Genomic DNA, 57,671 nt, shown 5'->3' with positions numbered 1-57,671 from the left:
CCCGGCTCGCCGCACTGCTTCGGCGAGGACGCTCGCGCCCAGGTCCGCGGGCGCGTGATCCTTCAGGCTGCCCCCGAAATCACCGATCGCGGTCCGTACGCCCGACACGATATACACTGGCTTCACGCTCGACTCTCCGACGTTGTTCAATATTTGAAGCTTGCCTGCAGCAGGACTTCCCGGCCGCGCGCCACGACTCCGCGCTGCTCGCCCTGCGTGAGTGGAATGCTAGTGCCGCCGGTGCGATCACCCGCAAACAGCAGATAGTACTTGTTCGTCAGATTGCGACCAATCAGTGACATCTGCCACCGGCCGTCGGTCGGCCCGACGCGGGCGCTCGCGTTGAACCGCCAGAAGTCGTTCTGCTTGGAGGCGGGCGCAAAGGAGTCGCTCGCGAAGTATGCGGAGTTATAGAAGGTATCGCCGGTCACCCCGACTTCGAAATCATTGCTGGCCGGGATGGTCAGCTCGAAGCCTGCATTGCCGGTCAGGTTGGGCGAACGCGCTGGGGCTCGGCCGTCGAGCACCTGTTGCAGGATTGGCGTCCCTGCCGCGGTCAAAGTCCGCGTACCCGTCGCGTTGGTCACAAACGAACATCCGGACGGTGCAGCGGCGGTAAGCGCAACGGCCGCTGGAATCGTGTAGCCGTAGCACTGGCCGGTGTAATCGCGGAACCGGTTGTGCACGTATGCAACCGCGGCATGCAGTCGCAGCATCCGTGTGGCGTCGAAATTGGCCTCAAGCTCGCCACCACGCTGGCGTACCTGTCCGGCGTTGCTGATCTGGAATCGTATCGTGCTGGCGTCGTATTGCGTGACCTGCAGATTGCTAAAGTTGTATGCGAAGGCTGATGCAGTCAGTCGCAGCCGCCGGTCAAACAGCTCACCCTTGGCGCCCGCCTCAAAGCCTTTCACTGTTTCCGAATCGAAGTCGATGTCGGCGAGCGTCGTGTTGGTCTGGATCGGGCTGGTGATCCCGAACCCGCCCGATTTGAAACCGGTCTTGTAGGCGATGTACAGCGTCGAATTGGCCACCGGATGGTAGGACAACGTCGCCTCGGGCGAAATGTTGTCATCCTTGAAGGTCCCGGCGAGGATACCGGGAGTCTGGTCGGTCGAACTTGCGAACACGGTTGCGGCAGTATTAAACCGGCCTAGCGCCGAGTTTATGCCATAAAGGTTCTGGTTCCGCGTCTTCTTCTTCTCCGACGTGTAACGTGCGCCTGCGGCAAGTTCGAGCTTAGGCACAATCAGCCAAGTTGCCTGGCCGAACACCGAATAGGTGCGGCCGGTCAGGTACGCGTCCTTCTCGTACGTCTCGATCCTATCGTTGAGCGGATTGTAGCTGATGTCGGCGCGAAAATTGGTGTCGTTGTACAGTTCGTCGCGGGTGTCGCCGTAATACGCGCCGACGAGGAAGTTGACCGGCCCGTCAAGCTTGGTCAGCAAGCGGAATTCCTGGCTAAAGCTAGCGTAGCTGGTGTCTTCGTACGTGGTCAGCGCGTTGTCGACGGTGTGCGTCAGGCCCGATACGCTGCGATACCGGTTGTAGATTCGGCCGGTCAGTGACGACAGGTTGAAGTCGTCGGTATCGTATTTAAGCACCAGCGACGCCGTGTACGCCTTATTCAGCCCGCGCGAGCGGTTGTCACCATCTAGCGCGGGAATGCGGTTGGCGATCGCGGGGACGATGTTGCTGAAGCTGGTCTGGTTGTCGGCGCGGCAATCGCCGAACGGATCGGCGACCCCGAACGACCTTGGCCGGTCGCCCGTGCACGGACCGATATTCTGTGAGAACGAGCCGCCGCCCTGATCATGCGCGATCAGCCCGAACAGTTTTGCGCTTGCCGAAAATGCACTGGTCGGATTGTACTCGAGCGTCACGCGACCCATCGTCTCGTCGTCCCCGACCCTGCGACCCGGTGCGCCGGGTAGCGTTCCGGTCGACGCGGGCAGTGCGGCCGGAAAGAACGGGTTCGGCGCGACTTGCGCGTTGTTGTAGAGCCAGCCCTTCGCATCACGGTGCTTGATCGCCACGCGGCCGCCAAGTGTCTCGGTGATCGGGCCGGAGACATGCGCTTCGCCCGACACTTCGTCGGCGACGAATTCATAACCGACGCGTCCGCCGACCTCGAAGCGATCGGTCGGTCCTGCGGTGGTGATCGAGATGACGCCGGCCGGGCTGTTCTTACCAAAGAACAGCGCCTGCGGGCCCTTCAGCACTTCGACCTGCTGGATGTCAAAGAATCCGAGTGTCGCAACGCGCCCGGAGGACGACTGGATGCCGTCGATCGCAACCGAGACGGGCTGTTCATACCCAACCTGCGTCGGCGGCGAGCTGATCCCGCGGATCGCGATCGAACCGCCACCGATCGTGCGATAATTGCTGACGATCACGGTTGGGGTTAGTTCGCCGATCTTGGTAAGGTCGGTGGCGTTGTATTTGTTGATTTCTGCGGCCGACAGCACGGACACGGCGACGGGCACGTCGAGCAACCCTTCCTTCCGGAGACGCGCGGTGACAACGATGTCTGCGTCGCTGGCGACCGGGGCGGCATCCGTGGCCTGCTCAAGCGGCGTGGGGTTGCCTGGCGGGACGGCGACTGAAGCGGCGGGGGGGACCGGCGTGCCCTGGGCGGGTGCGAGCTGCGCGAGCGCGGTCCCCGCTATCAATGCTGAAGAACAGACGGCGGCAAGCGCGCCGATCCGGACCGAACGATATGAACGCACCTTCATGCCATCCTCCTCCTGTGTCGCGGTATGATTATCCGGCCGACCTCCAGTTTTGGATGGTCTGCCGAAGCCGCTGTGGTGGTCGGTGAGGGAAACTCCCCCCCCGACATGTCGAAAGCTAGGCGCGCCTTCCGTCGACTGTCAACAGAAACGTTGACAATAACTTGGGTGATCGGTTGGAGGCGTAATTACGCAACATCAAACAGGTCGTGCTGACAAACAGAAGCGCGCGTTACACTTTTTCAGCGGCTCGTTCTGCCTTCCGAGGAGTCGGGGACAGAGCAGTTAATCCACGCAGGCGTTGACGATATCTGCAACCCAAGCGGCTCAGGAATCGAGTATCGCCACCGCGCGTGTCCATCCGCCCGATGCCGCACGAATCTTTACGGGGAAGCAGGCGATCGTGAACCCGGTTGCCGGCAGGCTCTCCAAGTTGTGCAATTTCTCGATATGGCAGTAGCCGATGTCGCGCCCGGCCTTGTGACCCTCCCAGATCAGTCCTGCGTCACCGCTCTTCGCATATTCAGCCGCGGTATGGACGAACGGCGCGTCCCAACTCCAGCCGTCGGTGCCGGTCACGCGCACGCCGCGCTCCGTCAGGTACAGCGTCGCGTCGCGTCCCATGCCACAGCCCGAAGCGACATAATCGTCGTATCCGAACCGGTCGCCCGCGCTGGTGTTGACGACGACGATCTCCAGCGGGGACAGCGTATGTCCGATCCGCGCCAGTTCCGCCTCGACGTCCTCAGCGGTCGCAACGTAGCCGTCGGAGAAATGCCGAAAGTCGAGTTTGACGCCGGGCTGGAAGCACCAATCGAGCGGTACCTCGTCGATCGTGATCGCGCGCTTGCCGCCATCTCCAATCTTGGCATCCATGGTGGACGCATAGTGATACGGCGCATCGAGGTGCGTTCCATTGTGCGTGGTGAGCGCAACGCGTTCGATTGCCCAGGCCTCGCCGTCGGGAAGGTCGTTTGCTGCCAAACCCGGAAAAAAGCCGAGCAACCCCGGGACCGACGCCTTGTGATCGATGTATTCTATACTCGGGCCGTAGCCGGGCGGATCGGAGATCACGTCGTTTTCGAGGAACACCGATAGGTCGATGATCGTGCGTGCCATGCTCAGAACTCCACCCGGTCGCCACCCTTGAGGCCGAGCATCGCGCGCGCCTCGCTCGGCGTGGCAGGTTCATGCCCCATCTCGTGCAGAATGCGGACGATCTTCGCTACCTGCTGCGCGTTCGAGACCGCCAGTTCGCCGCGTTCAATGAAGAGGCTGTCCTCCAGCCCGACGCGGACATGCCCACCCATCAGCGCGGCCTGGGTCAGGAACGGCATCTGGTGCCTGCCCGCCGCCAGCACCGACCATTGATACGAGTCGCGCCCAAACAGCCGGTCCGCAGTCGCCTTCATGAACATCAGATTTTCGAGATCGGGACCTATCCCGCCCAGAATGCCGAAGATCATCTGGATGAAGAACGGCGGCTCGACGATCCCCGCAGCGACGAAATGCGCGAGGTTGTAGAGGTGGCCGACGTCGTAGCATTCATGCTCGAACTTGGTGCCGCCCTCGCGCATCGTCGTAATGATCCGGTCGATGTCGCGGAAGGTGTTGCGGAAGATATAGTCGTCGGAGTTGAGGACATAGTCCTTTTCCCACGCGTGCTTCCAGTCGGTGATCCGCCGCCCCGCGCCGTGGAACGCGAAGTTGATGCTGCCCATGTTGAGCGAGCACATCTCCGGCTTGAAGCGCGTCGCCGCCGCCAGCCGATCGTCGAGCGGCATCGTCGCCGAGCCACCCGTGGTCAGGTTGACGACCGCATCGGTACGCTGGCGGATCACCGGCAGGAATTGCGCGTAGACGTCCGGATCGCCGGTCGGCTGTCCCGTCTCGGGCACGCGCGCATGGAGATGCAGGATCGCAGCGCCCGCCTCTGCGGCAGCTATCGCCTGGTTGGCGATTTCCTCGGGCGTGATCGGCAGCGCGTCCGACATGCTCGGCGTATGCGCGCCGCCCGTCACCGCGCACGTGATGATGATCTTGGCCATGTTACCCTTTCCGCTCGCGTTGCAGGGCGAGCAGATGACGATGGAGCCCGAGCCGGTCGCCGGATACCTGCGCGCGTGAAACCGTGCCGTCGGCCACGTCGATAATCGCCGCCAGTCTGAGGATGACCGGTTCTCCGACCAATGCCCGGTCGATGTCGACGAACCCGCCCGCATAGCGTCCGTGGCTTTCGACATGCGCGGCCGCGCGGGGGCCGGCGGTGAACATGTGGGAGATCGTCAGCGTATCGATCTCGACCAACGCTGCAAAGTCCGGTCCGTCGACTAGCACGGGCTCGACTGCGGCAGCCCTTAACATTCCAGGCAACCAATCGCGCACAATCGCCTCGGTTGCGGGATCGGGCGGCAGTACCGGCTGATCCCACGGCGCGAGGGCAGGGGCGGCAACCGCGTCGGGCAGGCCGCTCTTCAACTGACGCTTGCGGGCGAAGTAATCCTCCTCCGCCCAGCCATGCGACAACCGCTCGCCAGCTAGACGGAATACCGTGATCCCGCGCCATGCTGCGACGCGACCGTCGTCGCGCACCGATGCGCCGTGCTCGGTAAAGCGCATCGCCACACCGTCGACGCCGAGGATCGTGTCGTGGACCGTTACCGTCAGTCCCGGAAACTGATCGAGTTGTGCCGCGGTCGCGGGAAGATACTGGTCGTCGCGCCCGTCGAACACGTGTCCACCGATCGACAGCTTATAGGCCGGGTCCATCACCCATTCGACAGCTTGCGGATCGTGCGAGGTCAAAAAATCGACTGCGAACCCGCGTAATGCGCGTGCCTGGGGGGACAACGTCATGCCACAATTTCCGACCGCGCGCGGTCGAGCGTGCGCAGATCCTTTTTCAGTATTTTCCCGGACGCGTTCTGCGGCAGTGCACCGACGAAGCGAACCGAGGTCGGGCATTTGTAATGCGCCAGATGCTCGCGCGTGTAGGCGATCATCGCCGCCTCGTCCGGGTCTGCACCGATCCGCGGCACCACGTACGCCCTCGGGGTCTCGCCCCATTTTGCGTGCGGCACGCCGATCACAGCGACCTGGCCGACATCCGGATGCGCGCCAAGGACGTTCTCGATCTCGGTCGGATAAACGTTCTCTCCACCTGACACGATCATGTCCTTGTAGCGATCGTGGATGAAGACGAACCCTTCGCCGTCGCAATAGGCGGCATCGCCGGTCCTGAGCCAGCCATCGGGCGTGACGGCCGCAGCCGTCTCGGCGGGTTTCCGCCAATAGCCGATCATCACCATCCCCGACCGGATCCGGACCTCGCCGACCTCGCCGGGTGCGACGCGCACCTCGGTGTCCGGATCAACCAGTTGCAACTCGACCCACGGCAAGGGCCGGCCGCACGATCGCAACCGCTCGGGCGTCGGGCCATCGGGATCATGCTCGTGCGGCGGCAGGCTTATGACGGTCCCGGCGGTCTCGGTCGCGCCATAGGCATGGCTGAACTCGCAGCCGAACAGCGCGATCGCGCGGCGCAGCAACGGTTCGCCGATCGGGGCCGCACCGTAAAGAATGCGTTGCAGTCTCTGCGGCGCAATGCCGCCTGTGTCGACATGGTCGACCAGCCTTTGCACCACGGTCGGGACGAAGAATGTGTGCGTCACCCCGTGCCGGTCGATCGTCGCCGCCACACTGGCCGGGTCGAGCTTTTCGAGCAGCACGGTATGCCCGCCCTGACTGAGCGCCATCATGCCGTAGCCGATCCCGCCGATATGGAAGAGCGGCATCGCCACCAGATTGACGCTGTCAGCGGTGAACGCCCATACCTCGCGTGCCATCCGCTCGACATAAGACAGGTTGGTCTGGCTGATCAGTACGCCTTTCGGCACGCCCGTGGTCCCCGACGTATAGAGGAGCAGGGTAGCCGCATCGGGATCGACCATGATCTTCGGTGGCACATCGGACGCTGCGTCGCGCAACGCATCGAGCGCCGTCAGATCGATCGTCTCGACCGCTACGCCGGTAAGGCGATCGGCCAGTACATCCTGCACCAGCACCAGCTGTGGTTCGCCATCCGCAATGATCGCCGCGATCTCGCCCGCCGCCAGTCGCCAGTTCAGCGGCATCATGATCGCTCCGATCTTCGCGCATGCGTAGGCAAGCTCGTAGAACACGCACGCCGCATGCGACAGCAGCGCCACCCGGCCCCCCGCACCCACGCCGCGCTCGCGCAGCACGTTGGCCAGCTGCGTACTGCGTCGATCGATATCCGCGAACGTCAGCAGCTCGTCGTCAAACGCGAGGCACTTCGCGTCCGGTGTCTCGGCCGCGAAATGCTGCATCAGCGTCAGCAGGGTCGGTTGCATCGTTCGCTCCTTAGTAGCTTTTCGGCAGGCCAAGGCTGTGTTGCGCAACGTGGTTCAGGATCATCTCGCGACTGACGGGCGCGGTCTTGTGCAACCGGGCGATGAACCACAGGTCGGCAAGCCCGTACTCGTAGCTCAGCCCATTGCCGCCATGCGTCTGGATCGCCTGGTCGAGTGCCTTCAGCGACGCCTCGGCGCCGGCGAACTTTGCCATGTTCGCGGCTTCGGCAGCATCCTCGCCCTGGTCGTACAGCTGCGCTGCACGCGCATTCAGCAGACGCGCCGCCTGGACGTTGATATACGCCTCGGCGAGGGGGTGCGCGACGCCCTGGTGCTGGCCGATCGGTGTCTTCCACACGCTGCGATCGCGCGCGTACTGCGCCGCCTTGTCGAGCGCAAACCGCGAAATGCCGTTGTTGATCGCCGCTGCTGCTACCCGCTCAGGGTTCAGTCCGACGAACACCTGTTTCAGGCCCGCACCGCGCGTGCCGATCAGCATCGATGCGTCGAGCTGGATGTCGTCGTAAAAGGTCGTGAACTGCTTCTCGGGCGTCATCACCGCGGCATCGATCGGCTGGTAGCTGAGCCCCGGTGCGCTGGTCGGCAGCAGGAACAGCGACAGTGCTGAGCGCCCGTCGCCCGTCTCCATCTCCGGATCGCGGGCGACGATCATTACCGCGTCCGACACGTCGATTCCCGACGTCCAGTATTTAGAGCCGTTGAGGACGAACCCGTCGCCGTTGGACACGATACCAGTCTTCACCTTGTGCGTGTTGGAGCCCGCATCCGGCTCGGTGATCGCGAAGCAGATCTTCTTGGTACCGTTGGCGATGCCCGGCAGCCATTCGGCCTTCATCTCGGGCGAACCATGCGCAGCGATGATCGGCGCCGTGATCGAATTGATGACCAGCGAAAGCAACGGGCATCCCTGCGCAGCACACTCCTCGATCACGACGTTATAGTCGCCGATCCCGCCGCCGCTGCCGCCATGCTCTTCTGAGATGTGCACGCCGAGAAACCCGGCCTCGCCCAGCGCACGCCAGAGTTCGACCGGTTCTTCACCGCTCTTGACGCATTGCTGATAATATTTGCGGCCGAACTTGCCGACCAGCTTGGCGACGCTTTCGCGCAGTTCGCGGTGGTGATCGGCGGTGTCGACTAGGGGGGAGAAGAACATTGGTTGAGCGGACATGCGGTGCGTTCCTTGTGGATCTTATGGAATGTCAGGCAGGCCAGTCGAAGAAACCGTGCCCAGATTTTGCGCCGAGCCGGCCCTCGGCGACCATTTTCGCAAGCATAGCTGGCGGTGCGAAGCGTGGCCCGTGCGCTGCCTCCAGCGCGCGTGCGACCTCCAGCCGAACGTCGAGGCCGACGATATCGCTCAGCCGCAACGGGCCGACCGGGTGGCGATAGGCGAGCACTGCGGCGCGATCGATATCGTCCGCGCTGGCGACGCCGTCCTCGAGCATCCGTATCGCTTCCAGAGACGCCGCGAAGTCGAGCCGGCTGGTCGCGAACCCCGGTACGTCGCGCACCGTGATTGTCTCTTTGCCGATCGCCTTGCCGAATGTACGGGCCTGCGCGAGCGCGTCCGAAGAGGTGGCGGCGCCCTGCACGATCTCGAGAAGCTTGATTGACCAGACCGGATTGAAGAAATGCAGCCCGAGGAACGTCGACGGATCCCGTACGCTTTCCGCCAGCACGTCGATCGACATCGCGCTGGTGTTGGTGGCGAGTAACTGGGGGGACCTGGCGGACGCGCTAGAGAGGACGTCACGCTTGAGATCCAGCCGCTCGGGTACGGATTCGACGATCAGCGCCAGGCCTTCGGGAATTGCCTTCATCGTCTCGACGCGAACGACGCGGGCGGCGGTAGCTTCGGCTGCATCGGCGTCCAACTTGCCACGCGACACTGCCCCCGCCAGCGTGGTCTCGACCGTTCGCGCCATAATCGCAGCGCGCGTCGCGTCTGGTTCGACGACGTGGACCCTTCGTCCGGCCAACGCTGCAACATAGGCGATACCCACGCCCATCGTGCCGCCGCCGATCACTGCGATATCGTCCGTCACGTCACATCCTCTCTTCCGTTGCAGCGGATTTGCGATTGTGGGTCATTCGCCGAGCCAGACCGGCGCGCGTTTGTCCGCAAAGGCCCGCGCGCCCTCTTGCGCATCGGCGGAAGCGAGCACGGTCTCGACCATGTCGCGTTGCAGGTCCCACCGTCGATCAAGCGGCCAGTCGGGCGACGCGGCCATGATCTGCTTGCTCGCCATCACCGACAGCGGTGCGTTCGCGGCAATCTCGTTCGCCAGCGCCAGAGCGGCTTCCAGCGCACTACCGGGCAGCGCGAGCCGGTTAACCAAGCCCCAGCGGTGTGCAGTGGCGGCGTCCATTCGCGCGCCGGTCAGCGCATATTCGAGCGCGATCGCTGGCGGGATGCGCTCGCGTAGCCGCACCAGCCCGCCCGATCCCGCGACCAGCCCACGCGAGACCTCCGGCAACCCGAACATCGCGGTATCGCCTGCGACGATCAGGTCGCACGCGAGCGCCAACTCGCACCCTCCCGCCAGCGCGTAGCCTTCGACGGCAGCGATCAATGGTTTTGCGGGCGGTTTTTCGGTGACGCCGGCAAACCCGCGACCTTCGAGTTCCGGTCGTTCGCCGTCTACGAACGCCTTCAGGTCCATTCCCGAACAGAAATTTCCGCCCATGCCGGTGACGATTCCAACGCGTAACGTCGGATCCGCATCCAGCACGTCGAGCGCCTCGGCCAGAGCGAGCGAAACGGCGCGGTTGACCGCGTTGCGCTGCGCCGGCCGATCGATCGTCATCACCATCACCGCGGCGCGGCGTTCGACCACCACGCTCATGCTGACACCCGTTCACGGGTCACGTGGTAGTCGTCTAGGTCTGCGGTATCGGTCATCCGCCACATGTCGAGGATGCGGAACGGGTTGTTGACGACGATCCGCCCCTTTGAATTGCGGACATAGCCATCGACGCCGGGATAGGTCCAGACGAGCCCGGCATGCGTCTCGTCGACCTTTGCGTTGTACGCGTCGTGGACATCCTGCCGCACATCGATCGTCGCGATCCCCTTTGCGAACATCTGGCGGAGCAAGGACATGACGTAGTGCATCTGCCGTTCGAGCACCGAGATCAGGCTTCCGCCATGCCCGTATTGCGTGTTCGGTCCGTACAGGCAGAAGAAGTTCGGGTAGCCCGGCACCGTTGTCCCGAGATACGCGCGCGCATCGTCGCCATCCCAGTCGCCATGCAGGTCGCGTCCGTCCAAGCCGACGACGCGCATCGGTGCCAGCAGGTTGACCACGTCGAACCCGGTCGCCCAGATGATCGCATCCGCCTCATGTGTCGTCCCGTCGCTGGTCACGATGGCGTGCGGCAGGACCTCGGTCACTGCACCGTTGACGTACTCGACATGCGGTTGGGCGAGCATCCGGTACCAGCCATTGTCGAGCAGCATGCGCTTGCCGAACGGAGGGTAAGACGGGATCATGTCGGGCAGCAGGTCCTGCCGCTCGCCCAGTTGCGCCGTCATATAAGCGGTCAGCCCGCGACGGTGGGAGTCGTTGATCGCGTTGATCGATTTGCCTTGGCCGTCCCAGTCAGGATCTTGCCGTAACGCCTCATACTGTTTGTCGTTGAACGCCCAGCTCAGTCGCAATCGGTACCAGAGCCGGTACAGCGGCATCGTCTGCATCAGATGCTGCAACGCTTCTGGGATCGCCTGCTTGAACTTCGGGAACGGCGCGACCCATTGAGGCGTACGGTTTACCACCGTCAACGACACGACACTGTCGACGATTGCCGGCCCGACTTGCATCGCGCTCGCGCCGTTGCCGACCAGCACGACCTTCTTGCCGGCGAGCTCGATCCCGTCCTCAGGGTAGCGTGCGGTATGCACGCTCGGCCCTTCGAACCGGTCCATTCCGGGAATGTCGGGCAATCGCGGCTTGTTGAACGCGCCCACGCCACTGAGGATCATGCTCGCGGTCAGCGTTTCCGAATTGCCATCGGCATCGATCACGTCGGCTTGCCACTCACCCGCGTCTGCATCCCAGCGCGCCTCGGTCACTTCAAGACCAAAGCGGATATGGCGGCGGATGTCGAAGCGGTCGGCGACATCCTGCAGATACGCGTGAATCTCACGACTTCCCGCGAAATAACGCGACCATTCATAGGGCGCATAGGAGAAGGAATAGAGGTGGCTCGGCACGTCGCAAGCTGCGCCCGGATAGCGGTTCTCGAACCAGACGCCTCCGAGGTCGGGTCGCCGCTCGAGGATGGTGTAAGGGATACCAGCCGCAGCGAATTGTACCGCGGCGCACATTCCCGAAATGCCGGCGCCGATGATCAGCGCGCGAAACCCCGGAGGCGGCGCTATATCCTGAGCGCCGTCGATTGCAGGCTGTCCCTCGGTTAGTTGAAGCTCATGCCTGATCATCGCTGCGTAGCTCGCGGGGATAGTCTCACCCAACGACACGCTCATCATCTCGACCAGCAACGCATCATCCGGATTGGCGAGGGCAGGAGGGCGTCCCTCGAACCACGCCGCGAACGCCGTCGTCGCTGCGGCTCGAATCTCGTCCTGTAGCGCGCCAGGCAGCCCGCCATCGTCGTTATCGTCCAGCCCACGCGTACGGGTCGGCACGAACCGGCCCTCGATCCATTCCCGGTCCCCGGTCAACTGCACCAGCACGCAGGCTAGCGTCGGAATGTTCGCCTGCGCGATGGCCTCTGCAAGCCAGAGGGGGGCATCCTGTCCAATTCTGTCGGCCATCGGCTCTATCTTCATTGGTGTCGCGCCGCGACGGAGCGGCATGGCACAGGGCAGGACAGGAATATGCGCACAGCCTCTTCCTCAGTCAACACTGTTGTTGACGAAAAGTTTGCGACTCATCTCGGTTATCGCGCGGTCGGCCATCGGCGTTAGCATCGGCAGACTTGCAAAGCCGTGGATCATCCCTTCGTAGCGCGTCATCGTCACCACCCCGCCGCTGGTACGAATTGCCGCGCCAAGCGCCTCGCCTTCGTCACGCAAGGGGTCGAAGGCCGCTGTGATGATGTGGGTCGGCGGCAAGCTGGCGAGATCTGCGCGCAGCAGGTCGACGTCGGCCGCCAACGAACCGGCATCGCCCAGATAGGACGCCCAGGCCCAACGCATCCAATCACGCGTCAGCATGTGATCGGCCCCCAGCGTTCGCCAGGACTCGGTCTCGCACGCCGGAGCGACCACGGGATAGAACAGGCCAAGCGCGTCTATGCGGATACCTTGGCGGGCCGCGTACAATGCGGTCATGGCAGCAAGATAGCCGCCCGCGCTGTCGCCACATACCGCCAGCTTCCCGATGTCACCTGGCTCGATGCCCGCCACTCGTTGCAGGGCAGAGCGGCAATCATCGCATGCGGCGGGAAAGGGGGCTTCGGGGGCAAGTCGATACTCGACGGCGACTACCGATGCACCGCTTGCTGCAGCCAGTGAGCGACACAGTGCGTCGTGGGTGTCGAGCGATCCAACAACGAAGCCACCGCCGTGGAAGAACAGGATCGTTCCGTGTGTTTGCGCAGTGGGGCGATAGATGCGGCGTCGGATGGCCTCGGTCTCGTCGGATCGAACCGACCAGATTGCGGGCCCTGCGACCGCCGCCATTGGCCGGTCGAGCCTTTGCCGATAATCCTTCATCGAGAGGCTTGGGGGCGGGGGGCGCAACGTTACCCTTGGATCGGCGAGCAGGGATACGAAAGTGGGATCTAGTTCGGTAGAAGCGCTCATATCAGAAGGATCACCTCTCACCGGCGCGATGTCAACGCTTGTGTTGATCCTGAGGCGGCGGTGTTTGATCTACCGCCCAGGCTGGTTCATGGAGCGACGATGGACGAAGATCATCAGGGCAAGCCCGAGGTACAGAGCGGCATCGGTCGCCGGCGCTCTGCGGCGCGTACCGATTCGAGTGCCTCCTACCAAACCAAGCGCAAGGAAATCGCGGAAGCCGCGGTGCGCGTCTTCAATCGCCTGGGGTTCGAACGGGCAAGCATTGCTGCGGTCGCTGAGGAGATGGGCGTCGACCGTGCCTCGCTCTATTATTATGTCTCCTCGAAAGAGGCGCTGTTCGACGAGGTGGTTCGCACCGTAGTCGAGCGAAATTGCGCGATCGCCAAGCAGATCGAAACGAGCGATCTCTCGCCCCGCCGCAAGCTTCGCGACCTGATCACGACGCTGATGACGTCGTATGGCGACCACTACCCGCTCTTCTATATCTACATTCGCGAGAATCTGGGTCATGTCAGCGACTCTCGCTCGGCGTGGTCGAACGACATGCGTGAGATCAATCGCCTGACGACGCAGAGCATGATTGCGATCATCGAGCAGGGTTATGCCGACAAGAGCCTACGCAACGTGGGCCCATCACGGATCGTGGCCAATGGCATATTCGGTGTGATCGGCTGGACTCACCGCTGGTTCCGGCCCGATACGAGCGATGTCAGCGCGGCAGATATCGGCCGTACTTACGCGGACATGATCTTGTCGGGATTGGAAGACCCTTATCGCTGACGGCTATCCGGACTATCCGTTGCGAAGAGCCATCATGGGGTCACGGAAGCGATAATCAATCTCGACGACGATCTTATAACGAGGCTCATTAAACTACATTTTGGCGATACGTGACTGTCCGCAATCCTCCCCATCACGACATTCGCGAGCGGATAGCCGGGCGTCAAAATCGGTCATTCGCAAGGTGAACCAGCGTCCGAAGTTGGGAAGTGAGGGAAGGGGCCTGAACGTCTGTTTGTGGGTCGTATCGACACAGGGCGTCGAGGACCCAAGGAGGAAACTGTTTGGAGGTGGGTTTTACCGGCGAGACAACCGCTTCTCAAATCATCATGTTGCTGGCGTTCTGCCGCGCAATGCTTCGATCAAGCGCGTTGTCGTAACCTCTCCCCGGTCGCCCCCGCAGTTCGTTACCGCGGCATAACCTCGACCGGCGTGACGTTGGATGATTGCAGTCGCGAACCAGAAGCTGTTCGAGCCATTGTGCGCGAGCGTGTCGGCTGGCGATAGGGTGGGGCCCTCTAAACTCCAGCCTCCGGCATAACCGAGGCCGGGTTGTGCTGGCGTAAGAAGATGAGCAAGCGTATCGGGGCGCACCAGCGGCGATCCGGTGCGCAGAAAGATACTCATAAACTGCGCGTAGCTTGCAGGCGCGATATGCACGCCGCCTGATGGCCAAAGGATGGCTGGATTGTCCGCCACTCCCGCCGGGTCAATTGATGTTATAGCGCCGTCGCTTATCATTCTGCCCCACGGGCCGTTTCGGGGCGGGGCGCCAAAGCCGACTTCTTCGATGCGTAGCGGTTCGAACAGCTCGCTGCGCATGATCTTTTCCCAACTCGTGTCAGTCGCTTCCTCCATAGCGGCTCCAACGAGAACGTAGTTGAGGTTTCCATACCGGTAAACGCCATGTGTCTCAGGCGGCGGTGCGGACAGAATGCGCTGTGCCAGCGCGCGCCGCTGGTCGCGCGGTGAGGCTGGATCGGCTCGTCGCGCGTCTAGCCAATCTCCATTGATGAAGCTGTCGGTGAGCCCCGCCGCATGGCTCAGCAGATCCTCAACCGTCAGGGTGCCCCATGCCGGATGCACGCTCAACGAGGGAAAGAGACCGGGGATTGTGGCGTTCCAGCGGCACCGCTGCTGTTCGACAAGCCGAGCGTACACGGCCGCGGTCATTGCCTTCGTGTTGGACCCGATATGCCAACGAAACGCTGGATTGAGGACGGCTCCGTTCTCTCCCTCCAACAAAAGCCCGGAGATCCCTGCGCGCGAGCATATGAGTCCAAACGCACCGTTGGTTGACCTGCCTTCTGCCCGGACGATACTCGGCAGGCAGGCGCATGCACTAGCAGCGAGTAGTTCACGTCGTCTCAGTCGCAAGATGAGCTCCCGGAGCTAGCCGCCCTATAGCGACGGTCGGTAACGGTCCTACCAGTGGCTCGTCCGGCCAGCAAATATCGACACACGACGGCTGACGTTTGATGAAGAGCCAGGTGGGCTGTACATCCTCAAGAGCGATATTCCTGGCGTCAACGAAGCTCGAAACATCCCGCGTCAACAGGTGTAAGCGCTTAAGCATCTTCATAGCCACAGCCTGCATGCGAAATCGTCTCCGGGCAGTCTCGCCTCGATGGTCGTGTTCCGTTACCGTCATGCTATGACAATACGCGACGAGCCGGATAGAGCGCAGTTCTGGCGGCCGCGTTTCCTGCCCGGTGTCGAGCTTGTTTCCGTTGCCTATCGCGACCGCAGCTTCCCCGAGCACAGCCACGCAGAATATGTTATTGGGGCGGTGAGCGAAGGCGCGGAAGCTCTCAAAGTCGAGGGTGTGGCACACCACGTTTCCGCCGGTGCCGTCTTGCGACTTCATCCTGAGCAGACGCATGCGAATGCGACGATCGGTTCAGGAATACTGCGTTACAACGTGCTGTATCTGCCCGCTGCAGTGATCGCGCCCTATGCTGATCATGGAGCGCGGCTCACTTTTGCGGCGCCTGTCACAAACGATCCCGCGATTTATGAGGCGGTACAGCAGGCTCATGCATTGCTCGCTGCCGACACCGGGCGGCTCGAGCAGGAAAGTGCCTTAGCGGCGATCACGCGTACATTGGGGGCAGGGCAGGTGCGCCCGGTGCGTGCCAATGCAACCATAGCTGCGGCAATCGCACTCGCTCGAGATTACATCGATCGGCATTACTCGGAAGGCTTCGGGCTCGAGACATTGTCCGCTCTGACGGGGCTCAGCGTGTTCCACCTCGTGCGCAGTTTCAAGAAGGCGATAGGCTTGAGCCCTCTGGCCTATCGAAATCAGAAGCGCATCTTCGCTGCTCGAGCCATGTTGCTCGATGGTGAATCGATCGCTCACGTTGCATTGTCCGTCGGCTATGCGGATCAGAGCCATCTAACCCGACAGTTTCAGCGTATCGTGGGCTTGCCGCCAGGCCGCTACGCACAGCAATAACGTTCAAGCCGCAGCCGCAGAGTCGGCTAATTAGCACCGGTCATATTCAACGGGATCCGGCGCATGCAACACCTCCTCGATCGTCGTTTCCTTCTCGGTCGCGGAGCGGCCCTGGCAGCGGCCAGTGTTCTGCCCTTGTCGGCACTCACTGCGGCCGAGCCCGACCGCGACGTCACCTATGTCGAGGACTTCGACGAACTCTGGCGAACGCTTGGGGAGCGCTATTGCTATTTCGGCGAGAAGCGGACGGACTGGGTTGCGGTCCGCCGGATGTATCGAACGCAGGCACTGGCAGCTCAGTCCCTCGATGATTTTGTCGTGGTTGCAGGAAAAGTCATCGGCGAGCTGTATGACGCTCACACGCATCTCAGCGATCCGCCAGCGGACGCGCTGCGGGGCCCATATTTCGATATGTGGATCGATCCCGGCCGAGACGGTGCCGCTCTCATCACCAGCGTCCGAGACAGCTCTGCTGCGGCCGATGTCGGCGTCAGTCCCGGAGAGACGGTGATCGCAGTCGACGGCCGCCCGGTTCAGAACATCGCCGCGACGTTGATGCCCCGCTGTTTGTCCCGTCCGGATCCGGCAGCGACGGCCTTCGCGCTCAATGTCGCCGTCTCAGGCCAGCGAGGTCGCCCGCGCACCTTGGCGCTGCGCTCGGCCAGTGGGCAGGTTCGACAGTTCATGGTTCCGGTCAAGACACCCGTAAGCCTGGCGAACGTGGAGAGCCGGATGCTCGCCGGCAACATTGGTCTGATCGTGATCCGGAGCTTTGCCGATGACGCTGTGCTCGCAGCATTCGACGCCGCGCTGCTGCGTTTCAAGGATACTGCAGGCCTGATCATTGATGTGCGCGAGAATGGAGGTGGTGACACCGCGATCGCCCGCCCGATCATGGGACGCTTTATCAACGAAACGAGGCCTTACGCCCGTATGCGCCGTCGGGAGGGAAATGGGTTGAGTGCGCCGTGGACCGAGGTCGTCGAGCCGCGTGGCCCTTTCGTCTACCGCCAGCCGGTCGCGGTCCTGACCAGCCGCTGGAGCGCAAGTATGGCGGAGGGGTTCCCGATGGGGATGCGCGGGATCGGCCGCGCGATGATCATCGGCACACCGATGATGCGTGTCGGGGCCGCCGTGTTCCCGTTCAGGCTCGATCGAACAGGGCTGCAACTACAATATTCAGCCGAGCCGGTGTATGACGTTCACGACCAGCCGCGATGGTTGCTGGAACCAGACGTTCGTGTAGACGGCGGTGCAGATATCCTGGCGGCTGCGTTGGCCAAACTGGCGCAGGCGGCAGGACGACGGGACCTTCCGGCATGAAGCGTTACATCCTCTCACTCGCGATCTGCGCCGCGGGCGTCGCGCCATACTCGCCTGTGTGCGCTGGGCAGGCCTTCGATCCCAGGCGGGCGAAAGAACATTTGATCGCTCCCGCAACGCGGGTCATGGTGCTCGGAGTCTCGCACCTCGACAATGCGCCCGAAGCGTTCGACCCCGCATGGCTCGAGCCGGTCATGTGCCGCCTTCGTGCCTATGCGCCCGACGTTATCTTGACCGAGGCGATGTCAGGCGAACAGCTTGCCGCGATCGATGCCTACAAGGCGGTCCGCGGCGATGCCGGCAAATGGGCGGGACCAACGCTGGCGATCGCGCGTGATGCTCAGGCGACGTTGAAGATCAGCGCGGCGGACGCGCTGGCCCAGGCGAATACCCTTATGGCGCGGACCAAGCCGACAGCATCCGAGCGTCGCCGCCTTGCTGCCCTGTTCCTTGCAGCGGGGGAGCCATTTTCCGCAACGACGCAGTGGTTACAACTCGATCCCGCCGAGCGGCTTGCGCGCGATGGTGTCAGTGAGACGATGAAAACCAAGATTGAGCGGTTTGGCGTGGGTCGCGGCGAGATCGTCTCCATGGCCGTTGCTCTGGCTGTACGGCTCGGCCGTCCGCGCCTCTACGGGGCTGGCGACCATCTCAGCGATGTAGCGCTGCCCGACGATGAGGCCTTCGAAGAAGCTGTCAAAGCGTCGCCCGACGTGATCGCGCAGCTTAACAAGGCTACGCCCACGTTGAAGCCCTACAGCAGCAAGGCCTTGGCCATTGATGCCCCGGACCGCGTCATGCCTGTTTTCCGGGCGCTCAACTCCGCTCAATTTGGCCGACTGGATGCACAGGCGCAGTGGCTTACGTTGCAGCAGAGCTCCCCACTGGGAGCCCTGGGTCGCCAGCGTGTAGCGGCGTGGGAGGCGCAGAACCTGCGGATGGCAACGACCGTGCGCGAAGTGACCGCCGCGATCCCGGGCGGGAAGGCCCTGTTGATCGTGGGCGCTTCGCACAAGCCGTTCATCGAGGCGTACCTCCAAACGATGACCGATATCGAGGTTCTGTCCGTTCCCGCGTTGCTGGATCGCAGGCCGAGTGGGTGCTGACATCGATTTCGACATGAAAATGCAAATTCCGATGAGGAGAACACCGCCTGGTATGGATCGGTAAACTCGCTTCCGGTCCGAGGGCTTCGATCATCTAATCGCTGCGCGACGCATTGCCACCACAGGACGGCAACCTACCATCCAGCACACCTGCTTAAGCATTAGGCACGTGTCAAAGGGACTAGCTGACGGCGATAACGTGGCATATCGATGTGGCATATCGGAGGGACACACCGTGACGCCTAAGAAGCCAGTCAAGAAGAACGCCTCGATTGAGGTCCGGCTGTCCGATGAGGCGAAATCGGCTTTTATGGAGCGGTGCCGGGATCAGGGACGGACCGCGAGCGAAGCGATCCGTCTGTTCATTGACGATCAAATGGAGGTGCGAAACGCGCCTTCCCGACTTCCCCTTCGCTTCGGGCGCGTCGTGATCGCCGGACTCGTTGGCACGATCTTTGGGCTCGGAGTCGCCGCACCATCGATCGCTCGGTCGACCGCTGAAACTGGGATCGTTTTCCAGCAGCTTGATCGCAATCACGATGGCGTCATCGACCGCCGCGAGTTCGACGCCAGATAACGGCAAATCTCAGACTACGACCGTGTTCGTGCCGTCCGGACACGAATGTCGTGTCGTCCGGACAGGGCTTTGCTAGCCAGCGGCAGCGGTTTCTGCACGGACTTGCTGCATGACACATCCTTCCGAAACAGCATCGTCATGGCTTGCCGAAGTGCGAAGCCTGTTTTTCCTCGCCCTGATCGTTCTTGGCATCCACAGCCTGATAGCCAAGCCGTTCTATATCCCGTCAGAGTCGATGATGCCGGGACTGCTCGTCGGCGATCGGCTCATCGTCAGCAAATATCCCTATGGCTGGTCCTACGTCTCTCCAAGCTTCCACCTGCTGCCCTTCGCGCGTGGCAGGCTGTTCGGCCGCTATCCGATGCGAGGCGATATCGTCATCCTCACACCCCCTGTCGGCGGACGCAGAAGCGAGGATCTCATCAAGCGCGTCGTCGGCCTGCCCGGGGATACCGTCCAGATGATCCACGGGCGGTTGTGGCTGAACGGCAAGCCTGTCGAAACCCATGACATGGGCAGTCAGCTAATGCCGCTTGATGGCAACTTTCGCTGTGATCCCAATGATCCCGATGGCGAGCGGCGGTTCGCAGGCTATACTCGGGTTAGGGCTGCCGACGGAGCGTTGCGCTGCCGGCTACATGTGTTCCGTGAGACGCTGCCCGGAGGTGCCACCTACGATACCCTCGACTTCGGCGCGGGCCCGGAGGATGACACGCCGCCCTACCATGTTCTCACAGGTCAAATCTTCGTCCTTGGCGACAACCGTGACAACAGCGCCGACAGCAGGGTGCCGGCGGAATATGGTGGATTGGGTGGAGCGATCCCAAGCGAGAAAATTAGCGGCAGGGCAGAATTCACTACGTTCTCGCTTACTGGCGACGCCGGCTGGAATCCGATGACATGGGGTAGAGCATTTCGCACCGATCGTTTCATGACCTCATTACGCCCGACATGTGGCTTGCGGAAATGTGCGGACTGATATTTTCGAAATACCATCCAAATGGGAATGGTCCGACCGTCTCACTGGCCGTTCCTAATCGGGAAACAGGAAGCCGCACTATATCCGGAAGCGCAACGTCCCGCCGATCGTGCGCGGCTCGCTTGGAGACCCGAGGATCAGGCCGGAATTGCCCGCCTGGATCGTCAGGTTCTGGATGTAGTCGGCGTCAAGCAGGTTCCGTGCCCAGACGATCAGTTCAAGCCCATCGGCGAAGCGATAGCCGATATTGGCGTTGGTCAGATTGTAGCCACGGATATAGGTGAAGCGCGACAGGCTTGGGTCGCCGTTATAGCCGCTGCGCGACGCGGTATCGATGTGGGCGAACACCTCACCGCTTCCGATGGGGCGTGTGTAATCCAGTCCGGCCGTCAGCGCGAAGCGGGGTAGCGAGGCCAGACGGCGGCCGGTGAGGCTGCACTGCGTCGTCGCAGCGGTCTGCACCTCCAACGGGCAAGGGCCGGCGGGATAGTTGCTGTATTCGCCGTCCGAATACGCGAAGCTGGTGCGGGCGCTCAGGCCCGGCAGGATGATCGCAGTGATATCCGCCTCGATCCCCTTCACCGTCACCTCGGGGATATTCGACAGATAGCCGCGAAGCTGGACGGTCTGCGTCAGCGAGTTCTCGACAACCGTCGCCTGAAAGTCGCGGACCTTGGTGTAGAAGCCATCGAGGTTGAAGATCAGGCGTCGGTCGAACAGCGTGTTCTTGATCCCGACCTCATAGGTTTCGTTGCGCTCCGGCCGCACCACGGCGGTCGCCAGCACCGGGCGGTTGTTGTTGTCGAGCGGCAGGCCCGACATGTTGATCCCGCCCGATTTGAAGCCACGCGCATAGCTGGCATAGGCCATCGTGTTATCCGTGGCCTGCCACGCGATATTGCCGCGCCCGGACAGGCTGCCGTCGCTGTCGTGCGCTTCGTAGCTCTGCGGGCGTAGCACGCCGAGGCGCGCATTGATGAGGGCGGTGCTGGTCGTCACCGGGCCACCGGAGACGGTGGTGGTGTAATAGCCGTCCTTGTCCTCCTGCGTGTAGCGTAGCCCGACCGTGGCGGTGACGGTCGGGACGATCCGCCAGTTGACCTCGCCGAAGGCGGCATAGCTAAGGCTGCGGAAGTCGGTGCGGCCGTCCTGACCATAGCCGTCGAGCAGGTTCGACGGCACCGGCGTGTTCGCGGCCCCGGTGGTGGTGCCGATCAGGTAGCGCGCGGCAGCCGGGCCATAGATACTGATCGGCCGTCCCACGAGCTTCTGTCGGAACCCGTACAAGCCGGCGACCCAGGAGATCGGCCCGGTGCCGTTGGAGGCGAGGCGCAGTTCCTGACTGTACTGGTCCTGCCGCGAGGGGATGTGCTGCGAGAGCTGGACGGGCAAGCCGGTATAGTCGCGATCGTTCTCCGCATCCCAGTTCCAGAAGCGCCATGCGCTGACCGAGGTCAACGTCGCGAAGCCGAGGTTCCAGTCGGTAATCGCGCTGACGCCTCCCTCGTTGGTATCGACGCCGAGTGGTCCATCGATGTCGGTGACGCGATCGTAAGGGTTGGTGCTGGCGGGGGTGTAGCCAAACTGTGCAGCGAGGCCGGTTGGGCCTCCGAACTGGCGATTGGCGGCGCGCAACGACGTGCCGGTTCGCAAATAGACCTGTCCGCAGCAATAGGCCTGAAAGTTGGTGAAGTCGGCGATGACGCGCATCTGGATCGTGTCGTCGGGCTTGAACAGCAACTGCCCGCGCACCGCCTGCGTGCCGAGCGTGTTGGTGTCGCGACCGGTGCGGATGTTGTCGATCACGCCGTCGCGTCGCGTCGATACGCCCGAAATACGGTAGGCGATGCTGTCGGTGATCGGGCCGGACACCCAGCCCTTGGCCTGCACGAAATTGCGCGTCCCGTAGGACAGTTCGGCGAAGCCTTCCTGGGTAAAGGTCGGCGCGCGCGTGGTGATGTTGAGCGCGCCCGCCGTTGTGTTCTTGCCGAACAACGTGCCTTGCGGTCCACGCAATTCCTCGACCTGCGCGATGTCGGCGAAGTCGAACGCCGCCGTCGCGGGCCGCGCGTGGTAGACCTGATCGATATAGAAGCCGACGCCCGGCTCCAGCCCGTCGTTCGCCTGGCTGACCGCGACCACGCTCGATCCCAGGCCACGGATCGTGAAGGCGGTGTTGCGCGGATTGGCGGAGCTGTAGTTGAGGCTGGGGATCAGCGTCGTCAGCCCCTGCGTGTTGACCGTGTAGCTCTGGTCGATCAGGTCGCCGCCCACCACCGATAACGCGGCCGGCACCTTTTGCGCGTTCTCGGTCCGGCGCCGTGCGGTGACGATGACATCGGGCAGGCCGTCCTCGCTGGCCGCAGGTGCGTCCGCAGCAGTCGTGGCATCTGCGGATTGCGCGAAAGCGGAGGGTGTCAGGACAGGCATGGCAACAGCACACAGCAGCACTGCAAAACGCTTCGACATTGATGGAAACCCCTTTGGCGAGGGTATCCCCGCTCGTTATATTCGAGCGTATATCGAGCCTATATTCGGTCGTATATAGAGGATCGGCCGGGTCAGCCTGGTGGAAGGGGTTCGGAACGCAGGTTGGCGCGAAGGCGCGCATAGGCCGGCCGGTCGGCGATCATCGCCGCCTCCCGCTCCATCTCACGATAGGCTTCGAGGACATCGGTGCCGGTGGGAGTGATCCTCGCGCCCCGCTCCGACCCGCCGCCTCGCAGGGTTTCCACGAGCGGAGGGTCGAAGCAGCGGTTCATCTCATCGACCAACAGCCAAGCACGGCGATAGCTCATACCCAACGCGCGGGCGGCAGCGGAGATCGAGCCATGCGCCGTAATTGCGACGAGCAGATCGACCTTCCCCGGCCCCAGCGCCAGCGCGTCACCGCAGGCGATCTGCAGCTTCAGCCAGAGCGGCCCGATCTTCACGTTACTTGCCGATCATCACGTCGCTGGCCTTGACGATCACCGTCACCGTCTCGCCTGTTGCAAGACCAAGCTCCTGGATGGCCTCTTCGGTGATGTTCGCGGTGACGACGTTGCCGCCCCCGATATCGACTTTGATCGAGCCGTTCACGGCCCCGGGTGTGATCGAGACGATCGTACCGGAAATCTGGTTGCGGGCACTCAGTTTCATCGTAGCTCCTCAGGCATTGGCGGGCGATGTGGCATTCCCGCCTGTGTACCCTGATCGCAGCTTCATCGCCATGCAGTGTCATATCGCACGGCTATTCGGCCGCATGGTAATAGCCCATGCGCCTACACACAGTCTCTCGCGACGAAACTGAGGGTTTCTCGCTTCAATCAATCAACAGGTTCTGGGAAGGCTCTCGCATTCCCAGAACACCATCGATTCCGAGAACCCCCGTGCCGTCTCGATCGTCGTTCCTTCGCGGGAAACCGCAGTAGCCAGGTACAGCTCGTTGGACTCAACAACGCTTGATCAGTGAGGAGTGCCGGCCGCGCGCCGCGGCAGGATCGCCACCAGCAACACGATCGCAGCCGCGAGTACGATCGACGCCAATGGCCGGCTGAACGCCAGCCCGCCATGATCGACCGGCTTGTCGAGGAAGTCACCCACTGCGGCACCAAGCGGGCGGGTCAGGATGAAGGCGGCCCAGAACAGCGCGACGCGGCTGATGTCGGTCATTAAATAGAGGGCGACAAGCAGCGCCAGCCCGACCGCAAAGACGCCCGCCGCACCGATATAGCCGAGCCCGCCAGTGTCTGCGAGCCAGTCGCCCAGCGCCGTGCCCAGCGTTTGCGACAGCGTGATCGTGATCCAGTAGAAGAGTTCGGCCCGCGGTTCGTGGACGGTATCGACCGAGATCGATCCGAGCGCGCGATACCAGGCGAACAGCGATGCCAGCACGAGGGCCAGCAGCAGCGTCGATCCGCCGGTATAGCCGATCCCGAGCGACCGCGTGGCGAAGTCCGCCATCGTGGTGCCAGCGGTGGTGGAGGCGATGATCGTCGCCCAGTAGAGGAAGGGGCGATAGCGATCGGCCCTGATGTGCAATACGACGAGCAGCACCAGCAGGCTCAGGAAGATCGCGCTGCCGACGAGATAGCCGAGGTTCATCGACATGCTGACCGTGTCGCCGGCGGTCTCGCCCAGCGTCGTCGCGAGGATCTTGATGATCCAGAAGCCGAGCGTCACCGCCGGAACCTTGACCAGGGTGCTGCGCGCGTCGTCGGACAGGGTCATTGGTGGCATCTCTCAGGGTGGAAGCCCGATCTACTCCCGGTCCTGATCGCAGCGAAGCCTGCACCGTCACATTGGGGCATTGTATAGTTCCGCCAAGCTCACCCCAATGATGACGGGATAGACGGTCCGGATGATCCGATCGTCCCTGCTGGCCACGCTCCTGTTTTCCGCGCTTCTGCTGCAAGGCTGCGGTACCGACCCGGCTCCCTCGCCGAAGCCACCCGCCAAGGCGGAGGCGGTCGCGCATGAGGCCGATCTGCTGCGGCTGACACTGACTCCCGAAGCGGTGCAGCGGCTTGGTATCCGCGTCGCGGCGGTCGGTGACGGGACGACGGCGCAGGTCCGTGCCACCAGCGGCGAGATCGTCGTGCCACCGATCGGTGCGGCGGGGGTGCCGACCGGATCGACCAGCAACCTCGCTCAGATCGGGACCGCGCAGGCGGCAGCGGACGGCGAGGTCGCGCGGACGCGTGCGCTGGTGCGACTGGCGACGATCGCGCTGAACCGGGCGTCGGCGCTGGTTCGCGAAGAGGCCGGCAGCGTCCGCGCTCGCGACGAGGCAGCGGCAGCGCTCGCCACGGCACGGGCCGCAGCCGACGCGGCGGTCGCGGGGCGCCGCCTGCTCGGTCCGCCCGTTGCGGCGATGGCGACCCCTGCAAGCGTCTGGGTGCGTGTCCCGGTGTTCGGCAGCGACGTCGGCGACATCACGCGGGGCGCATCTGCGACCGTCCGGCCACTCGGCGATGACACCGCCGCACCCCGATCCGCGCGACCGGTGCAGGCCCCGCCTTCCGCCAACGCCGTCGCCGGCACCGTCGATCTGTTCTTCACGCTCGACAATCGTGAGCGGACGTGGCGCGTCGGCCAGCGGGTCGCGGTGTCGCTGCCGCTGGGTGGGACCGCCGAGGGGCTTGCTATCCCGGCTGCGGCGATCGTCCGGGACATCCATGGCGGCGAATGGGTCTATCGACGCACCGCGCCCGACACCTACGTCCGCCAGCGGATCGAGGTGGCCAGCATCGATAACGGCCGGGCGGTCCTGTCACGTGGGCTGGAGCGCGGCGCGGAGGTCGTGACGGACGGCGCGGCCGAGTTGTTCGGCACCGAGTTCGGGACACCGCACTGATGCTCGGCTGGCTTGTTCGTGCCGCGCTGACGCAGCGCGTGCTGGTGCTGGCCTGGGCGGCGCTGCTCGTCGTGCTGGGGCTTCGCGCCGGCGGCAATGTCCCGCTCGACGTGTTCCCCGAGTTCGCTCCGCCGATGGTGGAGGTGCAGACCGAGGCACCGGGCCTGTCGACTGAAGAGGTGGAAAGCCTCATCACCGTGCCGATCGAGACGCAGGTCAACGGCGTACCGGGCCTCGCCACACTCCGGTCGAAGTCGGTGCTGGGCCTGTCGTCGGTCCAGATCCTGTTCGACCGTGGCACCGATGTGATCCGTGCTCGCCAGCTGGTGCAGGAGCGTGTCGCGCAGGTGCAGGCGCGCCTGCCGACCGCCGCGCGCGCGCCGGTGATGCTACCCCCATTGTCGTCGACCAGCCGGGCGATGAAGATCGGCATCTCGTCGAAGAAGCTCGATCAGATGCAATTGTCCGAGCTGGCGCGCTGGACGATCCGGCCGCGGCTGATGGCGGTGCCGGGTGTCGCCAATGTCGCGATCTGGGGATTGCGCGACCGCCAGTTGCAGATCCTCGTCGATCCCGACCGGCTGCGCGCGGCGGGTGTGACGCTGGCCGAAGTCCGTGCCGCGGCGGGCGATGCCGTGCTGATCGGCGGGGGCGGTTTCGTCGATACCGCGCAGCAGCGGCTCGCCGTGCAACAGACCAGCGCGGTGCAGACCGCAGCCGACCTTGCCGCCATGATCGTCAAGCAGAGCGGCGAGGCACCGGTGCGGATCGGCGACGTCGCGCGCGTGGTGGACGGCTTCGCCGCGCCGATCGGCAATGCGATCATCGACGATGGCCCCGGCCTGATGCTGATCGTCGAGAAGCAGCCGACCGGCAACACGCTCCAGCTGACCCATGCCGTCGAGGCAGCCATTGCCGAGCTTAAGCCGGGCCTGCGCGACGTGAAGATCGACACGACGATCTTCCGTCCGGCGACCTTCATCGAACGCTCGATCGACAATCTCACCCGCGCGTTGATGATCGGCTGCCTGCTGGTGGCGATCGTGCTCTTCGCGTTCACCCGAGACTGGCGGCAGGCGGTCATCAGCCTCGTCGCGATCCCGTTATCGCTCGTGGGCGCAGGACTGGTGCTGCTGTGGAGCGGGGCGACGATCAATACGATGGTGATCGCCGGCCTCGTCATCGCGCTGGGCGAGGTGGTCGATGACGCGATCATCGATGTCGAGAATATCGCCCGCCGGCTGCGGCTCAACCGCGAGGCGGGCAATCCCCGATCGGCGTTCGACGTGGTGCTTTCCGCCTCGCTGGAGGTGCGATCGGCGGTGGTGTTCGCCTCGCTGATCGTCATGCTGGTGTTCCTGCCGATCTTCTTCCTCGGCGGGGTGGCGGGAACCTTCTTCCAGCCGCTGGCCGTCGCCTATGTGCTGGCGATCGGCGCGTCGCTGCTGGTGGCACTCGTCGTGACACCGGCGCTGTGCCTGTTCCTGCTGCCGAACGCGCCGCTGACCGACGAGCGCGACACGCGGCTCGTGGCGGGGCTGAAGCGTCGCTATGCCGGGGTGCTGCCGAAGCTGGTGTCGCGGCCTGCGCTGGCGATGGGGATCGTCGCGGGTGGGCTGATGCTCGCCGGCGTCGGCTATGCATCGTTCAAAGACCAGTTCCTCCCCGATTTCCGTGAAACCGACTTCCTGATGCACTTCGTCGAGAAGTCGGGGACGTCGATCGAGGCGATGGATCGGATCACGATCCGCGCGTCGAAGGAGCTGCGCAGCATCCCCGGCGTCCGCAACTTCGGCGCGCATATCGGCCGCGCCGAGGCGGCGGACGAGGTGGTGGGGCCGAACTTCACCGAACTTTGGATCAGCCTCGACGAGAATGCGCCCTATGACGCCAGCGTCGCGCGCATCAAGGCGGTGATCGACGGCTACCCCGGCCTGTACCGCGACGTGCTGACCTACCTGCGCGAGCGTATTAAGGAGGTGCTGAGCGGGGCCGGGGCGACCGTCGTCGTCCGCATCTTCGGACCCGATCAGGGCGAGCTGCGGGCCGCGGCCGAACGGGTGCGCGCGAAGGTCGCCGGCATCCCCGGCGTCGCCGACCTGAAGGTCGAGCAGCAGGTGCTGGTGCCGCAGATCCAGATCGTGCCGCGTGCCGCAGACCTCGCGACGATGGGCCTGACCGCCGGCGAGGTGCGGCGTCAGGCGCAGACGCTGGTGGCCGGGCAGAAGCTGGGCGAGATCTACCGCGACCAGAAGGCCTTCGACGTGGCGCTCTGGGGCGAGCCGAAGGTGCGCGGCGACCTGCACGCGCTGCGTGACCTGATGATCCAGACGCCGGCGAGTGCCCCCGTCCGCCTGCGCGATGTCGCCGATGTCCGCATCGTTCCCGCCCCCAACGAGGTGAAGCGCGAGAATGGCCAGCGTCGGATCGACGTGACGCTGAACGTGGCCGGCGCCGACCTCGGATCGGTCGCCCGCGGTGTCGAGGCGGCTGTGCGCCAAGTACCGTTCGCGACCGGGTATCACCCGAAGGTGATGGGTGAATATGCCTCGCTGAAGGAATCGCGCGAGCGGCTGTGGACCACGGGGTTGCTGTGCCTGATCGGTATCCTGCTGCTGGTTTGGATGGAGTTCCGCTCGACCCGCATCACTGCGCTGGTCGGCCTCAGCCTGCCGTTCGCGCTGGTCGGCGGGGTCGTCGGCGTCGCGCTGACCGGGGGCGTGCTGTCGCTCGGCTCGCTGGTCGGCTTCGTGACCGTCATCGGCATCTCCGCGCGCAACGGCATCATGCTGTTGTCGCACTACGATCATCTGCGCCGACACGAAGGCGAGGCGTTCGGTCCCGCGCTGATCCTGCGTGGTGCGGAGGAACGGCTGATCCCGATCCTGATGACCGCCGCGTGCGCAGGCCTCGCGCTCCTGCCACTGATCGTCGCCGGCAATGCGCCGGGCCATGAAATCGAGCATCCGATGGCGATCGTCATCCTGGGTGGTCTGGTGTCGTCGACCGCGCTCAACCTGTTTCTGATGCCTGCGCTTTACGCACGGTTCGGCAAGGAGAAACCGGTGCCGGATGCTGCCACGACGGAGGCCACGGCATGAAGCATTTCGCCCTCCTCGCCGCGTGCGGTCTGTCCGCCTGCATGACCGCGCCGCTGCCCTCGCCGACGGTTGCGCCGGCTACCGCGACCGGGCCGTTCGCAACGCTGCCGGTGGCCACGATCGCGCCGGTGCCCGACGACTGGTGGCGACTCTACGACGATCCCGCGCTCGATGCGCTGGTGCGGGCGAGCCTCGCCGCCAACGCCGATCTTCGCGTCGCCTATGCCAATCTCGACGGCGCGCGGGCGGCGCTGCGGCAGGCGCAAGCGGCGCGACTGCCGCAGACTACGATCGAGAGCGGGCTGACCGTCGATGGCACCGCGGCACAGCCCAGCGCCTCGTCGAACGTGCCGACGACCGATTATGATCTGGCGCTCACCGCCAGCTGGGATGCGGACCTGTTCGGCCGACTGCGCTCGTCCGCCCTTGCCGCCCGCGCCGATGCCGAGGTGCAGGCAGCAGCACTCGACGGCCTGCGTGTCGCAGTCGTCGCTGATACCGTCCTCGCCTATGTCGATCTGTGCGGCGCGACGCAGGCGCTGGCGGTCGCGAGCGAACAGGTCCGCGTGCAGGACCGGTCGGTGGCGCTGGCCCGGGATCAGCTCGCCGCGGGCGAAGTTTCGCCGCTGGAGGTGTCGCAGGCCGCCAGTCTGGCGGAGACGACCCGTGCGACGCTGGACCCGTTCGCTGCGGCGCAGGCCAATGCGCGCTACCGGCTGGCGACGTTGCAGGGTCGGCCGCCCGCCGAGGCACGCACCACGATTGTCACCTGTGCCCACCCGCCCGCGCTGCGTGCATCCGTCCCGGTGGGTGACGGACAGGCGCTGCTGCTGCGGCGTCCCGACATTCGTGAAGCCGAACGGCGGCTGGCTGCTGCCGCGGCACGGATCGGCGTCGCGCGGGCGGACCTGTATCCGCGCGTCAATCTGGGCGGCGCGATCGGTCTGCTGACGGGTGGCTTCGCGGCGACCGCGACGCCGCTGGTCAGCTGGGCTTTGCCCAATCAGGCACCGGCGCGCGCGCGGCTGGCACAGGCACGGGCGACTGAGCGCGCGGCGTTGGCCGGCTGGGACGTCGCGGTGCTGCGGGCGTTGCGGGAGGTGGAGACGGGGCTCGCCGCATATGATGCCGAGATGCGCCGCAACCGCGCGCTCGCCACTGCGCGGATACAGGCTGACCTCTATGCCCGGCGCGCCGCGGCACGTGTGCGGCTGGGGGATGCCGCCTTCTTGATTCAGCTCGACGCACAGCGAACCGCAACCTCCGCAGCGCTTTCGCAAACGCAATCCGATCTGGCCGTGGCACAATCGCAGGTCGCGTTGTTTCGCGCGCTCGGCGGAGGCTGGCGGACCGGTGCGCCTCAGGTAGAATGAGACCATGCGTATCCTGATCGTCGAGGACGATGCCGACACCGGCCGGTTCATCGGCAAGGGCTTTACCGAGCTGGGGCATCAGGTCGTCCTCAGCGCTGATGGTCGCGACGGCCTGTACCAGGCGACCGAAGGCGGCTTCGGCGCGCTGATCGTCGACCGGATGCTGCCCGGTCTCGACGGACTGTCGCTGGTCAGGGCGCTGCGCGCGGCCGGCGACATGACGCCGGTGCTGATGCTGACTGCGATCGGGGGATTGAGCGACCGGGTGGAAGGCATCGAGGGCGGCGCCGACGACTATCTGGTCAAGCCGTTCGCCTTTTCCGAACTGGCCGCTCGCGTGCAGGCGCTGGGGCGCCGGCAGACCGTCGCGGTCGAACCGGCGACGCTGATCGTCGGTGCCATCACGCTCGACCTGCATCGCCGCACCGTCACCCGCGCGGGCCGGCGGGTGACGCTCCAGCCGCGCGAATTTGCGCTCCTCGCAGAGCTGATGCGCAATCCCGGGCGGATCATGACCCGCACCATGCTGCTGGAGCGGGTCTGGGATTTCGATTTCGATCCGAAGACCAACATCGTCGAGACCCATCTGAGCCGGCTGCGCACCAAGCTGAACGCCGGGTTCGACGATGACGCGATCGAGACCGTGCGGGGTGCGGGCTATATGATCCGGGGCAGGTGATGCCAGTCGTGCTCAAGCGCTGGTGGCGCACGACCTTCGGCCTCGTCGCGATCGTCGCGCTGGGCTTCGCGCTGGCGACGCTGGCGATCGGCGTGGTCGCGTTCGAGACGACGCACGAGGCGCTGGAGCAACAGCTCGACCATCGGATCGCCACGGAAACGCAGGCGCTGATCGACGAGGGCGATGACGGGCCGGCGGGCGTTGCCGACGCGATCCGGCGACGCGAAACCGCGCGGGGTGCCGACAGTCTCGACTATCGTCTGGTTGCGCCGGACGGCGCCACCGTCGCCGGGCAATTGGACGCGGAGGTCCCCACGCAGGCCGGCTTCGTCGAGTTGCTGCCCTACGTCCACACTGGCGAGCGCCGGATCGCGCAGTCGCTGACCACGATCCTGCCGGGCGGGCACCGCCTGCTGGTCGCGGCCGATCGCGGGGTCATCGACGACATGGATGCGACGCTCCTGCGCTTGTTTGCCGGCGCTTTCGGGGCGATGCTCGTCCTCGGCATCGGCGCGGCGTGGATCGTCGGCTTGGTGACCCGACACCGCCTCGCGCAGATCGATCGCACCGCGCTGGCGATCATCGATGGCGACCTGTCACAGCGAATGCCTGTTAGTGGCACAGGCGACGAGTTCGACCGCGTCAGCGCAACGCTCAACCGGATGCTCGACCGGATCGGTACGCTGATGGATAATTTGCGACAGGTGTCGAGCGACGTGGCGCATGATTTGCGCACACCGCTGACGCGCCTGCACAACAGGCTGGAGGAGGCATTGGCCACCCAGGAGCGCGAGCGGCAGCACACAGCGATCACGGCTGCGGCCGATCAGTCGCGCGAATTGCTCGACATCTTTGCGGCCCTGCTCCGGATTGCGGAGGTCGAGGGACAGGCAGCCCAGTCCCATTTCCAGCGCCTGGACCTTAGTGCGCTGGTGGAAAATATCGTTGAGACATACCGTCCCGACATGGAGGCAAGCGACCATCTCCTGACCGCTACGATCGAGCCGGGACTGACGATCGACGGGGACCGGCGTCTGCTACAGCAGCTCGTCGCCAACCTGTTCGACAATGTGCTGACCCATACCCCGGCGGGAACGAACGTGAGTGTCGATCTTGCCCGGTCACCCCGAGGGGCAAGGCTTTGCCTGTCGGACGACGGCCCGGATGCATCGGCCGACGAATCCGATCATCTATTCAGGCGGTTTTCGCGAGGCGAAGCCAGCAGGTCCAGGCCCGGGCACGGGTTGGGCCTCGCTTTGGTACGGGCGATTGCTGACGCCCATCGTGGACGGGCCACGATAGATCGGACATCAGGCTTTGCGGTCATGATCGATCTGGAAGTCGCCAATCAGGCCGTCGAGACGAACGTCTGAAATGTCGCCTTCGACCCCGGAGTCGAAGATCATGCCATGTCGGATGCGCGCTGATGGCTTCCCAATACCATTTGCATCACGGCTTTCGGGAAAGCGCTCAAGTTCTCGCAATTCGATCCCAATCGGGACGCTTAACGGCGCGCTGACGAGGCTTTAGCGTATATCTGGGTCCGCTTTATGTGACGCCCCGATGGAGCTGCTGCGTGCAGTTTGATAGGGTGCCGTATGGTCTTCCTTGGCTAGGGCTCCAGGCGGACCGACGGGCTATTTGACCCAAAATCTCAGACGTTTGTTTTCGGCGCAAATCGGACCGGCCAGCGTAGGAACGCTGAGGGTATACCCTAAAAGCACTGTACTGAAGACGGACGTTTCGCACCGGCTTGGATCTCGGGCGGGGGGGGGGAGCGCGCGGTATCCCGTTAAAGTTCGTGCTATCAATGACACCGTTTCTGCAAGGCTGGTCGTGCGACGGCGTCAGCTAGGTGATCATGCCGTCCGAGGCATGTCGGTTATCGACGCCGTCACTGCCCTGACGTCCTGGATGTCCGATGCCTTCGTAACTGCTGCCATCAGATCGACGTCCGTCAGATCGCGGTGATCGATCCACCATTTGGCGTCAGTGACCCGAAGGCATGCGCTACAGTCGGCGTCGCTGTTTGAGTTGGTTAGCGCTGCGAGCCGCTTGGTCCTGATCGTCGACGCCCATCCGATTTGCCGATCGGTCCCCGCTAGCGGCGGAAGAACAAGGTGTGAGACAGCGGCGCTGCTCAACGCTGCCGCAGCGACCTCCTCAGCCCGCTTTTTCGCAACGAAGCAGTCTCGACAGGTAGTCGTCTTCAGCCACTTGGCCTTACGTTCCCGCTGGCTTTCAAAGCCGGTAAGATGATGAGCCTGCTCATGACCGCAGGCATGAATGATCCGCTGTTCCATGGCATGGATGATGCCCGTTCGTGGTTTGTGCGCAACGCCAATGAGTCAGGTTGAATCAGAATCGCGGCCAGTGGCTGACGACTGAACGGGAATGTCCAGCCAACTAAGCTGGCGCAACGCCGTCAGCGTTCACCAGATTTCGGCCAACCAGTGTGCCGATGAGCCGGACGCGCTTTTCTACCAGATCTACGGGGGTACGATGCAATTCCAGCTCGTAGCGGCCACCGACATCGCGGCGAAGATAGAAGGCTCCGCCATCGCGGACCAACGTGCCTATCTCGTTGATCCGCGTACCAATCGCTATCATCGCTATGTCGTCGCTCCGTTGATGATCATGCAAAATTGCGGGCGATCCTTGGGGCAGCCGATGCTCCTTGGTAGTCCCATGATCCTGCTAATTCATTCCTGACCGGTCTCTAAAGACTGATATTCCGCCGCGCCATTTCAACGAATGCCATATCCCCGATTGGTGAGCGGGGCTCGGCTTTAAAGATGTCAGCCAAATCGAGCAGATCCTCGTTGGAAAGGTCCGCGATCGAGGCTTCGATCTCGGCAAGGCGCCGCACGGCGTGATCGCCGCGATCGGCGACCCGCTTCATTCTTGTCTTGAGCATGCCGCCTTTTATCATAAACGTCGCGGGGGCGGCAGGGGCATTTACGGCCGGTTGGCTGAGGTAATTCGGCCAAAAATGCCTGCTATCTGCAGGCGGAAGAAGCTTGTTTGATGGAGAACCGCACCGCGTTCTGGCAGCAGATCCCAAAGCTGCAGGAACGCACAGCTTCAAAGAGCGAACGGCGCCATCGCGGTGCATGCGGACTGCCCGCATTTGCGGTAAAACTGGTGGATAGCGGCCTGGCGGCTTTCGGGGACCAATTGGCTGCAAATGGCCGTTCATTCATGTGGCAGCGAGTAGGACGCCGTTACTCGTCCGGCATGTGATCCAGCCTAGAGCTAGGAAGGTCGAGTCCCCAGCGACGATCGAGGTAGAAGGCGAGGGCAGCTCGCGTCTCGACGATCAGAACCTCGTCGTCTGCGAAGCCGTACTCATCCCGCGCTGTCCGCTGCTGTTCCGCCGAGAGGTCACCTCGTGGACGTAGCGCAACCCGGACCTTGGTTTCCCAATCTAAGTCGAGCGGCAGTGCTTCAGGTAACGGCTGGATCGCGAAGCTGCTCGCGTCCGACACCCGCACCGGCAAGTAGTCGCGCCACTCGTCGTGACGGTAGCTCCATGCTCGGAAGTGCAGGCGCTCGCCGTCGTATCCGATCCGCGCCGGCGCGATCCACTGCGACGTGGTCTTGCCGGAGCTCATCGATACATAGTCGATCTCAATCTTGAGGTTCCGATCCATTGCCTGGAATAGGTGCCGCATAATTCCGGCGGGGCACTGCCGCTTGGGCATCGGCAATTCATCGAACCGGTCGGCGGCGCCGTCTGCGATGACCTCGAGCATGGGCGGTAGTTCGCCCGGGTCCTCGAGACCGATATGCCGGTCCGATGCGACGTACGTCTTCCGCACCGTATCGTAGAACGGCAGCGGGTCCCGGCAGCGCGCGAAATACTCGCGGAAATCGACTGCGGCCTGGGCGGGCGAAATGCCGAACTTGCGGGTCAGGGCGCTGCGGTTCGCCTGCCCGCGCCACCGGAAGCACTGGTCCAGATACGCTAGACGCGATCTGACCGTTCGACGGAGATCCTGTGCTTCCATGCGCGACCGCTACTTGACGGAACCAACGGTGTCCATATAGCTTCTGCACGTATATCCACTATACGGAGACACAGGTGCGAATCCTCCACACCGGCGACTGGCATCTCGGGCGGCAGTTCCATGCGGTGTCGCTGGACGTGGACCACGACGTGGTGCTCGCGCAGGTAGAGGAGGCGATCGCGGCGCATGCGCCCAACGTCGTGATCATTGCCGGTGACATCTTCGATCGAGCGACGCCTCCGCAGACCGCGCTCAGGCGGTTCAACGACTTCGTGCGGCGAGTCGGGGCGACGAGCGCCACGGCAATCGTGCTGATCGCGGGCAATCACGACTCGGCGGCGCAGATCGGGATGATGGGCGTGCTGGCGGATGCCGACCGCTCCCTGGTGCGCGGCCCGCTCGATCCCGAGGAGAAACCGCTCCTGCTCTCCGACGAACACGGGCTGGTGGCGATCTCGGCCCTGCCATTCTCGTACGAGTTCGCCGCCCGCGCATGCTACGGCAACGACGACATCTCATGCCCCGCCGACGTGCTGCGCGAGCAGGTCGCGAGCGCCAGGCGTCACCTTCCCGAGGGCGCGCGCTGGGTGGTCGTTGCCCATGCCTTCGTCGAGGGAGCGTCTACCAGCGAGGGCGAGCGGCCGCTCACCCGCGCCGTCGGGGGCATCGAGACGGTGCCCTCGTCGGTGTTCGAAGGCGCCCACTACGTCGCGCTGGGACACCTCCACCGCCCGCAGGCGGTCGGCGCCGAGCACGTGCGCTATTCCGGAGCCCCGCTCGCCTTCGGCTTTGACGAGGAGGGGCACGAGAAATCGATGACCCTCGTCGATCTAGCCGCGGACGGCTCGGTGACGACCACGCCGATCCCTTTCGTGCCGCGGCGGCGCATCCGCACGCTTCGGGGAAGGCTCGCCGAACTGCTGGCCGCGCCGGAAGCGTCGGACGATCTGATCAGCGTCGTGCTGACGGACGACACGCCTCAAATCGATCCGATGAAGCGCATCCGCAGATTGTATCCGAATGCGGTCCAGCTCGCCTACGAGCGCAACGCCACGCCGGGCGAGCAGCGCTTGCGCGAGGGGAGGGCGGCGCTCGAGCGACCTCAGGAGGTGATCGCCAACTTCGTCGGCTTCGTCCGGGAGCAGGAGATCAGCGAGGCGGAGCGTGCGCTCGTCGAGACGGCGCTCGGCGACATGGCCGTGGCGGGAGAGGACGCATGAGGCCCGTCGTCCTTACCATGACGGCGTTCGGTCCCTACGCCGGCACCGAGCTCGTCGACTTCCGCGAGGCCACCGACTCCGGTCTCTTCGGCATCTACGGCGCGACGGGCTCGGGCAAGTCGTCGATCTTCAACGCCATGACGTTTGCGCTGTTCGGCGTCGGCGCCAAGCCGGAGCAGTCGATCGCCACGATGCGGTCCGGTCATGCAGAGGCGGACCGCCTGACGGAAGTGTCGCTTCTCTTCGAGCTCGGCGACAAGCGTTACTTCGTGCGACGTCAGCCGGATCAGTCGCGGCCCAAGATGCGGGGCGAGGGCGAGACGGTCAGCACTCACAAGGCGTGGCTCTTCGATGCGACCGCGATCGCCGTCGACGACGTGACCGCCGACAACTGCGGCGTCGTGCTCGCCGAGACTAAGGTCGGCGAGGTGCTGAAGCTGGTGAAGGAACTGCTCGGCTACGGCGTCGAGCAGTTTCGGCAGATCGTGTTGCTGCCGCAGGGTCGCTTCGAGCGGTTCTTGATCGCCGACAGCAACCAGCGGGTCGAAATCTTGCGCGACCTTTTCGACGTCAGCATCTATCGCCGCATGGCCGCACGGATGAAGGAGGACGCCGCGGCGGCGAAGCGCGACTTCGACGATGGTCACCGCCTTGTCGCCCAGCGCCTCGCAGACGCTGGCTACGCCAGCCCGGACGATCTCGCGGCTGGCATCTTCTCGGCTGCAGAGACGGCGCAGGCTCGTCACGACGAAGCGACGTCGGCCGAAGGTGTCGCCCGGACGGCCGAGCAGGCGCATCTTACGGCCGAGGCGGTGGAAAGTCGCTTCAAGGCCGCGGAAGATGCAGAGCGCCGCAGGCTCGAGCTGGAGCAGCAGCGGGCGGAGATTGAAGAGATTCATGTCGTCCTGACTTGTGCCGAGAAGGCCCAGCGCGCCGTCGATCTTGCATCCCGCCTGACCGAACTCGAGGCGGCGCGCGTGACAGCCGTGAAGTTGGAGAAGGACGCTCGGACAGCCGCGGAAAATGCCAACAGGCAACACCGCATCTGCGAGGAGGCCGCCACGCTCGCTCGAGGCAATGCCGAGCAGCTTGAAGGCCTCTCCGCACAGGCGGCGGAGGTCAAGCGTCGCACGGACCTTCTCATGGGTGCAGCGGACCTGAAGAAACAGTGGTTTGCCAAGCGAAGTGATCTGGATGGGACTGAGAAGGCGTTTGATCGCTCGGACGGCGAACGCGTCCGACTCGATGCGCTCCATGTCCGCCTCGGAGATGAAGTCGAGAGCGCACGCAAGGCCACGCTCAAGCAGGCGGAACTGAAGGCGCAGCTCGTCAACGCGACTGCAGAACATGCTGCAGCCAAGGCCTACGACGCAGTGGACCGGAAGGTCGTGGCCGCTCGGAGCGATGTCGAGCAAGCCAAGAAGGCGAGGGATGCCGCCACCGTTGAGGTCGAGCCGCACCGCATCGTTGCCACCGCCGCGGAGGGGGCCTTCATCGATGCGCAGGCCCAGGTTCTGGCAAGCATGCACCTGACCGATGGCGAACCCTGTCCCGTCTGCGGGAGCGCGGAGCATCCGTCTCCCGCACACGGCGACGGCGATCCTCGTGCGCTCGAGACGGAGATGCGCGCTGCCCGCGAGCGCCTCGATCGCGCCGTGCGGACGGCCGACCTCGCCGAAGCCGCGGTCAGAACCGCCGAGGCGACGTCAGAAGAGCGCGTTGCCGAACTCGCTGCGCTGACGGCGCCCAAGTCGTCCGTCGCTGACGCGGCCAGCGCAGTCGCGCGCGTCCAGGGCGAACTCGACGCCCTTGGCAAGATCGCCGCACCTGCCGAACTCGAGCAGCAGGCCGCACAGGCGAAGGCCTCGCTGAGCACTGCCGTCGCGGAGGCTGAGAAGACGCGGGAGATCCTGCAGAAGGCCCGCACCGAGGAGGCCGTTGCCGCCCGTTCGTACGAGGATGCGATTGCCGGCGTGCCGGAAGGGCTCAGGGCTGAGGGCGCGCTGGAGCGGGAAGGCGTGGCCATCGCCTCATCGATCAGGGTGTTGCGTGACGCGCTGGCGGGAGCGGAGGAGGCTCTACGGAACGCCGCAACGGCGAGGGACACCACCGCCGCCAAGGTGCTCGGCGCGATCGATGCCGTCGCGCAGGCCGAAACCGAGGTGGAGAAGGGGCGACTGACCTTTGAAGCTCGCCTTGCCGAAGTGGGGCTGGACGAGGCGGCCTATGAACTCGGATGCGTGGATATCCCTCAGATCGCTGCGCACGCGGAGCGGATCCGGGCCTATCGGAACGATGTGGCGATCGCCGAGGCACAGGCGACGGCCGCCGCCGAGGCGATCAGGGATGTGGAGCGGCCCGACCTCGCCGCTCTCGAGGTGGCGAGGGACGGCGCACGGGTCGAGTGTCTGAGGACCCGCAAGGCGGCTGCCGACGCCGATGCCGCGAGGAAGGTGCTGGACGATCTGCTCTCGTCCTTGCGCGATCAGCTGGAGCGTCTGGCCAGACTGGAGGAAGAGACGGGACCGCTACGCGGACTCGCCGACGCCTTCGCCGGCGACAACCTAATGAGGACGCCGCTCGAGACGTTCGCGATCGGCGCCATGTTCGACCACGTCCTCGACGCGGCGAACCTCCGGCTCGATCCGATGACCGGCGGTCGCTACCGGTTCGAGCGCGACCTGCAGGCGATCGGCGGCCGGACCAAGCGCGGCCTCGACATCCGCGTGCACGACATTCAGACCGGGCGGCCGCGCGAGATCAGCACGCTGTCCGGCGGCGAGACGTTCATTGCGGCGCTGTCGCTCGCGCTCGGCCTCTCCGACATCGTCGAGATGAGCCACGGGCGCATCCGGCTGGACACAATCTTCATCGACGAGGGCTTTGGCAGTCTGGACACCGAGAACGACAGCGGGACGCTCGAACTCGTCCTGCAGGTACTTCAGGAGATCGTTGGCAAGAGCCGCGCCGTCGGCCTGATCTCGCACGTGCCGCTAGTCCAACAGGCCGTGCCCAACGGCTTCTCCATCGTGAAGGGCGTCGACGGCAGCCGCGTCGAGCGGCGGGCGGCCTGACCGATGACGACCGGACACGATCAACCAGCTGACCGTCGGGAAGGGGCGGACTCGGACGGAGGAGAACGGCACAGGATGACCGGTTTCACGCAACTGGAGGATCAGATCCGCGAGTGCTTTGGTCGGGTCGTCTACACGCACAAGACCCACGAGAAGATGGGCGATCGTTGCGGACGGACGCTTCGGCGTTACAAGCTCGTCCAGATCGTTCTCACCGCGATCACGGCGTCGGGCGCCTTCTCGGTCATCTTCCTTGACGAGGTCGCGCTGAAGATCGCCACGGCCGTAGCATCGATCGCGAGCCTGATCATCTCGGGATACATGAAGGGCTTCGATCCGGGCGGGACTTCGCAGAAGCATCGGGATGCGGCGGCGAGCCTGTGGCCGATCAGGGAGTCGTACCTGTCGCTGCTGACCGACTTGCGTATGCGGCGAATCTCGGACGGCGACGCCGTGAAGCGACGCGACGATCTCCAAGCGAAGCTCGCCACCATCTACAAGGGTGCACCCCAGACGACCGCCGCCGCCTACTCGGACGCGCAGGACGCGCTGAAGAACCGGGAGGACCTGACCTTCTCAGATGGCGAGCTGGATCTGCTTCTCCCCTCGTCGCTGCGAAAGGCCCAAGCATGAGCCAGCGCAACGTGATCGGGGAAGCGCTGATCGAGGACCTGGCGGAGACGCTGCAGATCCCGCAGTCCCGCTACGAGGCAGCGGGCCGCAGCTACAGATCGGTCGCGGACTGGCTGGATCGGCCTGCCTCCGTCTTCGCCGGCGTCGATCTCGACGTCTACACCCAGGGCTCATTCCGGCTGGGAACGGCGATCAGGCCCGTGAGCGGGGAGGAGCATTACGACCTGGACGTCGTATGCGAGTTCGATCTCGACAAGTGGGATCGCACCCAAGCTCAGCTGCATGCGGACCTCGGCAGGGAACTGAAGCTCTACGCGGCTCGATACGGCATGGATGATCCCTCACCGTGGGATCGATGCTGGACACTCAATTATGCGGACGAAGCGCAATTCCACATGGATGTGCTCCCGTCCGTGCCGGATGGCCAACGGCGCAGGCTGATCCGCGAACAGGGGTTTCCGTCCTCCGATCTCGTGCAGGACGCGATTTCGATCACCGACGCGCAGCACCACAACTACCGTCGGTTGAGTGACGACTGGCCCGCTAGCAATCCCAATGGATATGCAGCATGGTTCCTCGGCCGGATGCGACCAGTGTTCGAGAGCCGGCGCAAAGCGATGGCCATCCAGGCCCGTGCCGACGTGGCCGACATTCCGACGTATCGGGTCCGCACGCCACTGCAGTCGGCGATCCAGATCCTGAAGCGTCACCGCGACATGAGGTTCGTCGACGAGCCCGAGGGAAGACCGAGCTCGATCGTGATCACCACATTGGCCGCGCACGCCTACGGGCAGGAGAGCACCATCGCCGGTGCGCTGCTCAGCATCCTCGATCGCATGGATGCCTACGTGGAATGCCGTTCCGGCGAGTGGTGGATAGCGAACCCCTCCGATCCGCGGGAGAACTTCGCCGACGCTTGGAACGACGACTCTTCGAAGCAGGTGGCGTTCGACGATTGGCTGCAGACCGCACGGGTGGATTTCGCCGCCGCGTCGAGGCTCGGCGACGCGATAGAGTTCGTCGACGTCCTCGCTCCCAGGATCGGTCGTGATCTCGTCGAGGCCGCCGTCGCGCGCCGTGGAGGCTCACGACGGCAGGCTGTCACGCTCGCGGCACGGGCGAACCGTGCGATGCGGCGGGTGCTCGATGCACCGCATCGCAGACCAGCCAGCTGGCCGACCTTCCGTGACGGCAGCGTCGATATCGTGGTCGCCAGCGCGATGCGCGACGGCTTCAGGCCTCAGGTCTTCGGAAGCGGCGAGCCGATCGCCCGCGGCTCGGAGCTGCGCTTCGACGCCAGAACGGACGTGAAGCGTCCATTCGACGTGTTCTGGCAGGTCGTGAACACCGGCGAAGCCGCGAAGCAGGCGCGCGACCTCCGCGGCGGCTTCGACGTGGGCGACATCACGCCCGGCGTCCTCTCCCGCGAAGAGACGGCGACGTATCCGGGCAGCCATAGCATCGAGTGCGTTATCGTGAAGGACGGGCTGCTTGCCGCAAGGAGCGGACCGTTCCTGGTCACGATCGCGTAATTAGGGCCGAGACCCACTAAGTACTGCCAAACGATAAGGGGTGCAGTAAAGGTCGTGGCCGAGAAGAAGGCGGTAAGGCATCAAACCTCATCCTACATTCAAGCGAGCCTTCATCAGACGGCATGCAAGCATCTGGTCACCCCATCGTGTGGCGAACGTCTCGGATATCTCGAACCAGCTGCCATCGTTGCCGGCTCCATGGTTGCGTCCCATACAAGAGCACTGGCACTCGTGGCCGACCGCATTCAGGCAAGCCGGGGAACAGTTCTCCTGTTCGCGGTAGGGTTGGATCACGTAGACCGCCCCAAAGGTGGCAAGCGCACGTTCCACGAAGTCGTTGAACCAGGCCTTCGGTATCTCCCAACAGCGTTTGCTTGCGATCCATGCGGGCGAGGTGCGTCTGTCGTTCTGCAGCCAGGACCGGTTAGTCTCAGCATATGGAAGCCGCAGCCGCAACAGCTCCCCCTTACCGGTCCTGCGAAGAATCACCGGGACCTCGCGCTGGTTCCAGATGCTTGTGAGTTGCTCGGCGTCCATCCCGATTGCCCCCAGGTTGATCGTGCAACCGCCGGCGACTGGCCGAGATCGAGGGCAGCTTCGGTCACGTCCCGTCCGGATCGGTTCCACATCACTCTCGCCGATCAACTACCGCTCGTCTATGCAGTATCGTTAGGATGGGGGAAGCGATGTTTCTCAAGCGCGTGAAGTTGGCTAACTTTCGTTCCTTCGATGATACGCATCTCGAACTGCAGAAGGACCTGACGGTCCTGGTTGGCGAGAACAACGGCGGAAAGAGCAATGCGATCGATGCGATCCGTCTGCTAACGCTCCCGCTGAGTGGTCGTCGGGAGATCTACTGCGAGCCCACCGATGTCCGCTTCCAGTGCGGCGCAACCCAATTCGATTTGGAGGCGCATTTCGCGGAACTCTCGTCGGGGCAGCAGGGGCGCCTGATCTCCGCCGCCACCGACGCCGGCTTGACGAATGCCTGCTTCGGATTGCGGTACGACGGCAATCGGCAAGGGGCGAGACCGCAGCTCTGGGCCGGTAGGGACGGAAACGCGCCCGAACCGAATTGCCACGACATGGTCCGACACGTTTATCTGCCGACGCTGCGCGATGCGAAGCGGGCGCTCGCATCCGGGAATCCGACCCGCATCATGGCCCTCCTCAACCACTTTCTCGAGGGGACGACCGCCTCCGACCTCGCAAAGGAGCTTGCAAGGACACGCAGGCACGATGTGCTGGTGAAGGTCGACGTTGCCGTCGAGAAGGGCCTCTCTGCATTGACGGGCGGCGTGCGCCGGCAGGCCGCTACGCTTGGCTTTGCATCGGACGAGGGGTTGATCGACATCGCCCGCGATCTGCGGTTCAAGCTTGCCGATCACGGCGTCGATCCAGAGGATCTGCGGTATTCCGGCCACGGCTATGCGAACCTACTCTTCATGGCGATCATCGCCGTTGAGCTGGAAAAGGTCCGGAGCACGGATTTGACCTTGTTCCTCGTCGAGGAACCGGAGGCGCATCTGCATCCGCAGCTGCAGGCTGCAGTCCTTTCGTTTCTGCGCGAGCAGGCGGAACAGTCGCGAATGAACCTTCCGACCGACCACGCTCCCGCTGGGGAACTACAGGTGGTGGTAGCCACCCATTCGCCGAACCTCTCGGCGTGGGTTAGCAGCGACAGGCTGGTGGTTTTCAAGTCGGTGATCACCTCGGTTGACGCCGCGAAGGCGGATGAGCTGCCTGAACCAGGATCTATCGACGCCAGCATCATAGAGGACGTCCTTGGTCACGCGGGCAATACGAATGGCGAGGCCGCCGCGGAGTCCGTCGCGGAGGCGATCTCGGCCGTCGTTCCGCGTCGAGCGACACGATGCCTGCCTTTAGCCAATATGCCGCTTAGGGATCTTGATCGCCGCAAGGTCGACCGCTACCTCGATGTTACGAAGGCGGCGCTGCTCTTCGGCGGTCGGGCACTGCTCATCGAAGGCATAGCTGAGGCGCTGCTGCTGCCGGCTATCGCGAAGCACCATGTCCTGAAAGACCACCCGGAGAAGCTCCGGCTCTTCAGATCCGCCCTGTTCATTCCAATCGATGGTGTCGATTTCCAGCCGTACGTGACCCTTCTTCTGACCGAAATGGAGGGGGCCAGGATCGCGGACCGCGTCGTGGTGATGACCGATGGCGACAAGGGGCTGAAAAAGGAGGAGGACGACGACGAGGTAGCGGGCGACGTTCTGAATGAACAGACTGAGGGACCCGCCGAGGAGGCTGGGGACCTCAACGCGATTGAGGATTCCAAGAAGGTCTCCGAAGTCGAGGCTGACACCGGCGATGAGGGGCTCACTCCGGGTGATCGAAGAAAGCGGGCCTTGGACAAGCTGATCGGCAGACTTGGCGCGAGCGCCTACTTTGCAGCGATCACGAGCACCTATTCGCTAGAATCGGAGCTGATTGAGGCGGGCAACGCGGACCTGCTTGAGAAGGCCTACCTTGAACTGCACCCACGCTCGAAGAAGAAGTGGCGCGACGCGATGAAGCTTGATGGTGACGATCGGGCCTCCGCGATTCACCGCATCTTCAAGAATGCCCGCAAGGGCGACTTCGCCCAGGTGCTGGCGCGACTGATTGAGGACGGCGAGAAGCTAGCAGTGCCACCCTACATCAAGCACGCCATCGAGCAGCTGGTGGCAACGTGAGCGGAGGATACGCTCCGACCAAGGAGCAGGCGGCGGTTATCAGCCATGACGGCTCGGCATTCGTGAGCGCCTGTCCAGGTGCCGGAAAGACGCGGACGATGGTCGAGCGAGCGAGACTTCTACTCTCGGACCGGCGGGATCGCCGTGGTGTCGCCTTCCTGTCTTTTACGAACGCGGCCGTCGACGAACTAGAAGTGCGGCTCCGCAGATTCGGGATCCTGCCGATGCCGCTCTTCCCGAGCTTCATCGGCACCTTCGACAGGTTCCTCTGGCAGTTCTTCGTGGCACCGTTCGGAATGGAGGGCTGCGACGTCTCGCCCCGGCTGATCCCGGACAAGGGCGACTGGGTCGTGCGGCCTCATGAGACGATGCAGGGGCTGCCCCTGAAGGCCTTCGACCGCGGGACGGGCAGATTGAACCGCACGATCGCCGCAGATGAGGGCTTCAATATGGATCGCGACGCCACGAGACACGAGGCTCTCGCACTCCGGATGCTCGCCTCCGCCCGCTCGAAAGGGCATGTCGATTTCGAGGACGTGCGCACCTGTGTGAAGAGGCGGCTTGCCGACGCGGCCTTCGCCGGGCGGCTAGGGAAGGCCCTTGCCGCTCGTTTTAAGGAGTTTTTCGTAGACGAAGCTCAGGACTGCAATCCCGACGACCTCGGGATCGTGCAGTGGCTTCGATCCTCAGGGCTAATCGTCAAGGTAATCTGCGATCCGAATCAGTCGATCTACCAGTTCCGCGGAGGTGTTACGGACCAGCTCCATAGTTTCGCCGAACGCTTCGAGGATGGCGACAGGCTTCCGATGAGCGGAAACTTCCGGTCAACGCCGGCGATATGCGCCGCGATAGTCCGATTGAGGCCGCCCTCGGCACGCGGCGTGCCGGACCGTGCACTCGGTAACAACAAGGACGATCCCACCGCCGTCCACGTAATCTCATACAGTGGAACATCGGTGCCGGCGGCGATCGGCGTAAAGTTCGGCGAACTCGTGAAGCCTCTTGGAATCGCGGTGGCGGACGCGCCCATATTGGCGTCGAGATTCCAAAGCGCGGCCCGGGCGATCGGGCATCCCGTGCCGAAGGATACGATGCACAAGACCCTGGTGCTGGCCAAGGCAGTGACGGATTTCCACTTCTCCTTGAACCTAGGCAACCGGCGCGAGGCGCTGTCCAATCTGCACCGCGCAATCCTGCTGGTTCAGGGTCGGATCGAGAATATGGGCGCCTATCACCGTTACATATTGACTGAAGATCTGGAGGACGGTCATTGGCGGCCAGCGATCATTGACGCTGCAGCGGCGCTGAAATTCTTACCCGGCATGTCCGCCGATGCGTGGCTCGACAAGGCCCGCAGCGCTTTGGAACCAGGACTCGTCGCATCCGGCGGCATCAGGCAGCGGCTAAAGTCGAACACTGATCTGCTGGCCGCCCTGGCCATTCCGTCCTTAAATGCGCATCCGGCTCGAACGATCCACTCAGTAAAGGGAATGGAGTTCCTAGCCGTGTGCGTCGTCATGACGAGCACGAAGGCGGGAGGTATCCTCGAACATCTGGAGGGGGCGGCTCGCCCCGAGTTTGCAGAGGACACCCGAAAGATCTACGTCGCAGCCTCTAGAGCGGAAAAGCTCCTCACGATTGCGATTCCAAAGAGTCGCGCCAAGCGACTCGAGGCTCTACTCCAAGGGAATGGCTGTCCGACAGTCCGCCATGACATCTGACAAGCTATCAACTCAAAAGCAGAATGCCGGCGTCTGATTAGAGCTCCTAAGAGTGCTTGCTGTTCTCGCCGAACTCACCTCCTCGGTTGTCGGATCCTTCGCTTCGAGCGCAACTCAGTGGCGGCACACGAATGGCATGCCCGTCTCGCCAGTTCGGCGAGCAGCGAGGATTCCCCGCCGCCCGTGCAGCCGGCCAGCACGACTTGATTTTGAAGCAGGTGCATCGTCATTCTCGTGCGATGATAGAGTGGCCGGATTTGGCTGGATTTGGCCGGATACTCTGATCGCCTCACTTCGCTGCGCGCGGGAAAAGCCTAGAAATGCGGGGGAATTGCAAAAACTGTGAGCGCCGATGACGGCACCGGATGACCCAATTCCATGGCCGAATTTGGCCGGATACGGTCGGATAGTCAGACCGTCCGCTCTGTCCGCCGATAGATCGTCGCCCGGGCCTGACCGGACCGGTTTAGGAAACCGGCGCTCTCCAGCTCGGCGAGATCGCGGCGGGCCTGCCGCTCCGATACCTCCGTCTGCTGCACATAGTCCAAAAGACGGATCGAGTCGCCGGGCCGCAATTGCTCCATGAGTTGGGCTTGGCGTGGCGACAGCGCGAAGTCGACTACGCCGTCCGCCGCATAGATCGTCAGGGTGACGCCGCTCGGCGCGTCCTTCCAGACCGGCGGCCGAGCGCCGAGTTCGTCGCATGCAGCTATGATCTTCTGCGTGCCGCGACCGACGCGCTCCATCAGCCGCCACAGATAGAGGACATGGGTGATGTCAGGGTTGGGCGGAATGGAAGGATGAAGGCGCTTCAGATCGATGACCCTGATGCCGCGCGGGAGGCGGCCCGAATTCCAGATTTCAATCCGGTCCGGATACACCGATACGGTCACGCCACCGGAGAAACCGGCATAGTCGCGATGGGCCAGCGCATTGACCAGACCTTCGCGGAGCGCTTCGAGCGAGTAGTTGGGACGGTCCTCGCGGCCACGATCGCCGGGGGCGAAGAAGGACTGGACGCGAACGTGTGCGCCGATCTTCTCCATGAGCTGCGTATAGACCTGGTGCAGCGGACCCTCGACCCAGCGGTCGTCGAGATAGGCGGCGGCGGTCTTGTCGCTCTCGAAATGGATGAAGCGCACCCGCGCTTGTGGATGCCGCTGCGCCGGCCGCCTAGCGAACAGGATGTCGCAGCCGTTGGTAAGCCCGTTCGATGCGATAAGGCCCAGTTCTCGAAGTACGCGCCGGACATCGTTGCCGTCCTCGAAAACGAAGCGGCCGGTTTCGGTCGCCGACGAGACAATCTCGGCGATATCGTGCCGCACGAGGTCATCCTCGGACAGCGTGACCGACGGCCGCCGTTCCCAGCGGTTGGCCTCGACCGATCGGCCTTGGACGATGTCGCGGATGGTTTCCGGATCGGCTGCCGCCGTCCGCTTGCCGCGGCGCGTGAAGATCTGGCCGTCAATCACATAAGGCACGTCGCGGCCTTCAGGCGCCTCGATTGAGATGATCGCACGATCGTCTTCGCTGTCGACGCTGACGGTGAACAGCGCCTTGGGCGTGATCACGTCCTGCAAATGGGTTTCGAGCCTGCGCCGGGTGGCCTCGGGATCGGCGCCGACGCCGACAATCTCGCCTGACGGATCGACGCCGACGAACACCACGCCGCCGCGCGCGTTGAGGAAGGCGCAAACGGTTGCGGCAACGATGCCGGCAAGCTCGGCCGAGCGGACGAACGCGGTCGAGCTGCTCTCACCCCCTTTGATCTGTGCGCGGATCTCTTCGGAGATCATGATCTATCCTCTTCGACGCGCTCCATGACCTGCCGGGGATTGGCAAGTTGCTCTTCAAGAAAGCGCTCGACCTCCTGGAAGCGATAGAATTGAGCGGTAGCATAGCGCAACGCATCTTCATCGCTCACGAACTTCTGGACCCAGTTGCCCGTGCGGTCGCGGAACCGCACCTCGTTCCGAATGGCGGTTTCGTACATGTCAATGACGCGCAGGTCGTCGAGCACAGCCGAAGCCTCGAATGGCAGGGCTGCGCGCTTCTCAGCATCGTCGTGTCCGAGCTTCTCCAGCAGCTTGCGTGCAAACACCACATGGTCGTGCGCGAGCAGCCAACGCGGCTTGTTAAGCTCGATCGCGGTGCTGAGCTCCTTGTGTGTGATGGAAATGTCGGCGCCGACGACGCCCGAACCATAATAGGGTGTGATCAGACCGAGGAAGAGATCGCAATCCTTCACCGCCTGGATGCAGTTGTCGAACGCGCTGATCGCCGAGTTGGTGGGCATGGTGCCGGCGTGCGAACTCCAAACCTCATAGCCGAACTGGGTCAGCACCGCGTAGATGCGATCCAGCAACTCCTCGATGCCATAGACGGTCGAGGACACCATGATGATCGGCTTCTTGCCCTTCGTCGTCGCCATTCCACCCCCGAGCCCCGCGCATCGACTCGATGCGGCGGTCTCCTCCTAGAACAGACAGCGACCGTGCGCGAACAGGTGCCGCCAAGCAAGTCCAGCTTGCATCAAGGCGAGCCCGTGCCGAGAAGAAGGAAGAACCTGTGGGTCGTCCGGCGGGTCGGGGGCGGATTGATCAATGTCGCTGGAGAAACTTCAAATGCCGCCGCGCGGCGAACCGCTAGTGCTGGCGTGGCCGCAGGACGGCAGAGCCGACGGGTTCTTGTACTTCGACGAGCCCGCCGCATGGCGGTCATTTGTCGAGGGCCTGGCTATTCATCCGGCGATCCCGCAGATCGTGACCAGCAAATTCGCGCGGGCGCAAACGCTTTACCTCCTTGGCTGGCTCGACTTCGGCCTGATCAAGGCCGGCGAGCTGGCTGCTTTGATAGCGCTCGAGCTGGCGCTGGTGGACCGCTATGGCGGCGCAGTCTCGAAGTCGAAGCGCAGTTTTGCGGCTCTGCTGCAGCATATGGTCACGGCCGACGGCCTGACTGACGCCGATATCCCGATGGTCGTGCGATGCAACGGCGCCGCTGTCGGCCAGCTCACCGGCGAGACCCGGCCGACGCTGGCAGAGCGGCGGAACCTCCTCGCTCACGGCGACCCGTTCGATGGGCTGCCGGCCGGTGGCTTGCTCGAACTCGTCCGCGACCTGATCAACTATGCCTATCACGGCTACATTGCGGAAGCACAGGCGCAGGGGATCGATTCGTGACCCCGTTCCGCTGGCGCAACTGCATGGCCGACGTCCACGCCTATCGGCACGACTATACCGTCCAGGCCTACGTTGAGGATGTGGTCGCTCCCGCCGTCGCGACGCTCGAAGCCAAGATCGAAGAGCTAGGCCGGAGTGACTGCGGGCCGTCGCCCTTCGCCCAGGCCGACCTGAAGAACATGTTGCGCGAGACGATGCTGGCCTTTGGCTTGTCGATCCAGTCGATCTGGGAACGCCAGCTTCGCACCTACCTGATGGGCTGTGCGAGCGAGTTGCGGCCCGGCGAGCCGGTGGCCGCGAAGCTCGAAAAGGCGGATTGGTCCGGCCTCTGCAAGTGGTTTCGCAAACTGCGCGGGATCGACCTGGAGGCCTTCCCCAGCTTCCCAACGCTCGACACCCTCCAGCTTCTCGGCAACGCCTGCCGGCATGGCGACGGCAAGTCCGCGACCGAACTATCGCTTCGCCATCCGGAGCTTTGGCCGGTGATCCCGCCGATGCCGGAAGGCTTCGGCGTCTCCCCGTCGCTGCCGCCGTCGGTCAGCCGCATGGAGGTCTCAGTGGAATGGCTGCGAGACTTCGCCAAAGCCATTGCTGCCTTCTGGCGCGATGCCGAATATATCTACAACGAGAGCATCGAGCGCAAAGACCCGCGTCTGGAAGCTAGGCTGATCCGCGAACGCGCGGAGCGGAGCTGGCTCCCGCAGGCGTCCACTTGATGCCGGCGAGCCAGGCCCTGATCGAAGCGGTCCAGGCCCTATGGCGCATTCCGCGTCCCGGCCCCGACAATCTCCTGTCGGCGCCGGAGTTCATGGCCTTGGCCGAGATCTGCAACGCCGAATATGGCGGGGGCCATCCGACCTTCGCGCTCTCCGGCGCGCTGCGCTCGCTTGGCCTGCCGTGCGATCTGCCGAAGCCGCAGGCGCATTTAGCGTTGCCCCCCTGTCAAGCGGCGGAGGCGCTCGCCGCCGCCTATCAACGCAAGAGGGCGCGGCGGCTGCATCTTTGTCCGCTAGACACGGCCGACGAGCTGCCGGCGCTCGCCTTCGGCAGCGCGCAGGTGCGTCAGTATTCGACCGAGGAACTTGCCGGTCTGTTCGACGCGACGCGGCTCGCGCGCAACTTCCCGACCCGGCCGCTGGAGGTGGATCGCCTCGCGCAGTTCCAGTGGCTCGTCGTCGAAGAGCGGGTCCAGCTCGACCATTCGCCCGAGCGGCGCGCCTTCCCCTGGCTCTATGAGAACCTCGCCCGGGACTATGGCGCGATCGATCCGCACCTCGGGAAGTTTCCGCCTGCCGTCGAAGGGGCGCTGGCGTTCCTGCTTCTGGCGCCGTGGGAGCAGTGGTCAACCATGCAGCAGGTTAGCTGGCGGGGCTTCCGAGTGCCATGGATACACACGGTCAGCGACGACCTCTTCATCCGGCCGAGTCCGCCGCCGAGCCCCGACACCTTGTCGCTCGAGCCGTGGATCGTGACCGACAACTGGGGCGAGGACGTTGAGCTGGAGCGGCCGACGACGATCCCGCTCGAAGACGAGGCGAAGCCCGAGCTGGAAAAGTTCGACGCGGCCGCCTGGCAGCAATTCGAGCACGGCCGCGCCTCGGCGCTGTTCGAGACACCGATCGTCCACTTCCTCGTCCGCGCCTTCCTCGCGGACGGCATGGATGAGGTGATGGCGCATATGACTGCGATCGAGGCGTCGCTGGGGCTCAAGGCTGATCATCGCAACAGGCCCAAGACGGACCCTCACAAGAACCTCGGCGCGACCAAGCGCGTAATGGCGCGGATCGCCGCGCTGCTCGGCGACGTGCAGGCCGCGGCGGACTACAAAGACCTGTTCGAGATGCGCAGCGCCTATGTCCACGGCCGCCGGAGTCTGGCCACGGTCGGGACAGCCAATCGCGTCCGCGCGCGCAGCCTCGCGCGGCGGATTGCGCGCGCGTTGATTGACGTTGCGACGCAGCCCGCGCAGCCGCGTGACGTAGTCATGGCGCAATTGCTCGATAAGGGAGCTCCGATGCTATGATGGAGGCCGTGTCATGGCAGTGACCGTCAAGGCCGTCCGCAAAGCCTTCGGGCTCTTGTATGAGTCGATCTTGGACCGAAACTTCCGCAAGACGCTCGACCTCAACAAGTGGAGCGAGAGCGAGTTGCTGCCGCTCGTTCGGACTTTCTTGTTGGGCTACTTCAAGCACTGCTATCCGGAGGAATGGGTGCGTCTGCCGAGCGCGCCCAGCAAATGGGGACGGATTGACTTCCAGATCGGCGATGTCGCCGTGGAGTTCGCGGTGCGGCGGCCGCGCGACCGCAAGGGCCCGCTGTCGGCCAAGGTCAATCAGACCGAGATGATCAAGCTCCTCATGTATGACGGGCCGGCCCTGCTGGTGCTGTTCGACTTCTCGCAGCACCCGTTTGAAGAGACCGACATCGAGCGCTTCCGGGACTATCCGTCTCTGGGTCGCGGCAACTTCAAACGATCGGCATTCAACGTCGCCTATTTTCACATCAAGTCAGCGCGCCCGCTCACCTGTGGGTGCATCTCGAAGAACGTCCGCATTGCGAAACGGTCCAAGCGATAGATGCCTGCCGATCCGGATCGGCAGGTATTTTTAGCCGGCCAGATAATCGTTCGTCAGGGCCCTACAGGTTGGCGGCTAATCGCTAGGACAGGCTTTGCAACCCGACTGCCAAGAAGGCGCCACCATGACGACACCCGACCCCGTACAGTTCTGCGAAGCGTTTCTCCGCAGCGAAATCGCCTACAACACTGAGAACAACATCCTCCCGAGCGAAAACGCGGTCGCCGAACGGCTGCTCGCCCGCCGCCTGGAGATGAAGCCCGTCTACGCTGAACTGCAGAAGAGGCTCGCGCCCGACGAACGCGCGATCCGCGTGTTCCTCGGCGTGATCCTCTCGGCAACATTCTGGGATCCCGAAGCGATTGCCGAGGCGCGCGCTGGGCGCGCGCGCCTGGAGGAGGTCAATGCCGAGATCGCCGAGAAGGCCAGCGCTTTGGTCTCACTTCTCCAGGAGCGTGAGGAACTGCACAACGAGTCCGGATTCTGGTCGAACACCGAATATCACCCGCTCAACCTGATCGACCGCGCCGGAGAGGACATCTACCTCTACAAATCCTATGTTCGAGAGCCCCTGAGCGCCACGCGCACCTACGACCTCAAATATTGGCCACGGATCGCCGATTGTATCGCCGTCCTGGCGCGCGATGCCGAGGAGGCTGAGATTGAGGCAAGTGACGAGATCACCGAGGCGGCTACGAGCGCAACGCGCAGGGGCCTTGCCGATTATGCCAAGGCGATCTTCGCCGGTATCGAAACCCGGCGCGAAGGTCTTCCGATCCTGATTCCTCTCGACTTCACGCTGAGCGACGCGAGCTTCGCTACCCTGGTCAATTGTTCGCTCGACCTTGGTCCCGACGACGGCGTCGGCGCCGAATTCGTGAAGGGGGTCCGTCAGCGTGAACGGAATCGAAAGGGCTAGAACGGCTCGAGCGAATAGAGCTAGATCTGGTTCGGCTAACCACGCTGGCCTTACCACTTGTCTGTTAAAAGTCAGCTTGGGCAGAGAAGTACTGACAGCGTTCTAAATTGACCAGAGGTACCGGTTTCGCGGAGATGTCCGTGTCCGCTTAGCAATGCATCTTTAGATATGGCCGGATATTCTCACGCCTGGACACCGGCCGCAAAAGTCATAGACGCCTACGGAGTAAGACCGAGTTCGCCTAGACTTGTTAATCCCCGGGGGGGGGCTGCCAAAGGGGTTTCGTTTCCAAACACACCTTTCATAATATAATCTGTCGGGATGAACGAACGGCCGAAACCAAGAAGCCTGAATGAGCCAGCCGACGTCCACTTGTGGGTCTAACGCTTCTGCGAAAAGTGGCGGCTCTCGACCAGACCCGGTCGTTCCCATAGCAACCTCCGAATGTCAGCTCCGGACGTAAGCGGCCACTAACCGGTCCCGGACCAGACAATCCGCCATTGCCCAATCAAACATGCTCGGCTGCTTGCCTTACCGTTCGGGTGCCGGTGGCGCTACGCCGCTCGGCAGTCCCGTTTCTCCATCTCCAGCGGACAGTTTTGGGAAATGGCAATCGTGAACAGATTTAGGGAAAACCGCGGAGTCTAGGCAGGGCAGCTTCGGTCGCACGCAGTTTGTCCCGTTGGAGGTTTCTTTGCGGGAACATACCCACACGGGTTCAATCAAGGCCGAAGCGGCCGATCAGCAAGTCGGCTAGGAAGTCGGCCTGTTGGAGGAGGCGATCCGTGGCCCCCAGTTCATCGGTGGCATGCTCGGTGAAGCTGGTGATGAGGATGGCCGTCGTCTCAACGGTGAAGTCGAGCGCCTCCGGGACGCGATCCCGCAACGCGTCAGCCAAGAACCGATGGAACAGCGCGGTCCCGCGTTCGAGCAGCGCCTTGAACTCGGGCGTCTCGCGCAGTTCCACCGAAGCCGCCCGAAGCCCACGACGCAGTTCCACCTCAGCGGCCTCGACGAGTATCAGCTCACGCACGAACGCTCGCAGCCGCTCTGCCGGGCTCGCGCCTCCATCGGTCAGAATGGGTTCTAGCCGCGCGAACTGCTCGGCCCATGTTTTGGTGACGATATGGAACAGCAGCGCCTCTTTGTTCGGGAAATACTGATAGAAGGACGCGACATTTACCCCAGCACGCTCGGCGACCTTATTGGACGTGAAATCGGCCAAGCCGCCACGGCTTAAAATGTAAGTAGCTGCCTCCACGATCGCCGCCACGGTCGCGACGGCGCGCGCCTGCCGAGGCTGCTTTTTCGAGGCAATGTTGGGCTTGCGCGCCATTAGCCGAACACCCTGATCCGTATGTGATTAGCGGATGCAAGCCATAGCTTATATTTTGGGGGCATCAAAATTGTCGAGGAACCTGACATGCCGACTACCGAAGAAATACCCGTCGTCATCATCGGCGCCGGGGCCGCCGGGCTGACGCTCGCGACGTTGCTGGACACTGCCAAGGTGCCGTGCATTGTCCTTGAGCGGCAGGACCGTACCTATATTGAGGGCCGCCAGCGGGCCGGTGTGGTGGACGCGCGCGGAGTTAGGATGTTCGAGCGCTGGGGGCTGGCGGATCAACTGCTCGCCGGACCGGTCGCGCAGACCATCGACTACCGCGTGAACGGCGTCGGCCGAGTGTTCGAGATTGCCGGCGACAATGGCAGCGAGGGCCGCTTCTGTACGCAGCAGATGCTCGTCAACAATCTGCTCCGCGAACTGATCGACATGAGAGGCGGCGACGTGCGGTTCGACGTGACGGACGTGACGATCACTGACGAGGACGGCCAGCGCCCCCAAGTCCGCTATACCCGCGAAGGGCAGGTGCACACGATCGCCTGCGACCACATCGCGGGCTGTGATGCGGATCGTGGTGTCAGCCGGGCTTCCATCCCTGCCAGTGTCCTGACGACGATTAGCCACGAGTTCGGCTACGCTTGGCTGGCGGTGCTGGTGGAAGCGCCGGTGGTGGCTCACCCCATCATGGCGGCGAGCGACCACGGCTTCGTCGCACAACTTCCACGCGGGCCTCAACGCAGCCGCTACTATCTGCAATGCCCTTTGAGCGACGGCACGCAGGACTGGCCGGACGCGCGCATTTGGGATGAGATCCGCTTGCGGCTCAACGATGACACGATCCCGGACGCGGTCGTACTCGACTGCGAGGTGGTGCCGCTCCGCTCCGTGGTCCACGCCCCGATGCAGCACCGCAACATCTACTTGGCGGGGGACGCGGCCCATCTGGTGCCGCCCACCGGTGCCAAGGGCATGAATATGGCGCTCTACGATGTGGATGTGCTCGCGCAGGCGCTGGTTGACGCGGTAAACAGTGATGATGGATCGACACTGGCGGGCTATTCGGCGACGGTTCTGCCCCGCGTCTGGAAATATCAGGAGTTCAGTGCCTGGATGACGGACATGATGCATGATGGCGGCGACCCCACGCAGAATGGCGCGTTCCGCCAGATGACGGCGCGCGCGCGTCTTGATGAATTGTTCAGTTCACCCGTGGCGGCGCGACTTCACAGCGACTTCCAACGCGGCGTCGCCTAACAATCCGGTGTCCCCCGCGTTTCAAGGCGAGGGCCATTCCCTAAATAGCATCCCAATGGGAATGCCGCCGGCCGTCTCGCTCGCAGTTCGTTTTTGAGAGGCCAGCTCCCTTCGCTTGACGCACAGTGTACACGGACTAAACTGTTAAGCGCCTAAAAAGACAGCGATGCAGGTATGGTGACAACCTGCGGTCTCTTGCGAGACAGTCACGCTTGAGCGGGTGATGCCGCTCTTGGCCATGGCCGGACACAACGAGGATTGCGCTCGTGCGTGGCCGGTCGTCGTTGTCTGACCACGATCGGCTCGTGTCCGTCTCACCAACGGAAAGGCACGACCATGAAGCTGAACCACATCAAACTTTACAGCCACGACACCGAAGCCGACCGCGCTATGTTCGAGCATTATTTCGGGCTGCGCACGCTAGTCGTGCGCGGCACGAAGATGGCGATCATGCAGGACGATGATGGCCTTGTGCTGATCGTCAACCATTTCGAAAACAAGCTCGACGGCTTCGACTACCCAAAGCAGCTCGACATTCTGCATGTCGGCTTCATCCAAGAGTCGCGCGATGCCGTCGATGCCCTGCATGCCCGCCTAAGCGGCGACGGCGGGGAAACGCAGGCGCCGCACGAGGCGCATGGTGCCTGGTCTTTCTATTTTCGGGCAAAGGGCGGCTACTGCATCAAAGTGACGACTCTGACGCCGATAGGCCCCGAAGAAGCGTATCCTGGTGACCGGCAGTAAGGTTCGTTTTGGGGTCGGCGGAGCCATCCGCCGGCCATTTCCGGCTGCGATGCCGTTCAAACGAACCGGCGTACAGCCCAGCCTGCAATCCCGTATGTCCGGTCTTATTCCTGGGATGACATATGTTCACGCACATCATGATTGGCAGCAACAACCTTGAGCGATCCAGAGCCTTCTATGACGCTACGTTCACGGCACTGGGCGGCAAGCCAGGCGAGAGGGATGAGAGAGGCCGGCTGATCTACGATCACGACGGTGGGCGGCTGATGATCACCCGGCCGATCGATGGCCACCCGGCGACTGTCGCCAATGGCGGAACCATCGGCATCGCCGCCATCAGCGCGGATCATGTTCGCGCTTGGCACGAGGCCGGCACCGCGCGTGGCGGCACATCGATCGAAACCCCACCGTGCGAGCGCCCGAATGGCGTTTTCGTCGCCTATCTCCGCGATCCCGATGGCCATAAGCTGACCGCGCGGACGAAGGCGACGCGGTAGCTTCATGGAACTCGACCATTCAGCTGGGCAAGGAGGCTCATGTCCATCGGCATCAGCCTGATCGTCCTTTTCGCGGCGGTTCTGCACGCGAGCTGGAACGCCCTTCTGCGCGGAGGCTGCGACCGGCTCTGGTCGATGACGATCATGTGCATCGCCATTGCACTCGCCTGTGCCCTGATGGCGCCCTTCGTGGCGGTTCCCGCAACAGCGAGTTGGGGCTGCATCGCTTTATCGGCGCTGCTGCACGTCGGATACAACCTCTTCCTCGTGCGCACCTACCGGCAAGGCGATCTCGGGCAAACCTACCCGATCGCCCGCGGCGCCTCGCCGCTTCTGGTGTCGCTCGGTGCCGCAGTCTTCGCGCGCGAGCTGCCAGACGCGCTCAGTCTGACGGGCGTGCTGCTGGTGTCGGGCGGCATCGTTGCGCTGGCCTTCCAAGGGCGGGCCATCGGGCGGCAGACATTACTTTTCGCGCTCGGCACCGGCGGCTTCATCGGTGCCTACAGCGTGACCGATGGCGTCGGGGTGCGGCTATCCGGCTCGCCTATCGGCTACACCGTCTGGATGTGCCTGTCGTGGGGCCTGCTCGCGCCGGCGACCTACATCGTGCTGCGGGATGCCCGTTCTCTGGTGCGCGGGCGCAGGGAAATGCTGGTGGCAGCCGGCGGCGGGCTCGCCTCGCTTCTGGCCTATGGCATCGTCATCTTTGCCATGGCGCACGGCACGATGGGACCGGTGTCGGCGCTGCGGGAGACAAGTGTCGTCTTCGCGGCCCTTATCGGACGCGTCTTCCTGCACGAAAGACTGAGCCGTTATCGGATCACGGCCTGCCTGGTTGTTGCCATGGGGGCTCTTCTGATCGGACATGCAGGCTGAAGAGAGGACAGATCGGAACGTTGCTGGGGCGAGCGACCGCTCGCGATCCGGATGAGCGCGTCTTACCGCGTGAGGCGGCGAGGTTTCGGGGATCAGAGCAGTTCATGCCCGGCGCTGCGCAAAATACTGTGCTGGCGTGCTGCCGAGCGCCTTGCGGAACATCGTGATGAACGCGTTGACCGAATCGTAGCCCAATTCGGCCGCGACCTGCTGGACGCTGGCGCCGCTCGCCAGCTCGCGTAACGCAACGACGAGGTGGAGCTGTTGGCGCCAGCGGCCGAAGGTCAGGCCGGTCTCGCGCAGCATCAGCCGCGCCAGCGACCGCTCGCTCATCGCGACGCGGACGGCCCAGCCGGCGAGCGTGCTGCGGTCCGACGGCGCGGCGGTCAGCGCGTCGGCGATAACGCGAATCCTGCTATCGCCTGACACCGGCAGGTTCAGGCGCTGGCGCGGCATTTCGGCCAGCTCGTCAAGCATCACCCGGGCCAGGCGGGCGGCATGTCCGTCCGGGGAATAGTCGCTGGGCTCGTGCGCCAGGCGATCGATCATCGCGCGGATCATCGCGGTCAACTCCAGTGCGCAGCAATGGTCGGGAAGCCTGCTCGCGCCGGGCTCGACGAACAGATAGTCGACCCGCGCATTTGCGGTCGCGCGCGCGCTGTGCGGCACCCCGCCCGGAATCCAGATGCCGCAGCCCGGCGGCACGATCCACACATCGTCCGCGGCGATACAGGTGACCGCGCCGTGCGACGCCAGGATCAACTGCGCCTTGCGAT

Annotated in this window: 50 protein-coding genes (2 of these 50 cut by a window edge); 28 read left to right on the top strand and 22 right to left on the bottom strand. The window is 63.8% G+C overall.

The features are described from left to right. The 11 genes from bktB to O6X71_RS18795 form a co-directional block, all read right to left on the bottom strand. Positions 1-126, bottom strand: partial view of a beta-ketothiolase BktB gene (gene bktB, locus O6X71_RS18845; RefSeq protein ID WP_056025036.1) — the beginning only. It extends 1,053 nt beyond the left edge of the window; only the first 126 of its 1,179 coding nucleotides appear in the window; its start codon is at positions 124-126; its stop codon lies off the left edge, out of view. Positions 127-146: 20 nt separating this feature from the next. Then, positions 147-2,735: a TonB-dependent receptor gene (locus tag O6X71_RS18840; protein ID WP_353467218.1), complete on the bottom strand. Its 2,589-nt coding sequence runs from the start codon at positions 2,733-2,735 to the stop codon at positions 147-149. 324 nt (positions 2,736-3,059) lie between these two features. Continuing rightward, a complete protein-coding gene (locus tag O6X71_RS18835; protein ID WP_056025042.1) occupies positions 3,060-3,851 on the bottom strand; it encodes a cyclase family protein in 792 nt (263 codons plus the stop codon). 2 nt (positions 3,852-3,853) lie between these two features. Beyond that, a complete protein-coding gene (locus O6X71_RS18830) occupies positions 3,854-4,780 on the bottom strand; it encodes a 3-keto-5-aminohexanoate cleavage protein (protein ID WP_333992996.1) in 927 nt (308 codons plus the stop codon). Position 4,781: 1 nt separating this feature from the next. Next, positions 4,782-5,588, bottom strand: coding sequence for an ester cyclase (locus O6X71_RS18825; protein WP_162235500.1), 807 nt, complete (start codon positions 5,586-5,588; stop codon positions 4,782-4,784). Then, on the bottom strand, positions 5,585-7,105 hold the full coding sequence (locus O6X71_RS18820) for an AMP-binding protein (protein WP_353467217.1): 1,521 nt from the start codon (positions 7,103-7,105) through the stop codon (positions 5,585-5,587). The genes O6X71_RS18825 and O6X71_RS18820 overlap by 4 nt, the downstream gene beginning before the upstream one ends. A gap of 10 nt (positions 7,106-7,115) precedes the next feature. Next, a complete protein-coding gene (locus O6X71_RS18815) occupies positions 7,116-8,297 on the bottom strand; it encodes an acyl-CoA dehydrogenase family protein (RefSeq protein WP_082445142.1) in 1,182 nt (393 codons plus the stop codon). A gap of 31 nt (positions 8,298-8,328) precedes the next feature. Continuing rightward, the gene (locus tag O6X71_RS18810) at positions 8,329-9,174 is read right to left on the bottom strand and encodes a 3-hydroxyacyl-CoA dehydrogenase family protein (protein WP_056025057.1); all 846 of its coding nucleotides are present in this window, start codon (positions 9,172-9,174) and stop codon (positions 8,329-8,331) included. Between the two features lie 42 nt (positions 9,175-9,216). Then, the gene (locus O6X71_RS18805; RefSeq protein ID WP_353467216.1) at positions 9,217-9,975 is read right to left on the bottom strand and encodes a crotonase/enoyl-CoA hydratase family protein; all 759 of its coding nucleotides are present in this window, start codon (positions 9,973-9,975) and stop codon (positions 9,217-9,219) included. After that, positions 9,972-11,906 carry a flavin-containing monooxygenase gene (locus tag O6X71_RS18800; protein WP_353467215.1) on the bottom strand — a complete coding sequence of 645 codons (1,935 nt, stop codon included), beginning with the start codon at positions 11,904-11,906 and terminating at the stop codon, positions 9,972-9,974. The genes O6X71_RS18805 and O6X71_RS18800 overlap by 4 nt, the downstream gene beginning before the upstream one ends. A gap of 81 nt (positions 11,907-11,987) precedes the next feature. Continuing rightward, positions 11,988-12,809, bottom strand: a complete 822-nt coding sequence (locus tag O6X71_RS18795; protein WP_162235501.1) for an alpha/beta hydrolase — start codon at positions 12,807-12,809, stop codon at positions 11,988-11,990. Positions 12,810-12,998: 189 nt separating this feature from the next. Between O6X71_RS18795 and O6X71_RS18790 the strand changes: the two genes are divergently transcribed. Then, complete coding sequence (locus tag O6X71_RS18790) at positions 12,999-13,679, top strand: TetR/AcrR family transcriptional regulator (protein ID WP_056025063.1); 681 nt, start codon at positions 12,999-13,001, stop codon at positions 13,677-13,679. 327 nt (positions 13,680-14,006) lie between these two features. Here the strand turns inward: O6X71_RS18790 and O6X71_RS18785 are convergent, their stop codons facing one another. Further along, complete coding sequence (locus tag O6X71_RS18785) at positions 14,007-14,921, bottom strand: serine hydrolase domain-containing protein (protein WP_353467232.1); 915 nt, start codon at positions 14,919-14,921, stop codon at positions 14,007-14,009. A gap of 412 nt (positions 14,922-15,333) precedes the next feature. Here O6X71_RS18785 and O6X71_RS18780 point away from each other — a divergent pair, with 412 nt between their 5' ends. The 5 genes from O6X71_RS18780 to lepB all read left to right on the top strand — a co-directional run bounded on the left by O6X71_RS18780 (position 15,334) and on the right by lepB (position 20,122). After that, on the top strand, positions 15,334-16,137 hold the full coding sequence (locus O6X71_RS18780; RefSeq protein WP_353467214.1) for a helix-turn-helix transcriptional regulator: 804 nt from the start codon (positions 15,334-15,336) through the stop codon (positions 16,135-16,137). Between the two features lie 63 nt (positions 16,138-16,200). Then, positions 16,201-17,460 carry a S41 family peptidase gene (locus O6X71_RS18775; protein ID WP_353467213.1) on the top strand — a complete coding sequence of 420 codons (1,260 nt, stop codon included), beginning with the start codon at positions 16,201-16,203 and terminating at the stop codon, positions 17,458-17,460. Beyond that, positions 17,457-18,566, top strand: a complete 1,110-nt coding sequence (locus tag O6X71_RS18770) for a DUF5694 domain-containing protein (protein ID WP_353467212.1) — start codon at positions 17,457-17,459, stop codon at positions 18,564-18,566. The genes O6X71_RS18775 and O6X71_RS18770 overlap by 4 nt, the downstream gene beginning before the upstream one ends. Positions 18,567-18,801: 235 nt before the next feature. Continuing rightward, positions 18,802-19,143, top strand: coding sequence for a hypothetical protein (locus tag O6X71_RS18765; protein ID WP_353467211.1), 342 nt, complete (start codon positions 18,802-18,804; stop codon positions 19,141-19,143). Positions 19,144-19,252: 109 nt separating this feature from the next. Continuing rightward, positions 19,253-20,122: a signal peptidase I gene (lepB, locus tag O6X71_RS18760; protein WP_353467210.1), complete on the top strand. Its 870-nt coding sequence runs from the start codon at positions 19,253-19,255 to the stop codon at positions 20,120-20,122. Positions 20,123-20,200: 78 nt separating this feature from the next. Here lepB and O6X71_RS18755 read toward each other — a convergent pair whose 3' ends face one another. From O6X71_RS18755 to O6X71_RS18740, 4 genes are all read right to left on the bottom strand, one after another. Beyond that, positions 20,201-22,591, bottom strand: a complete 2,391-nt coding sequence (locus O6X71_RS18755; RefSeq protein ID WP_353467209.1) for a TonB-dependent receptor — start codon at positions 22,589-22,591, stop codon at positions 20,201-20,203. A gap of 92 nt (positions 22,592-22,683) precedes the next feature. Further along, positions 22,684-23,055 carry a winged helix-turn-helix domain-containing protein gene (locus tag O6X71_RS18750; protein WP_353467208.1) on the bottom strand — a complete coding sequence of 124 codons (372 nt, stop codon included), beginning with the start codon at positions 23,053-23,055 and terminating at the stop codon, positions 22,684-22,686. Position 23,056: 1 nt separating this feature from the next. Then, on the bottom strand, positions 23,057-23,263 hold the full coding sequence (locus O6X71_RS18745) for a TOBE domain-containing protein (protein WP_353467207.1): 207 nt from the start codon (positions 23,261-23,263) through the stop codon (positions 23,057-23,059). A gap of 306 nt (positions 23,264-23,569) precedes the next feature. Further along, the gene (locus tag O6X71_RS18740; protein WP_151990353.1) at positions 23,570-24,334 is read right to left on the bottom strand and encodes a COG4705 family protein; all 765 of its coding nucleotides are present in this window, start codon (positions 24,332-24,334) and stop codon (positions 23,570-23,572) included. Positions 24,335-24,464: 130 nt separating this feature from the next. On the opposite strand from O6X71_RS18740, the gene O6X71_RS18735 reads away from it, so the two are divergent. The 6 genes from O6X71_RS18735 to O6X71_RS20985 all read left to right on the top strand — a co-directional run bounded on the left by O6X71_RS18735 (position 24,465) and on the right by O6X71_RS20985 (position 33,325). Next, positions 24,465-25,460 carry an efflux RND transporter periplasmic adaptor subunit gene (locus O6X71_RS18735; protein ID WP_353467206.1) on the top strand — a complete coding sequence of 332 codons (996 nt, stop codon included), beginning with the start codon at positions 24,465-24,467 and terminating at the stop codon, positions 25,458-25,460. Beyond that, positions 25,460-28,561 carry an efflux RND transporter permease subunit gene (locus tag O6X71_RS18730; RefSeq protein WP_353467205.1) on the top strand — a complete coding sequence of 1,034 codons (3,102 nt, stop codon included), beginning with the start codon at positions 25,460-25,462 and terminating at the stop codon, positions 28,559-28,561. Before O6X71_RS18735 ends, O6X71_RS18730 begins: the two co-directional genes overlap by 1 nt. After that, positions 28,558-29,934 (top strand): efflux transporter outer membrane subunit, encoded by a 1,377-nt coding sequence (locus O6X71_RS18725; RefSeq protein ID WP_353467204.1) that lies wholly within the window; start codon positions 28,558-28,560, stop codon positions 29,932-29,934. The genes O6X71_RS18730 and O6X71_RS18725 overlap by 4 nt, the downstream gene beginning before the upstream one ends. 4 nt (positions 29,935-29,938) lie before the next feature. Next, positions 29,939-30,613 carry a response regulator transcription factor gene (locus tag O6X71_RS18720; protein ID WP_151990357.1) on the top strand — a complete coding sequence of 225 codons (675 nt, stop codon included), beginning with the start codon at positions 29,939-29,941 and terminating at the stop codon, positions 30,611-30,613. After that, positions 30,613-31,986 (top strand): sensor histidine kinase, encoded by a 1,374-nt coding sequence (locus O6X71_RS18715; RefSeq protein ID WP_353467203.1) that lies wholly within the window; start codon positions 30,613-30,615, stop codon positions 31,984-31,986. Before O6X71_RS18720 ends, O6X71_RS18715 begins: the two co-directional genes overlap by 1 nt. A 1,021-nt stretch (positions 31,987-33,007) precedes the next feature. Further along, the gene (locus tag O6X71_RS20985) at positions 33,008-33,325 is read left to right on the top strand and encodes a hypothetical protein (RefSeq protein WP_031439398.1); all 318 of its coding nucleotides are present in this window, start codon (positions 33,008-33,010) and stop codon (positions 33,323-33,325) included. Between the two features lie 7 nt (positions 33,326-33,332). Here O6X71_RS20985 and O6X71_RS18705 read toward each other — a convergent pair whose 3' ends face one another. Then, positions 33,333-33,530 (bottom strand): hypothetical protein, encoded by a 198-nt coding sequence (locus tag O6X71_RS18705; protein ID WP_031439397.1) that lies wholly within the window; start codon positions 33,528-33,530, stop codon positions 33,333-33,335. A 110-nt stretch (positions 33,531-33,640) separates the two neighbouring features. Between O6X71_RS18705 and O6X71_RS18700 the strand changes: the two genes are divergently transcribed. Next, positions 33,641-33,856, top strand: coding sequence for a hypothetical protein (locus O6X71_RS18700; protein WP_353467202.1), 216 nt, complete (start codon positions 33,641-33,643; stop codon positions 33,854-33,856). Here the strand turns inward: O6X71_RS18700 and O6X71_RS18695 are convergent. After that, on the bottom strand, positions 33,838-34,623 hold the full coding sequence (locus tag O6X71_RS18695) for a hypothetical protein (protein WP_353467201.1): 786 nt from the start codon (positions 34,621-34,623) through the stop codon (positions 33,838-33,840). The genes O6X71_RS18700 and O6X71_RS18695 overlap by 19 nt on opposite strands. Positions 34,624-34,697: 74 nt before the next feature. Here O6X71_RS18695 and O6X71_RS18690 point away from each other — a divergent pair, with 74 nt between their 5' ends. The 6 genes from O6X71_RS18690 (at position 34,698) to O6X71_RS18665 (ending at position 45,502) form a co-directional block, all read left to right on the top strand. Then, complete coding sequence (locus O6X71_RS18690) at positions 34,698-35,843, top strand: exonuclease SbcCD subunit D (protein WP_353467200.1); 1,146 nt, start codon at positions 34,698-34,700, stop codon at positions 35,841-35,843. Then, positions 35,840-38,917 (top strand): SMC family ATPase, encoded by a 3,078-nt coding sequence (locus tag O6X71_RS18685; protein WP_353467199.1) that lies wholly within the window; start codon positions 35,840-35,842, stop codon positions 38,915-38,917. Before O6X71_RS18690 ends, O6X71_RS18685 begins: the two co-directional genes overlap by 4 nt. Before the next feature lie 75 nt (positions 38,918-38,992). Beyond that, positions 38,993-39,550: an SLATT domain-containing protein gene (locus O6X71_RS18680; protein ID WP_353467197.1), complete on the top strand. Its 558-nt coding sequence runs from the start codon at positions 38,993-38,995 to the stop codon at positions 39,548-39,550. Then, positions 39,547-41,082, top strand: coding sequence for a nucleotidyltransferase (locus O6X71_RS18675; protein WP_353467196.1), 1,536 nt, complete (start codon positions 39,547-39,549; stop codon positions 41,080-41,082). Before O6X71_RS18680 ends, O6X71_RS18675 begins: the two co-directional genes overlap by 4 nt. Positions 41,083-41,768: 686 nt before the next feature. Beyond that, positions 41,769-43,781, top strand: a complete 2,013-nt coding sequence (locus tag O6X71_RS18670; RefSeq protein ID WP_353467195.1) for an ATP-dependent nuclease — start codon at positions 41,769-41,771, stop codon at positions 43,779-43,781. After that, positions 43,778-45,502: a UvrD-helicase domain-containing protein gene (locus O6X71_RS18665; protein WP_353467193.1), complete on the top strand. Its 1,725-nt coding sequence runs from the start codon at positions 43,778-43,780 to the stop codon at positions 45,500-45,502. Before O6X71_RS18670 ends, O6X71_RS18665 begins: the two co-directional genes overlap by 4 nt. Positions 45,503-45,912: 410 nt before the next feature. Here O6X71_RS18665 and O6X71_RS18660 read toward each other — a convergent pair whose 3' ends face one another. Continuing rightward, positions 45,913-47,298 carry an RNA-binding domain-containing protein gene (locus O6X71_RS18660; RefSeq protein WP_353467192.1) on the bottom strand — a complete coding sequence of 462 codons (1,386 nt, stop codon included), beginning with the start codon at positions 47,296-47,298 and terminating at the stop codon, positions 45,913-45,915. After that, positions 47,295-47,933, bottom strand: a complete 639-nt coding sequence (locus tag O6X71_RS18655) for a DUF4062 domain-containing protein (RefSeq protein WP_353467191.1) — start codon at positions 47,931-47,933, stop codon at positions 47,295-47,297. The genes O6X71_RS18660 and O6X71_RS18655 overlap by 4 nt, the downstream gene beginning before the upstream one ends. 172 nt (positions 47,934-48,105) lie before the next feature. Here O6X71_RS18655 and O6X71_RS18650 point away from each other — a divergent pair, with 172 nt between their 5' ends. From O6X71_RS18650 to O6X71_RS18630, 5 genes are all read left to right on the top strand, one after another. After that, the gene (locus tag O6X71_RS18650; RefSeq protein WP_353467190.1) at positions 48,106-48,684 is read left to right on the top strand and encodes a hypothetical protein; all 579 of its coding nucleotides are present in this window, start codon (positions 48,106-48,108) and stop codon (positions 48,682-48,684) included. After that, positions 48,681-49,400 (top strand): hypothetical protein, encoded by a 720-nt coding sequence (locus tag O6X71_RS18645; protein ID WP_353467189.1) that lies wholly within the window; start codon positions 48,681-48,683, stop codon positions 49,398-49,400. Before O6X71_RS18650 ends, O6X71_RS18645 begins: the two co-directional genes overlap by 4 nt. Beyond that, positions 49,400-50,707 (top strand): hypothetical protein, encoded by a 1,308-nt coding sequence (locus tag O6X71_RS18640; protein WP_353467188.1) that lies wholly within the window; start codon positions 49,400-49,402, stop codon positions 50,705-50,707. The genes O6X71_RS18645 and O6X71_RS18640 overlap by 1 nt, the downstream gene beginning before the upstream one ends. Positions 50,708-50,720: 13 nt before the next feature. Continuing rightward, positions 50,721-51,260 (top strand): hypothetical protein, encoded by a 540-nt coding sequence (locus O6X71_RS18635; RefSeq protein WP_353467187.1) that lies wholly within the window; start codon positions 50,721-50,723, stop codon positions 51,258-51,260. A gap of 124 nt (positions 51,261-51,384) precedes the next feature. After that, a complete protein-coding gene (locus tag O6X71_RS18630) occupies positions 51,385-52,179 on the top strand; it encodes a hypothetical protein (protein WP_353467186.1) in 795 nt (264 codons plus the stop codon). A 718-nt stretch (positions 52,180-52,897) separates the two neighbouring features. Here O6X71_RS18630 and O6X71_RS18625 read toward each other — a convergent pair. After that, positions 52,898-53,515, bottom strand: a complete 618-nt coding sequence (locus O6X71_RS18625; protein ID WP_097383931.1) for a TetR/AcrR family transcriptional regulator — start codon at positions 53,513-53,515, stop codon at positions 52,898-52,900. A gap of 87 nt (positions 53,516-53,602) precedes the next feature. On the opposite strand from O6X71_RS18625, the gene O6X71_RS18620 reads away from it, so the two are divergent. From O6X71_RS18620 to O6X71_RS18605, 4 genes are all read left to right on the top strand, one after another. Next, positions 53,603-54,778, top strand: coding sequence for a 4-hydroxybenzoate 3-monooxygenase (locus tag O6X71_RS18620; RefSeq protein WP_309703905.1), 1,176 nt, complete (start codon positions 53,603-53,605; stop codon positions 54,776-54,778). A 336-nt stretch (positions 54,779-55,114) separates the two neighbouring features. Further along, on the top strand, positions 55,115-55,522 hold the full coding sequence (locus tag O6X71_RS18615; RefSeq protein WP_097383933.1) for a VOC family protein: 408 nt from the start codon (positions 55,115-55,117) through the stop codon (positions 55,520-55,522). Between the two features lie 122 nt (positions 55,523-55,644). Further along, positions 55,645-56,019 carry a VOC family protein gene (locus tag O6X71_RS18610; protein ID WP_097383934.1) on the top strand — a complete coding sequence of 125 codons (375 nt, stop codon included), beginning with the start codon at positions 55,645-55,647 and terminating at the stop codon, positions 56,017-56,019. Between the two features lie 39 nt (positions 56,020-56,058). Continuing rightward, a complete protein-coding gene (locus O6X71_RS18605; protein ID WP_097383935.1) occupies positions 56,059-56,895 on the top strand; it encodes a DMT family transporter in 837 nt (278 codons plus the stop codon). Between the two features lie 102 nt (positions 56,896-56,997). Here the strand turns inward: O6X71_RS18605 and O6X71_RS18600 are convergent, their stop codons facing one another. Then, a protein-coding gene (locus O6X71_RS18600; RefSeq protein ID WP_235654548.1) for an AraC family transcriptional regulator crosses the window boundary here: on the bottom strand, positions 56,998-57,671 show its 3' portion. Its footprint extends 103 nt past the window's final position; only the last 674 of its 777 coding nucleotides appear in the window; the start codon falls outside the window, past its right edge — the gene reads right to left on this strand; the stop codon is at positions 56,998-57,000.

Source organism: Sphingomonas faeni (assembly GCF_040407505.1).
Classification (GTDB): domain Bacteria; phylum Pseudomonadota; class Alphaproteobacteria; order Sphingomonadales; family Sphingomonadaceae; genus Sphingomonas; species Sphingomonas faeni_E.
This window is presented reverse-complemented; position numbering and strand designations above follow the sequence as displayed.

Coding starts and splice junctions, on each gene's coding strand:
- O6X71_RS18840 (WP_353467218.1), bottom strand. CDS start 2,735: ATGAAGGTGCGTTCATATCGTTCGGTCCGGATCGGCGCGCTTGCCGCC.
- O6X71_RS18835 (WP_056025042.1), bottom strand. CDS start 3,851: ATGGCACGCACGATCATCGACCTATCGGTGTTCCTCGAAAACGACGTG.
- O6X71_RS18830 (WP_333992996.1), bottom strand. CDS start 4,780: ATGGCCAAGATCATCATCACGTGCGCGGTGACGGGCGGCGCGCATACG.
- O6X71_RS18825 (WP_162235500.1), bottom strand. CDS start 5,588: ATGACGTTGTCCCCCCAGGCACGCGCATTACGCGGGTTCGCAGTCGAT.
- O6X71_RS18820 (WP_353467217.1), bottom strand. CDS start 7,105: ATGCAACCGACCCTGCTGACGCTGATGCAGCATTTCGCGGCCGAGACA.
- O6X71_RS18815 (WP_082445142.1), bottom strand. CDS start 8,297: ATGTCCGCTCAACCAATGTTCTTCTCCCCCCTAGTCGACACCGCCGAT.
- O6X71_RS18805 (WP_353467216.1), bottom strand. CDS start 9,975: ATGAGCGTGGTGGTCGAACGCCGCGCCGCGGTGATGGTGATGACGATC.
- O6X71_RS18800 (WP_353467215.1), bottom strand. CDS start 11,906: ATGGCCGACAGAATTGGACAGGATGCCCCCCTCTGGCTTGCAGAGGCC.
- O6X71_RS18795 (WP_162235501.1), bottom strand. CDS start 12,809: ATGAAGGATTATCGGCAAAGGCTCGACCGGCCAATGGCGGCGGTCGCA.
- O6X71_RS18790 (WP_056025063.1), top strand. CDS start 12,999: ATGGACGAAGATCATCAGGGCAAGCCCGAGGTACAGAGCGGCATCGGT.
- O6X71_RS18780 (WP_353467214.1), top strand. CDS start 15,334: ATGACAATACGCGACGAGCCGGATAGAGCGCAGTTCTGGCGGCCGCGT.
- O6X71_RS18775 (WP_353467213.1), top strand. CDS start 16,201: ATGCAACACCTCCTCGATCGTCGTTTCCTTCTCGGTCGCGGAGCGGCC.
- O6X71_RS18770 (WP_353467212.1), top strand. CDS start 17,457: ATGAAGCGTTACATCCTCTCACTCGCGATCTGCGCCGCGGGCGTCGCG.
- lepB (WP_353467210.1), top strand. CDS start 19,253: ATGACACATCCTTCCGAAACAGCATCGTCATGGCTTGCCGAAGTGCGA.
- O6X71_RS18755 (WP_353467209.1), bottom strand. CDS start 22,591: ATGTCGAAGCGTTTTGCAGTGCTGCTGTGTGCTGTTGCCATGCCTGTC.
- O6X71_RS18745 (WP_353467207.1), bottom strand. CDS start 23,263: ATGAAACTGAGTGCCCGCAACCAGATTTCCGGTACGATCGTCTCGATC.
- O6X71_RS18740 (WP_151990353.1), bottom strand. CDS start 24,334: ATGACCCTGTCCGACGACGCGCGCAGCACCCTGGTCAAGGTTCCGGCG.
- O6X71_RS18735 (WP_353467206.1), top strand. CDS start 24,465: ATGATCCGATCGTCCCTGCTGGCCACGCTCCTGTTTTCCGCGCTTCTG.
- O6X71_RS18730 (WP_353467205.1), top strand. CDS start 25,460: ATGCTCGGCTGGCTTGTTCGTGCCGCGCTGACGCAGCGCGTGCTGGTG.
- O6X71_RS18725 (WP_353467204.1), top strand. CDS start 28,558: ATGAAGCATTTCGCCCTCCTCGCCGCGTGCGGTCTGTCCGCCTGCATG.
- O6X71_RS18720 (WP_151990357.1), top strand. CDS start 29,939: ATGCGTATCCTGATCGTCGAGGACGATGCCGACACCGGCCGGTTCATC.
- O6X71_RS18715 (WP_353467203.1), top strand. CDS start 30,613: ATGCCAGTCGTGCTCAAGCGCTGGTGGCGCACGACCTTCGGCCTCGTC.
- O6X71_RS20985 (WP_031439398.1), top strand. CDS start 33,008: ATGTCCAGCCAACTAAGCTGGCGCAACGCCGTCAGCGTTCACCAGATT.
- O6X71_RS18705 (WP_031439397.1), bottom strand. CDS start 33,530: ATGCTCAAGACAAGAATGAAGCGGGTCGCCGATCGCGGCGATCACGCC.
- O6X71_RS18700 (WP_353467202.1), top strand. CDS start 33,641: ATGGAGAACCGCACCGCGTTCTGGCAGCAGATCCCAAAGCTGCAGGAA.
- O6X71_RS18695 (WP_353467201.1), bottom strand. CDS start 34,623: ATGGAAGCACAGGATCTCCGTCGAACGGTCAGATCGCGTCTAGCGTAT.
- O6X71_RS18685 (WP_353467199.1), top strand. CDS start 35,840: ATGAGGCCCGTCGTCCTTACCATGACGGCGTTCGGTCCCTACGCCGGC.
- O6X71_RS18680 (WP_353467197.1), top strand. CDS start 38,993: ATGACCGGTTTCACGCAACTGGAGGATCAGATCCGCGAGTGCTTTGGT.
- O6X71_RS18675 (WP_353467196.1), top strand. CDS start 39,547: ATGAGCCAGCGCAACGTGATCGGGGAAGCGCTGATCGAGGACCTGGCG.
- O6X71_RS18670 (WP_353467195.1), top strand. CDS start 41,769: ATGTTTCTCAAGCGCGTGAAGTTGGCTAACTTTCGTTCCTTCGATGAT.
- O6X71_RS18660 (WP_353467192.1), bottom strand. CDS start 47,298: ATGATCTCCGAAGAGATCCGCGCACAGATCAAAGGGGGTGAGAGCAGC.
- O6X71_RS18655 (WP_353467191.1), bottom strand. CDS start 47,933: ATGGCGACGACGAAGGGCAAGAAGCCGATCATCATGGTGTCCTCGACC.
- O6X71_RS18650 (WP_353467190.1), top strand. CDS start 48,106: ATGTCGCTGGAGAAACTTCAAATGCCGCCGCGCGGCGAACCGCTAGTG.
- O6X71_RS18640 (WP_353467188.1), top strand. CDS start 49,400: ATGCCGGCGAGCCAGGCCCTGATCGAAGCGGTCCAGGCCCTATGGCGC.
- O6X71_RS18635 (WP_353467187.1), top strand. CDS start 50,721: ATGGCAGTGACCGTCAAGGCCGTCCGCAAAGCCTTCGGGCTCTTGTAT.
- O6X71_RS18630 (WP_353467186.1), top strand. CDS start 51,385: ATGACGACACCCGACCCCGTACAGTTCTGCGAAGCGTTTCTCCGCAGC.
- O6X71_RS18625 (WP_097383931.1), bottom strand. CDS start 53,515: ATGGCGCGCAAGCCCAACATTGCCTCGAAAAAGCAGCCTCGGCAGGCG.
- O6X71_RS18620 (WP_309703905.1), top strand. CDS start 53,603: ATGCCGACTACCGAAGAAATACCCGTCGTCATCATCGGCGCCGGGGCC.
- O6X71_RS18615 (WP_097383933.1), top strand. CDS start 55,115: ATGAAGCTGAACCACATCAAACTTTACAGCCACGACACCGAAGCCGAC.
- O6X71_RS18610 (WP_097383934.1), top strand. CDS start 55,645: ATGTTCACGCACATCATGATTGGCAGCAACAACCTTGAGCGATCCAGA.
- O6X71_RS18605 (WP_097383935.1), top strand. CDS start 56,059: ATGTCCATCGGCATCAGCCTGATCGTCCTTTTCGCGGCGGTTCTGCAC.